The following is a 55,910-nucleotide window of genomic DNA, read 5'->3' on the forward strand; positions in this document are numbered from 1 at the left end:
CTCTTTGATTGCTGTGATTTTTTCAACATTAATCACATAAGGTTTTTCAAATTTAGAAGTAAAACCTACTTTTGGTAAGCGTCTTTGAAGTGGTTGTTGACCCCCTTCAAAACCTCTTTTTTCGTTATAACCTTTTCTAGCAGTTTGGCCTTTTCCACCTTTAGTAGAAGTTTTTCCCATACCACTACCTTGACCACGGCCTATTCTTTTGGTTTTATGTGTTGAACCTGGTGCTTTTGTTAAATTCATTGATTATCCTTTAAGCATTGTAAGTGCTTTGATAGTAGCACGCACAACATTTGCTGAATTATTTGAACCTAAAGACTTAGTTAAAATGTCTTTAATACCTGCAAGTTCCACGATAGGACGTGTTGAACCACCTGCAATAACCCCTGTACCTTCACTTGCTGGTTTAAGTAAGATTCTACTTGCGTTGTATTTTACTTCTACATCATGAGGGATAGTTGAACCTTTTGTTTTAACTTCAACAATGTTTTTAAAAGCATCATCAACTGCTTTTCTGATAGCATCTGGAACTTCTTTAGCTTTTCCATAGCCCACACCAACTAAACCTTTTCTATTTCCAACGATAACTAAAGCAGTAAATCTAAATCTTCTACCACCTTTAACAACCTTAGTAACCCTGCCGATATCGACGATTACTTCTTCAAATTCTTCTCTATTATATTTTTCCATCGATCTTCCTTTTGGGTTATAGTTTGATTCCGTTTTCTCTTAGTGCTTCAGCTAATGCTGCAATAACACCATGGTATAAATAACCATTTCTATCAAACACTGCTTCTTCTATGTTTTTAGCTTTTAAAACTTTTGCAAATTCAGCTGCTATTTTTTTAGCACCTTCTTTATTTGCTTTAACACCAATTTTTCTTCCATCTACTGCTGCTAAAGTTACTGCTTTAGCATCATCGATAGCTTGGATATATAAAGTTCTGTTTGATTTAAAAACAGAAACTCTTGGAAGAGCTTGTGTTCCTGAAATTTTTGCTCTAATTCTTTTTTTTCTTTTAATTCTTAAAGATATTTTTCTTTTTAATACATTTGCTCTCATATTCTATCCTTACTTCTTAGATGTCTTACCAGCTTTGCGGATAATACGCTCATCTGAATATTTAACACCTTTTCCTTTGTAAGGCTCAGGTGGTCTAAATTCACGAATTTGAGCAGCAACTTGACCTACCACTTGTTTATCGCTACCTTTAATAATAACATTGTTTTTATCAACGGTAATTTCTATGCCTTCTGGAATAGCATAGTTGATAGGATGAGAAAAACCTAAAGCAAGTTCAAGAACTTTACCTTTTAACGCAGCTTTATAACCAACACCGTTGATTTCTAAAGTTTTGCTAAAGCCATCAGTTAAACCGATAATGATGTTTTGAGCTAAAGCTCTATAAGTTCCCCAATAAGCTCTACTTTGTCTATCTTCACCTTTAGGAGAGAAAAGAATTTGTGCTTCTTTAATCTCAACATTAACATTTGCTTTTGTATCAAGCTCTTTTGCTAAATTTCCTTTTTTGAATTTTAGCAAGTTACCTTCTAATTTTACTTCTACTCCACTTGGAATAGCAACTGGTTGTTTACCTATACGAGACATTCATTTTTCCTTTTTACTTGTCTACGATATGACTACTTTATAAGAATGGATACCGAATACCATAAAAAGTAGAAACTCTTACCAAATAGTACATAAAACTTCGCCGCCAACGCCTGCTTTATAAGCTTCGTCGTTAGCTAAAACACCTTTTGAAGTGCTTACTACGATAGTACCATAACCGTTTTTAAATCTTTTGATCTCATCTTTGCCTTTATAAACACGACGACCAGGTTTAGAAATACGCTTAACTTCATTAATTACGCTTTTGCCTTTTTCATCATATTTTAAAACTACATTGATGAATTTCTTTTTATCCTCTTCAATAACATTAAAGCTTTCAATATAGCCTTTAGCTTGGAAAATTCCAAGTAAAGCTTCGATAACTTTAGAATGCAAAAGTTGAGTAGTCTCTAATCTTCTCATCCCTGCATTTCTAATTCTTGTTAGTGAATCTGAAATTAAATCATTTATCATGGTTCTTTCCTCTTACCAACTTGCTTTTTTAAGACCAGGAATTAAACCTTCATTTGCCATTTTTCTTAAGCAAACTCTGCAAATTCCAAAATCTCTATAAACTGAATGTGGTCTTCCACAAATTTGGCATCTAGTATACCCTCTAACGCTAAATTTAGGTTTGCGGGCAGCTTTTGCAATCATTGATTTTTTAGCCATATTACTTTCCTTTTGCAAATGGCACGCCAAATAATTCTAATAATTTTTGTGCCTCTTTATCTGATTTTGCTGTTGTAACGATAGAAATGTTCATACCATGAGTTCTTAAGATTTTATCATATTCAACTTCTGGGAACATTAACTGCTCATCTAAACCAAAATTATAGTTTCCTCTTCCATCAAAACCATCTCTTGGAAGACCTCTAAAGTCTTTAACACGAGGAAGAGCTATAGTAATAAGCTTATCTAAGAAAGCATACATATTGTCTTTTCTTAATGTTACCATTACACCTACTGGGAAGCCTTCTCTTACTTTAAAACCAGCAACTGATTTTTTAGCTTTTGTGATAACTGCTTTTTGCCCAGCGATCAATGAAATAGTATCTGCAACATTTTGTAATACTTTTTGATCTTTTGCTAATTCCCCAGCACCTACACTGATTACAACTTTTTCAATAAAAGGAACAAGCATAGGATTTTTAATATCAAATTCTTTAACTAAAGCAGGTTTGATATTTTGAGTGTATTTTTCTTTCAATCTCATCATCTTATTCTCCTGCCTTTGCTACATTTGAAATATCCATTGGCATTTCTTTATTGATAAAACCGCCATTTGGATTTTTATCACTTGGCTTAACAGCTTTTTTAGCGATTTTACAACCCTCAACAATTACTTTATTTGTCTTAGGAAATACTGCTAAAACTTTACCTGTTTTGCCTTTGTCATCGCCTGCGATAACTTTTACCATATCATTCTTTTTAATTTTTAATTTCATTACAACACCTCCGGTGCTAGTGAAACAATTTTCATAAAGCCACCATATCTTACTTCACGACCTACTGGTCCAAAAATACGCGTTCCGATAGGCTCTCTTTTAGCATCAAGAATAACTGCCGCATTTTCATCAAAACGAATTAAAGAACCATTGTCTCTATGAATTTCTTTTTTAGTTCTAACGATAACTGCTTTTACTACTTGACCTTTTTTAACTTTACCATTTGGTAGAGCTTTTTTTACAGATGCAACAATTACATCACCAACAGTAGCGTATCTTCTTTTGCTACCACCTAAAACCTTAATACACATTAATTCTTTTGCACCGCTATTATCAGCAACTGCAAGCCTAGTAAAACTTTGAATCATTACTCAACTCCTGCTGATACTATAGTTTTTAAGCGAAATGATTTTCTCTTAGAAAGTGGTCTACATTCAATAGCAACTACAGTATTTCCCACTTTAAGTTCATTTCTTTCATCATGAATTAAATATTTTTTAAAGCGTTTTACGATTTTTCTGTATTTTGGGTGAACCACTTTTCTTTCAACCAAAATTGTTGCTGTTTTATCTCCAGCAATTTGAACAACAACGCCTTGAATTTCTCTTTTAAATGCCATTTTCTATCCTTATTTTAAAGCGCTAATTGCAGTATTGATTCTAGCGATGTCTTTTTTAACTTCGCTAATCTCTTTAGGATTAGTTAGCTGCATTGTTTTTAGCTTTTGTCTTAAAGTAAATAAAAGCACCTTTTTTTCTTTTAGCATTGTTGCAAGTTCACCTGCTGTTTTATCTTTAATCTCAGTATATTTCATTTTGGCTCTCTCTTGTAACAAACTTAGTTTTAAATGGCAATTTATGCATCGCTAAAGTTAAAGCTTGTCTTGCCATTTCTTCATTAACCCCTGCCATTTCATAAATAATACGACCTGGTTTAATGTTCATTACCCATTCCTCAACTGCACCTTTACCTTTACCCATACGAGTTTCTAAAGGTTTTTTAGTTAGAGGTTTATCTGGGAAAACTCTAATCCAAGTTTTACCTTGTCTTTTTACAAAACGAGTTAAAGCAATACGAGCTGCTTCGATTTGGCGTGAATTGATACGGCCAGCTTCAGTTGCTTTTAGGGCAAAATCACCAAAAGTAAATTCAGTCCCTCTGTTGGCATAACCTCTGTTACGCCCTTTCATCATTTTACGATATTTTGTTCTTTTTGGCATTAACATGATTATTTACCTCTTCTTGCTCTTCTAGTTTTTTTAGCTGGAGCGTTTTCTTCGGTTTTTTCAGGTTGAACACCCTTTTGTAAAACTTCACCTTTGAAGATCCACACTTTAATACCTATATTTCCATAAGTAGTATGTGCTTCTGCAAAACCATAATCGATTTTTGCTCTTAAAGTGTGAAGTGGAACACGACCTTCTAGGTACCATTCAGTTCTTGCCATTTCAGCACCACCTAAACGGCCTGAAACTGAAACTTTAATCCCTTTAGCACCTGCTTTTTGCGCTCCTTGAATTACTTTTTTCATTGCTCTTCTAAAAGCAATTCTTTTTTCAAGTTGAGTAGCAACACTTTCAGCTGCAAGCTGAGCTGAAGCACCTGCTTTTCTTTCTTCTTTGATATTGATATTAACTTCTTTTTTGATTAAATCTTGAAGTTCTTTTCTTAAAATATCAACATCACTACCTTTTTTACCAATAATAATCCCTGGTCTTGCAGCTACAACAGTTACTCTTAATTTTTTCGCTGTTCTTTCTACAAGAATTTGGCTAATTCCTGCATAATAAAGTTTTCTTTTTAAAAAAGTTCTGATTTTATAATCTTCACCAATATTTTCTGCTAAATTAGCTTTTGTAGGAAACCATCTTGATTCCCAATTTCTATTAATTCCTAGTCTTAAACCAATCGGATTTACTTTTTGTCCCATATTAGCTTTCCTTTTTCACTGATGCTTTTTTAGCTTTTGTAGTTTTTTCAGCACTTGCTTCTACTTTACTAACTTCTACCAAAATGTGTGAAGTTGGCTTTCTAATACGACTAGCACTTCCTCTAGCTCTTGGTCTAAATCTTTTTAAAACCGCACCAGCATCAACACGACAACTTGAAACAACAACTTCATTTGCTTCAAATCCGCCATTTGCTACAGCACTTGAAATAGCATTTGCTATAAATTTAGCACCTTTATTTGGCATAAATTTCAAACTAGCTAATGCAAGCTCTGCATTCATACCTTGAACTTCTCTAGCAATCAATCTCGCTTTAGTTGGAGATAATCTTATGAATTTAATTAACGCTCTACTCATAAATCTCCCTTACTTACCTATTTTTTTCTGAACAGAGCCTTTGTGACCCTTAAATGTTCTAGTAGGTGCAAATTCACCTAATTTGTAACCGATATGATTTTCAGTAATATATACTGGGATAAAGCTTTTTCCATTATGAACATTAAAAGTTAAACCTATCATATCAGGTATAATAGTGCTGCGTCTTGACCAAGTTTTAATTGGCTTACCATCGTTAGCTTTTTTAGCAGCGATGACTTTTTTCATTACATGGTCATCAACAAAAGGACCTTTTTTTAGTGACCTAGCCATCTTACTTTCCTTTTCTTCTTGAAATTATTAGCTTATCGCTAGCTTTTTTACGGCGAGTTTTAGCACCTTTAGTTGGTTTACCCCATGGAGTAACTGGATGACGGCCTGAATTTTTCTTACCTTCACCCCCACCGTGCGGGTGATCAACTGGGTTCATCGCAGAACCTCTTGTTTGAGGACGAATACCTCTATGGCGGTTTCTTCCTGCTTTACCGATAGTCACATTTGACCATTCTTCATTACCAACTTCACCGATACTTGCCATACATTCAGCTAAAACTTGTCTCATTTCACCGCTTGCAAGTCTTAAGATAACATATTTTTCTTCTTTACCCATTAATTGAGCATAAGCACCCGCTGAACGGATCATTTGTCCGCCTTTGCCCGGTTTTAACTCGATATTGTGTACGATAGTACCCACTGGGATGTTTCTCAATTTCATTGCATTACCTGGTTTAATGTCAAGTCCGCTTTCAGCAGCGCAAATAACATCACCAACGCTTAAACCTTTTGGTTGTAAGATATATCTTTTTTCACCATCTCTATAAGAGATTAATGCAATACGACAATTTCTGTATGGATCATACTCGATTGCTTCAACTTTACCTTCAATACCAAATTTTCTTCTTTTAAAATCTATAATTCTGTAAAGTTTTTTAGCACCTGCTTCTTTATGACGGCTTGTGATTCTACCATTATTGTTACGACCTGCATGAGCTGGAAGTTTTACAAGTAATGAACGCACACTAGCTTTTGCTGTGATATCATCAGAGCTTACACCTGTAATGTATCTTCTACTTGGAGTATATGGTTTATAAGTTTTAATTGCCATTTTATGCCTCCGAACTTTCTAAGCTCACACCTTCTGGTAGCTTAACATAGAATTTTTTAAAGCTATTTCTTTGACCTTCACGACCTCTAAAACGCTTTACTTTTCCATCCATTTTTAAAGAATTAATTCTTACTGGAGTTACACCAAAATATTCTCTTAAAACTTCTTTTAGACCATTTTTAGTCATTTTTGGAGAAGTTTGAATAACTACAACACCTTGCTCTTGAAGGTTTAAGCTTTTTTCAGTGTAAAGTATTGTTTTTATATCAGTAATATCTGCCATTTTAACCCTCTTTTACGATAGATTCAAGCGCTGCTTTTTCAATGATAACAGCATTAAATACAGATACTAAATAAGCATTTACTTCGCTAATATCAACTACATAGCAATTTGCTAAGTTTCTAAAAGCAAGAAGTGTTTTTTCATCTAGTAAATCTTTTACAATTAAAGCATCTTTTAAACCAAGCTTTTTAATAACTGCATTTGCATCTTTTGTTTTACCGCTTTCAATGCTTAAACTATCTACTGAGAATAATGCATTGTTTTGTGCTTTATCGGCCAATGCTCTTTCAAGCGCTAAGCGTTTTTGTTTTTTATTAACTTTTTGGAAATAATTACGATTGTTTGTAGGGCCAAATGCTACAGCACCACCAACCCAAACATTCGTTCTTGTTGAACCTGCTCTTGCACCACCACGACCTTTTTGTCTCCATGGTTTTTTACCACCACCGCTTACATCGCTTCTACCTTTAGTATGAGCTGTGTTTGCTCTAAGGCTAGCAAGATAAGATTTTACATATAAATAAAGGTTGTGAGGATTAACTTCTGCATATTTTGCTGGAAGATCGAGTTCACTAGCTTTTTCAAATTTATCATTTAAAACAGTTACTTTACTCATTTTGCAATCCTTATTTTACCCATAGCACCATTAAATCCTGGTACCGCACCTTTTACTACTAAGATGCCATTTTCTTCATCAAATGAAACTACTTCATTTTTAACAGTAACTTTTACATTACCATAATGACCTGCCATTTTCATACCTGGTTGAACACGACCTGGCCATTCGCGGTTACCGATTGATCCGTGGCGTCTGTGGAATCTTGAACCGTGACTTGCAGGACCTCCGGCAAATCCGTGTCTTTTAACAACCCCACTATAACCTCTACCTTTAGAATTAAAGCTTACTTTTAAGATAGAAGCTTCTTTTAAAGGATTAAGATCAATATCACCTGCTTCTGTGTTTGCTACTTCTAAAGAAGCAAATCTATTATATTCAGCTGAAAGATTGTATTTTTTTTGCTGACCCGCAATGCATTTATTATTTGCTTTGCCTTTTACATAAGCAACCAAAGCTTTTCCATTTTCTACTTCACATACTTTAGTTTGAACAAGTTTAAGTAAGGTTACAGGAATGCTTGGTGTGCTGATTGTTCTACTCATACCAATTTTTTCTACAATGTATTCCATATTCTATCCTTATTTACCCATAGCTCTTACTTCAACATTGACCTCTGGAGCCAAGTCAAGCTTAGTGAGTGAATCTACTGTATCTGGAGTAGCTGCTACAATATCAAGCATACGAGCATGAATTCTCATCTCAAATTGTTCGCGTGAATCTTTATTGATGTGTGGAGATTTCAAAACTGTGTATCTTTTGATTTTTGTAGGCATTGGCACTGGACCTCTGATGTCAGCACCTGTTCTTTTAACAGCTTCTACAATTGCTGCAACTGTGCGATCTAGAACTCTGTGGTCATAAGCTTTTAGCTTAAGCCTGATTCTTTCCATATTTTTTCCTTTGTAAAGAACTCGTTAGACCCATAAGAATCTAACCACCATATAAAATGATGTTGAAATTATATAAAAAGAGCCTTTGCTATGTCAAGAAATTTATGCATTTTTTTTAATTATTTTCCTTTTAAAAAGGATAAAAATTAAATTTTATAAAATTTACAAGATTTTTTATACATTAAGAAAATCTAAGAAAAAATATAGTATGATTTCAAAATCTAAAGGGGCATTAGCTCAGCTGGGAGAGCACAACGCTGGCAGCGTTGGGGTCAGCGGTTCGAACCCGCTATGCTCCACCATTAATTACAAAGAAATTTATGAAATCACTACAATTTTTTTACGATAATTACCCAAAATTTCAAAAATTTGATGAAAGAAAAATTCAAATTCAAACCCATAAAAACATCATTATAAAAGGTGGTTTTGCAAGTGGTAAGAAAAATTTAATTTTAAATTTTTTATCTTTGTACAAAAGTGAAAATATACTTTTTATCGATTGTGATGATTTGAAATTTCAAGCAAGTGCTTTGGTAAATTTAAATTCGTTTTTAACCTATAATCCACAGATTAAATTTTTAGCACTTTGCAACTTTGCTCATAATTTTGACTTTGCCAGTTTAAAACACCTTAATTTGCAAATCATAATAAGCGTTTGTGATAGCAATTTTCATTTAGATTATTTTGAAGAACTTCATTTAGATTATTTAGACTTTGAAGAATTTTTAAGCTTAAACAAAAAATACGCTGACACTAAAACCATGGTAAGTTATTTTTTACATACAGGACGCAATGTGATTTTAAATCACAACTTTAACACAAACTCATCATACTTAAGAAGTTTTTACACTCCATTAGAGCTTACCATACTCAAACAAATTGCCTTGGAACTTGGGAATGAATTTAGCGTTAATGAGCTATTAAAAACACTAAAAAATACTATAAAAATTTCCAAAGATACCTTATATAAAAGCATAGAAAAACTAGAATCAAACTACACTTTGTATTTTGTAAAAAATCTTGAAAAGAATTTAAAAAAAATATATTTTTGGGACTTTTCACTAAAAAATTCTCTAAGCATACAAAAAGACTTTAGTGCTTTGTTTGAAAATTTGATTTTAAGCGAGTTGTTTAAATTTGAACAAGAAATTTTTTATACCAAATATTTTGATTTTTACTTACCAAGTCTTAAAAATGCATTTTTATGCTCGCCCTTTAAAGATAAAGATTTACTTAGTTTAAAAGTCAAAAAAATACTTAGTAAAAATCAACTCGCACTTTCGACTATTTATATCATCACGCTTTCACAAAGAGATGAGTTTTTCATAGAAGGGGTGCATGTGATGATTTTACCTTTTGATGAGTGGGCTTTAGGAAATTAATCTAACTCATCAAGCTTATGTTGATTTATGATAGAAATAATAAGCTTAGTATAATTACTTTTAATCTCTGAATATTTTTCCAAATGACTTGCCGCTTCTTTACCATCAAGTTTTTCATTTTGATTTATAGCATCCCACCGCCAAGCTCTAAATTCCTTATAAGCATCATGACGATTTAAATTTAGCAAGTATGAATCCACACTTTCTTGTAAGCTATCAAATATACGAATTTTATGAGTTTTACCTTCACTTCTTTCTTTTGGAATCAAACCTTTCTCACCCCAAGTCCATTCTCCAAATAAATTATTTGCTTCTTTAGCAAAACGACTTGTACCAGTTGCGCTTTCAATAATTGCTTGGGCTATGGCTAAAGATTTTGGAACTTTTTGGATACGCAGTTGGTATTCCTTGTGATCGTATAAATTTTTAACGCGATATTTTTCTTTTAAAAACCATAGTTTTTGCACAGCATTAGAATTTAGTTTTCTAAAATTACTCTTTAAAGCTTCCTCAAAAAAAATATCTATAAATTCTTTTTCATTTTCAATTTCTTTGAAAGAAACATCCAACAAAGCATTGATTTTTTTGATAAAAACTTCACGCTTTTCTTTTATACTTAAAGCATAATAATGTTTATCAAAACCTGCTATAAATTCAGCTTTTAAAAATAAAAAACTACTAAGTAAAATTATAATCAGCTTCAAAACAGCACTTTACCTTTCCTCTGAAAAATATTTGATCATCCTCTAATCTAAAATATAAATTTTCTTTGCTTTTTGGCTTTACTAAAATATCATCTTTAACTTTTTGATTTAAATAAGCAAGATAAAAACAAGCTCCCATACCTGTACCACAAGCTAAAGTCTCATCTTCTACCCCGCGTTCATAGGTTCTAACTCTTATAAATTCTTCATTTTCTATTTTAGCAAAATTAACATTTGCATTATATTTTTTACGCACTTCTTTGCATAAATTTACATCAAATTCATTTAAATCATCAACAAAAGTCACCATATGTGGCACACCTGTATTACATCCTTGCCAAATTCTATCTTTATGTTTAAAAGCTTCTTTAATATCCTTCACTCCGCTTAATTTAATCTCTACCATGTCATCATCAACAAATGATTTTATAAGTCCTGCTCCGGTTAAAAAATTTAAATATTGTGATTTTTTTAGATAATGATGAGCAAAATGAGCTGCTGCACGCGATCCATTACCACACATATTTGCTTTACTACCATCGCAATTATAAAATTCCCATTCAAAATCATATCTATCATGAGGCACAACTACTATAAGTCCATCAGCACCTATGCCCTCATAACGATTACAAAGAATTCTAGCTAACTCACTACGATCTTTTTTTTCACCATCTGCAAATACTACAAAATCATTTCCGCTTGCACAATATTTATAAAATTTCATTTTTAACCTTTAAAGTATGTTTTAAAAAATTTAGCACATTTTCTTCAAATTTTTCATAACTTGAAATATTTTTTATCACAAAATCTGCTTTTTTTAGTTTTTCTTCTATATCAAGTTGCAAATTAATTCTTTTTAAGGCTTCATTTTCATCTAAATTATCTCTTTGCATTAATCTTTTTAATAAAATTTCTTTTGGAGCATAAATCAATATACTTTTTCCTAGATCTTGATAATGATTATTTTCAAAAAATAAAGGCAATTCTATAAAAAAAGCCTTGTTTTTTTTATCTAAAATTAGTGCTTTTTGTAAAATTTCTTCTTTGATTTTAGGATGTAAAAAACCTTCTAACTTTTTTTTGGCGTTTAAATCATTAAATACAATAGCACCAAGCTTTTTTCTATCTATTTTTCCTGCTATAAGTAAATCATCATTATCAAAAAGTTTAGCTATGGAATTAGCATTTTCATTTAAAAGCTCATGAGCTATCACATCTGCACTTAAAGTATCAAAACCCAAATTTTGAACTATTTTTATAAAGCTTGACTTTCCACCTGCTATACTTGAAGTCACAAAATAAGCATTTTGCATAATTTAACCTTAAAATATTTTTAGTTAAAATACCTTTTAAATTCTTAAAGGAAGATAAATGAATATAAGCTATGAAGATGCGGGCGTAAGTATAGACAATGGTAATACTTTTGTAGAAGCAATTAAGCCTTTAGTAAAAGAAACTTTTAATGAAAATGTTTTAGGTGGCATAGGTTCCTTTTCAGGCGCTTTTGCCATGCCAAGTGGTTTTAAAAATCCTGTTATGCTAGCAGCAACAGATGGGGTAGGCACAAAGTTGCGTCTTGCTATTGATAGTCAAAAATTTGACACAATAGGCGAAGATTTAGTAGCAATGTGCGTGAATGATTTAATTTGCAATTTTGCTACGCCTTTGTTTTTTCTAGACTATTATGCAAGTGCAAAGTTAGATGTAGAAGTAGCTAAAAAGGTTGTAGCAGGGATTACTAATGGTTGTAAAAAAGCAAATTGTGCCTTAATAGGCGGAGAAACTGCTGAAATGCCTGGAATGTATCATAACAATGACTTTGACTTAGCAGGTTTTTCAGTGGGCATGGCTGAAAAAGATGAAATAGATAGAAGAAATTTTGTAAAAAATGGAGATATTTTACTAGCTTTGCCTAGTAGTGGGCTTCATTCTAATGGATATTCTTTAGCTAGAAAAGTATTATTTGAAGCACAAAAGCTTAAATTTGATGATAAAATATATGGTAAAAATTTAATCGATATTTTACTTGAACCTACAAGAATTTATGTAAAAGACTTTTTAAAATTAAAACCTTTCATCAATGCACTAGCTCATATAACAGGTGGTGGTTTGGTAGAGAATTTACCTAGAGTTTTCCCAAGAGGAATAGGTGCTATTATTAGAAAACATCATCTAAAAACTCCTGAAATTTTTTATCAAATAGGCCAAAGCGTAGAAGAAGCTGAAATGTATAGAAGCTTTAACATGGGTGTGGGCTTAGTTATGGTGGTAGATCCATCTAATGTAGGAAAAGTTTTAGAGAACTCAGATGCTTATGTAATAGGCGAAGTTGTGCTAAATGAAGGGGTTGTTTTAGAGTAATTAACTCCCTAGAGTTTGCTAATAAATCACATTGAGCTTAAAAATAAGCTTAATGTGATAGAGTGTATTTAATAAGGAGTTTATTGTTTTTAAATTATTTATAATACTAAAAACTTTTATAGTTTTTATATTCAACATTGGCGCATTCTTAACTTTATTGTACCAATTGTGCTTTTTTAAATTTTTATTTTGTCATTTTATAATCTGTTTTAAGCAAACTCTGGGCAATTAATTAAACACTAAGCCTTAAAAGGCTTAGTTAATCATTATTAAAATATAAAGTCAAACTGTAAAAATCCCGTATGCGAATGAGAATTATTTGCAAAAGTTCCATTATAATTAAATGACATTTCTAAATCTTCTGCCAAAGAAAAAATCAAAGACGCACTTGCATATTGATAAGTTCTTGGCAAATCTAAGGTTTCGCTTGCTTTTAAGTTTGCAAAATTTACTCTTGATTCTACTTCAGGATTAAAATTAATTCTTGCACCTACTTCAAATGAAGTGCTAATTTGCGGATGCCGTTTATTAAGCCATTTAAGAGATGCCGTACTTGAAAATAGATTTAATTCACTCTTATAATATCTTTCATGATTTAATGCTCCATCTCCATGCATGCTGAAAGCTTTTGTGAAACCACCTTCATAGTTTAAAGACACCTCAGGAGTAATTATATTATCTGCCCCATCTAAATAAAAATTCATACCAGTTCCAATACTTGCTCCATAACCATAGGTATCTGTATTACCATTAGCCTCTCTTTTTCCTTTATCAACAAATTTTTGCACATCATTTTTGGTATATGCTGCTTTGGTATGGAATTTAAAAAAGGCTTCTTTTATCTCATCTTCTAATAAAATATTAGAATACTTCAAACCAGCATACACTGTTTGCATTTTTAAAGAGAAATAATCTTTAGTATCCATATTAGCCTCTTCGGTTCCTACATAAGCTCCTAGCATACCTATATCTTTTAAAGTATGAAAGCCAGCCACTATACCTTTGGTATGTCCTTTAGAATAATCATTTGTTCCTAAAAGCTTAATGCTATTAGATGAAAAATAAGGCAATACAAAGCCGTGATAATGCTCATCTGTATCAAAACCTACTAAGTCTTTATTTGTTTTATGATTATTGTGTATTCTTGCATGTTTGTAAGCCATTCTTGATGCATCATCTAAAACAGTATCAAGGAAGAATGATCTCATCATATAAGTGTTAATTATTGTTTGAGCCATAACAGAACCCACACCAGCACTTACATCTGCTAAGGTTTCATATTGTCCTGTTATAGGATCATAAACTAAATTTAATAAATCATTGTTTGAACCAACATTACCTACTCCTATGTTACCACCACTACCAGTATTATTAACTATATTGTCAGGATTGATAGGTTTGCTTGCATCAAAATTTGGATCTGAAGTATCTACTGTGATATTATCTATATTTGTAGAACCACTTCCATTTCCACCTACATTAATAGCTCCATCAAAGCTACCATCTTCATTTGGTTTTACTATCCAATCTCCTACATTTACATTACCATTACCATTATTAGTAATGTGATTACCATCTTTATCAGGTTTAACTGTACCTTGGTTATCTATATTAACATCATTATTACCATTATTAACTATACCACCGCCGATATTACCATTGGAACCATTTGAAATAGAAGTATTACCACCGCCATTACCTACAGTGATAGAGCCACCTAAATCTCCATCGTTTTTGATTTCTAAATCACCATTGTTATTCTCAATAGAACCGCTTATAGAACCACTATTATTAATTGAGCCTAAATTACCATTGTTTATAATATTTCCACCTATACTACCATGACCACTATTGATAATCTTATCTACAGAAGAATCTTTACCTATAGATACATCCCCTGTTATTTTTCCATAATCATCATTAATGATATTACCTACTTTTGAGCCATTATCAACGCTAACATTACTGCTAATAAGCCCATTACCAGAATTAGAAATATTAGTAACTTCGCTACTATGATCAACTTTAATACCACCAGTAATCTCTCCTTGCCCAGTATTGATGATGCTTCCAACTATACTTCCATTATCAACGCTAACATCTCCTGAGATTTTACCAGTAGAAACTCCATTATTATAAAAAGAACTTGCCAAAGCACCATTGATAATATTCTCAACTTTAGAGTGATTATCTACTTTTACACTACCGCTAATCTCTCCACTTCCAGCATTGATGATACTATCTATCTGTCCTTTATTATTAACCTCTATAAAACCCTCTATTTTACCATTATCTTGATTTATTATACCACCTACTATAGAAGAGCCTTCTCCATCCACTTTTATAGTTCCGGTAATCTTAGCATTATCTTTATTTAAAATACCAGTAACCACACCGCCACTACTGATTAAAATAGATCCGCCTATATTAGCATTATCAGCATTTATAATACCAAATCCATTCTCACCACCTGAGATCATACCTTTCTCTTTAACCTCTATAGTTCCTTTTAAAGCAGATCCTCTGCTTAAATAAATTCCAGCAATTCCACCATGTATTGCAGAATTTTCTCCAGCTATAGTTGTGTTTTGATTTAAATATGCGTGATCAAAATACATCCCATAATCACCTCCATATACCACGCCACCATTTTTTATAGATATATCACTTGTAGTAGAACCTGTACTTAACAAAATACCACTTTCTCCTCCATAAATGCTACCATTATCAACATATAAATTTCCTAATGTTTGCCATTGACTTATATTTATACCATATCTTTTAGCTTTTATTATTCCATCATCTTTTATGTCTAGAGTTTCAAATTTACCATAAGATACAGCAATTCCATCATGATTTGATTCTATAGTGCCCGTATTAGTAATATTTTTAATCGTGCCACCACCTTCTAGCTTAATAGCTGCACTCCAATCATTAGTTCCTGTAGAAATTATATTACCAGAATTGTTTATAGTTCCAATATTTCCTCCATAAACAAAAATAGCAGCAGCGTTGCCATCATTAATAGTTCCGCTGTTTTCTAAATTATCTAATGTAGAGTTCCTAATATAAACACCATAACCATTTCCACTTATAGTTCCGCTGTTTTTTAAATTTTGCAATGTAGCACTATCAACTCTAATACCATGACTTCCACTTCCAATTATGGTACCTGTATTATTAAGCGTTTCTAATTTACCTCCATGATCAACTTTTATACCATTAGAACCACCTTTTATAGTTCCGCTGTTTTCTAAATTTTTTAAAGTAGTATTTTGGGTTGTTACACTAACACCAGCACTAGAGCCTTCAATTAAACCTGTATTAGTTATTTTATCTACAGTAGAATTTCCCCATATTTCTATACCATGATTATTACCATTAGCTGTACTTTTTATTGTACCAGCATTATTAATGGTTACATTAGTAGCACTACCCATAATTTCTACGCCATGTTTATTTGAGTTTGTAACACTACCATTACTTGTAATAGTTAATGAGTTATTATCACTTCCACTATTAATAGTTACACCATTACTAATAGAGCTACTTATAGTACAATCACTACTGCTACTACAATTACCACCACTAATATTTTTTGAATTTTTTACTTGTTTGGCTTTAGTGTTTTTAACACTACTATTAGAATTTTGATCATTTATAGTTACTATACTAGCATTGGCACAGGTTGCTAAAAAAGATATAGTCGCTAAAGATAAGAAAGTTTTTTTAACAAAAGAAAGATTATTGTTTAAATAAGATGATTTTAAAGTGGGATTATTTTCACATACCCCCCCCCCATAAAATAAGACATTAAAACTCCTTGATTTATTAAAATTTTTTGTAATGATAAAAAATAATTATTAATATTTTTTAAATATGATAGTGCTTTTGTTAATTATTTGTGTAAATTAGGATATTTTTATTGTTGTTATTCTTAAGATAATTTAGCTTTGATTAAAAAAAGCCTCTTAAAAATAAGAGACTTTTTTCTTATTTTATAGGATGAAGTTCATTTGCATAAAAGCTTACTGAATTCATACCTTCTTTGATAGCCCATTCATAAGCTTTTACTACAAATTCCCAATTAATGTGTGCGTAGAATTTTTCTAAATACGCAGGGCGTGCATTACGGTGATCTACATAGTAAGCATGCTCCCACACATCAACTACTAAAAGTGGAACTTTACCTTCAGTGATAGGTGTAGCAGCATTGCTTGTAGCTACTAATTCTAATTTTTGATTTTGAGTGTTATAAACTAGCCAAAACCAACCAGAACCAAATACTCCTGTAGCTCCTTTGATGAATTCTTCTTTTAAATTTTCCATAGAACCAAAGTCTTTTTCAACCGCTGCTTTAAACTCATCACTTAAAGAACAGCCACAGCCACAGCATGTTTTTGGCTTAATGCAGTCAAAATAAAAGTCATGATTATACACTTGAGCAGCGTTGTTAAAAACTCCGCCATTTGAGTTTTGTATGATATAAACTAAATCTTTTCCTGCAAATTCAGTATCTTTAATAAGATTGTTTAGGTTATTTACATAAGTTTGATGGTGTTTGCCATGATGAAATGCAAAAGTTTCTGCGCTCAAAAAGTCTCCAAAAGCGTCTGCTTCGTAAGGTAGTTTTCTTAATTCAAACATATTGTTCTCCTTTTTTTTAAATTTTATAGCATTCTAACATAGTTAAGTTAAAAAAGACTAAATGAGTCTTTATTTTTCAAAAAGTATTACTTTGCCTTGTTCTAAGCTTTTTGCTACATCGATAATGCGTTGGTTTTTACTACCTTTAAATTTTAAAGATAAGTCTTTTTGCTCTAAAATAAACTTCCCATCTATCAAAACATCAGCTAAGATAAGCAATTCTTTCATAGCTTGTTCTTGCAATAGCTCTTCATAAGTAAAACCTGTATATATAGTAAGATCAAGCCCTAAAGCCTTAATGTGTTTTGCTAGAATACTTAAATTTTTTGCTTGCATAAAAGGCTCCCCGCCACTAAAAGTAACACCTTGGAGCAAAGGATTTTTACAAATATCATCATACAAACTTGCTAAATCTTGCAAATATCCTTTGTTAAAATCATGTGTTTGTGGATTATGACAACCTTTGCAATGATGAGGGCAGCCTTGAGTAAAAATCACATAACGCAAACCATAGCCATCGACTATGGATTCTTTTATGACACCGGCTAATCTAAGAAAAATCGTGTTTAATTCTTGCATGAACTTCAGCTTTTTTAGCGTCATTAAAACGATCAAGCGTTCCTACTAAATAGCCTGTGATTCTTCTTATGCGTTCAAATTTAATATCATCTTCTTTTCTATGGCACTTTGGACAAAACTCATCTATCACACCACTATAACCACATACCGGATCTCTATCTAGTGGGAAATTAATCGAGCCATAGCCTATATTGCTTTCTTTCATACATTTTATAATGCGTTCAAAACTTTCTAAATTCTTACTCACATCGCCGTTTAATTCTACATAAGTAATATGCCCGCCATTATTTAACTCATGATATGGGGCTTCGATTTGAATTTTTTCATATATACTAATAGGAAAATCCACAGGAATATGAAAAGAATTAGTATAAAAATCTTTATCGGTTACGCCTTTTAAAATGCCGTATTTTTTTTGATCTAGCTTTAAAAATCTTCCACTTAAGCCTTCAGCCGGGGTAGCTATGAGTGAAAAATTCAGTTTGTCTTTGAGTGCTTTTTCATCGACAAATTCACGCATAAAACGCACGATTTGCAAACCTAAGTCCCTTGCTTCTTGACTTTGTCCATGATGAGAACCTACTAAAGCTATTAAACTCTCACAAAGTCCTATATAACCTATAGCCAAAGTCCCGTGTGCTATGATTTTTTCTACGCTATCATTTTCTTTTAAAGAATCTGAATCTATCCAAATTCCCTCGCCCATTAAAAATGGGAAATTTTTAACCTTTTTTAGACTTTGAATTTTATATCTATGAAGTAATTGCTCATACACAAGCTCTAATTTTTCTTTTAAAAGTGAGTAAAAAAGCTCTAAATTTCCTTTGGCTTCTATGGCTAAACGCACAAGGTTTATACTTGTAAAACTTAAATTTCCCCTGCCACTTGTGATTTCTTTGCTCTCATCATAAACATTTGCCATAACCCTAGTTCTACAACCCATATAAGCTACTTCGCTATTATAATCACCCTTTTTATAGTATTTTGCATTAAAGCTTGCATCTAAAAAGCTAAAATTTGGAAAAAGTCTTTTAGAAGCACATTCTATAGCGAGTTTAAAAAGCTTGTAGTTTGGATCTTTTTCATTATAATTAATACCTTCTTTTATTTTAAAAATTTGCACAGGAAAAATTGGTGTTTCACCATTTCCTAAGCCTTTCATCGTGGCTTTGAGTAAATTTTCTATTACCATTTGCCCTTCAAAAGAAGTATCGGTGCCATAATTTAGCGTGCTAAAAGGCACTTGAGCTCCTGCTCTTGAGTTCATAGTATTAAGATTATGCACCAAAGCTTCCATAGCTTGAAAAGTCGCATCTTGGGTTTGCTTTAATGCTCTTTTGTAAGCATAAGCATTTGCTTGTTTTAAAAAATTCTCATCACTATTTAAATCAAGCTTTAAAAGCTCTTTAAAGCATTCTTTTTCGCTTGAAACTTGAAAATTAGCATTTTTAAAGCATTGCTCGTCTAGGTTTTGTTCTAATTTTATTTCAAAAAAAGCATTTATAGCCTTTTTATACTCTTTTTGAAAAGTCTTTGCCACACCCTTTGCCATAGCAAAATCAAAATTTGGTATAGATTGACCCCCATGCATTTCATTTTGATTAGCCTGTAAAGCAATGCAAGCTAAAGAAGCATAAGATCTGATATCATTTGGCTCACGCAAACTTCCATGTCCAGTGCTAAAACCATTTTCAAAAAGCTTTAACAAGTCTATTTGACAACAAGTTTGTGTTAGCATATAAAAGTCTTTATCGTGTATATGTATATCGCCATTTTTATGTGCATTTGCGATATGTTTTGGTAAAATACACTCATCTACATAGTATTTTGCTCCTTCTGAACCATATTTTAACATCATACCCATAGCACTATCTGAGTTGATATTGGCATTTTCTCTTTTTAAATCAGCTTCTTTGGAATCTTTGAAGGTTAAATCATCATACAAATTTAGCAAATCATAGCTACCATTGCGGATTTGTGTTCTTTTTTGGCGGTATAATATATAAGATTTTGCAGTATTGATTAAAGCATTTTTTATTAAAACCTCTTCAACTTTATCTTGAATTTGTTCTACTTGTGCATGATTTTCATCAAGCAAAGCTACAACCTCATCACAAAGCCTACCTAATTCATCATTTTCTAATTTTTTATCAGTAGAGTTTATATTGGCTCTAAAAATAGCATTTTTAATTTTAAAAATATCAAATGCAACTTGACTTTTATCTCTTTTTGTAATAAATTTTATTTTCATGTAAATTTTCCTAAAAAATAATCTCTAGAAGCTAAAAAATAACGCTTTATGAAGATAAGTTTAGTACAAAAACTTGATGAAAAACTTAAAAAGATAAAAGAAAAATTCACACAAAAATTGTGTGAATTTTGTTTATTCTAACTCTATACCTTTTACTGCATAAAGTTTATCAATACCACGATTTCCAAACATTTTTTCAGTATTACAATCCTTTTGGATATTCCACTCATCTAGCTCATGATGGAAATTTTTGCAATTGTGAAAAAGATATGCCATAGTAATTACATTTTGCACATCCCAATTCACAACACTATGCTCATACGCATGACAGTTTTCAAAACAATGTGCCATTCTAGTAGTATTTGAAGTTTTCCAATGCAATAAAGAATGATTGAAATTAACACAATTAAAAAACATATAAGACATATCTTTTAAATTTTGAGTATCCCATTTTGATAAATCTTGATTAAAATTTTTGCAGTTAAAAAACATACTTGCCATATTTTCAACTTTAGAAACATTCCAGCGTGACAAATTTGCATTAAAACTTTCGCAACAATAAAACATATAAGACATATCTTTAGCATTTGATACATCCCAATGTTCAATACCTAAAAAATCCAATCTTTTAGAATAATAAAATACATAAGAAAAATCATCAATCAAAGATACATCAATATCTCTTAGAGAAATTCTTTCATTATGCACCAAATTCATTAACTCATTTTTGCTTTTAGGTCTATACATTTTGTCCTCCTTTTTGTATATTTTAAAAAACAAGTGTGAAGTCAATGTAAAAATTTACAAATTATTAATAATAACTTTCAATATATTAATAATAAGTATTTTAAAATAAACTTAATTTAAATAAGATAAAACAAATAAAAAATATTTAAATCGAACAATGTAACTTTTTGTAAAATATGACAATGATTATCAAAAAAAGTGGATATAAATATAGTAAGTGGTGACCCATACGAGACTCGAACTCGTGTTACCGCCGTGAAAGGGCGATGTCCTAACCGCTAGACGAATGGGCCATTTTGCAGTTTTAAGATGAAATTATAACAATTTTTACTTAATAATTATTTAAGGCATTAAAAAATACCTTAAATATCGATTTCTATCCCTACAGGAGCATGATCTGAGCCAAAAATATCATCTCTTATAAAAGCATTTTTAAGTTTATCTTTTAAGCCATTAGAAATGAAAAAATAATCAATCCTCCAGCCCACATTTCTTTCTCTTGCTTTCATTCTATAACTCCACCACGAATACTTTTCTTTAACATCGCCATTTATATGTCTAAAAGTATCTATAAAACCTAATTTTAATAAATCATCTATCCAAGCACGCTCAATCGGTAGAAAACCTGAAGTTTTTTCATTAGCTTTTGGGTGGGTTAAGTCTATCTCACGATGTGCGGTATTAACATCTCCACAGATGATAATTTCTTTACCTTCTTTTAAAAGTTTATCTAAATACATTAAAAAGTCATTATAAAATTTCATTTTAAAATTCAAACGCTCTTCATCTTTTTGACCATTTGGAAAGTAAATATTAAACAAAACTACATTTTTAAAGCTATGCTCTAAAACTCTACCCTCATCATCATCAAAAAACTCACATTTTTTTACCTCACAATCAAAATTACACAAGCTCATTACACCTGAATACCCTGCTCTTTTGGCACTATTTGAATACATATGTTTAAAAGGATATTCATAAATTCTTTTTGGAAATTTATCCTCGTGTGCTTTGATTTCTTGAAAGCCTATAAAATCAATTTCTTCTTTTTCAATCCAATCAAGTGCATTTTTATCACAAATTGCCCTTAGGCCATTTACATTCCATGATAATAATTTCATAATTTAATCCTTAAACTTACAAAAAGCAAAATCATACCATAAAGATATTAAGTTAACCATTTTTATTTATAATTAAATCTTTAATTTTGAAAGGATTTCATGAAATTTTTTAATATATCGTGGCTTAAATTTATTATTTTGAGTGCTTTTTATATAACTAGTATCAATCTGAAATTGTTTTCTTATATTCACGAAAATTTACATCCTCATAATAATGATATTTCCATTATTTTATATATAATTATATATTTTGCACTATTAGTTGGAATTTTCGCTTTATTATTTTTGCCTTATCTTAGCAAGATTTTAATGATTTTTTTAATAGGTGTGAGTTCAATTAGTAGTTATTTTATGATCAATTATGGTGTTATTATAGATCATGATATGATTAGAAATGCTATGCAAACTGATCAAAAAGAAGTACGCGATCTGATTAATTTTAATATTTTTGTTTATATATTTTTTACTTTTGTGATTCCAGCATTTTTAGTTATAAAAGCTAAAATAGAATATCACAATATCAAAAAACATTTAATCATTAAATTTAGCACTTTAGTTGTTGCTTTATTTGTTGCTTTTGGATTGCTTGGAATTTTTTCAAAAAGTATTGTACCATTTTTAAGAACTTATAATGAAGTAAGAGTTTATAACACTCCTTTTTATCAAATTTATTCAGCAATTAAATATATAAAATTAGAAGTTATTCCAGAAAAAGAACTTCAAAAGATAGCTTTAGATGCGAAAATGGAAAAAGACTTAAACAAAACTATGATTTTAGTCATAGGGGAAACCGCTAGAGCAAATAACTATTCTTTGGGTAGTTATACCAAAAATGATACTAATTTTTATACCAAAAACGAACCTAATTTAATATATTTTGACAATGTAAGCTCTTGCGGGACAGCAACTGCTAGAAGTTTACCTTGTATATTTTCAAGACACAAAAGAGCTACTTTTGACAATAGTCTTTATGAAGAAAATGCTTTAGATATTTTACAAAGAGTTGGAGTTCAAAGTGTTTGGCTTGGAAATAATTCTGGAGGTTGCAAAGGAAACTGCGATCGTATAGCACATAAATTGATTTCAAAAGATTATGATGAGAGTTTACTTGAGCTTGTAAAAGAACAATTACAAAATCCATCTTCAAGTAAAATCATAGTCGTTCATTTGCAAGGTTCTCATGGACCAGCTTATTTTAAGCGCTATCCAAATGAGTTTAAAAAATTTACGCCAACTTGCGATACAAATGAATTACAACAATGCTCGCAAGAAGAATTAACTAATACCTATGACAATACTTTACTTTATACAGATTTTATCATCAAAAGTCTTATTGACTTACTAAAGCAAAATCCTGCACAAAATGCTTCATTGTTGTATGTATCAGACCATGGAGAAAGTTTAGGAGAAAATGGAATTTACCTTCATGGAATGCCCTATTTCATAGCACCAAAAGAACAAACTCATGTTCCTATGATTCTTTGGAGCAAAGATAATAATTTAATCCAAGAATTACAAAAAAAGAAAGATTATAAATTATCTCAAGATAATATTTTTTCAAGTTTATTAGGATATTTTAATGTCCAAACTAAAGAATATGAAGAAAACTATGACTTATATAGTAAAAATTTAAAGGAAAATCCTTAATGAAGCCAAAGTATTCTTTATTTAAAAATGCAAGTTATGCCTTTAGTGGCATTAAATTCTTGCTTAAAGATGAAATGGCTTTTAGAATAGAATTTGCCATTATCTTACCTTTGATTTTTGTAAGCTTTTTTTTACCTGCGAGTTTTTTAGAACATTTTGTGCTTATTTTAGTATTAGTTTTGATTTTAATTATAGAGGCATTAAATTCTGCCATAGAAGCTTGCGTGGATCTTTGTACGAGCGAATTTCACATCTTAGCTAAAAAAGCAAAAGATTGTGCGAGCGCTGGGGTGTTTTTTAGCGTTGTTTTGGCTATAATTACTTGGAGTTTTATTCTTTTTAATATGGCTAGAGAATGGATGATAAAGTAAAAACACTATGCATAAAAATCTTTGGTAAAAAACGCTTTGAAATTTTAGAATTTTTAGCCCTTCATGCTAATGAAGATGGCTTTGTCTTTGCAAATATCGAAGAACTTTCTAAAAAGTTAAACATCAGTAAACCAACCATCATTTCTACTTTTAAATTTTTAGAAGAGAAGGCTTTGCTTGAAAAGCTCAAAAACGGCTTATATAAACTCAAATAGGAGATAAAATGACACTTAAAAACCCTTTGGATATGCATTTACATTTACGCGATGAAAGCATGCTTGAACTTGTAGCTCCATTTAGCGCAAAAGACTTTAAAGCAGGAGTTATCATGCCAAATTTAATCACTCCGCTTACTGAAATAAATACACTAAAAGCTTACAAAGAACGCATTTTAAAAGCATGCAAAAATGAAGATTTTACGCCTTTGATGACTTTATTTTTTAAAGACTATGATGAGAAATTTTTAGAAAAAGCTAAAGATGAAATTTTTGCTATCAAACTTTATCCTGCAGGCATAACTACAAATTCAGATAATGGAATTTCAAGCTTTGATATAGAAAAGTTAAAACCTACACTAAATGCTATGAGTGAGCTTGGCCTGCCTTTACTTGTACATGGAGAAACAAATGATTTTGTAATGGACAGAGAAGCAAATTTTGCTAAAATCTATGAAAAATTAACTAAAAATTTTCCAAAATTAAAAATTGTAATGGAACATATTACCACTAAGGTTTTGTGTGATTTATTAAAAGATTATGAAAATTTATACGCAACTATCACTTTACATCATTTAATGATAACCCTTGATGATGTGGTGGGTGGTAAGATGGATCCGCATTTATTTTGCAAGCCTATTGCAAAACGCTATGAAGACAAAGACGCTTTATGTGAGCTTGCTTTTAGCGGCTATGAAAAGACTATGCTTGGAAGCGATAGCGCACCTCATCCATTGCACACTAAAGAATGTTGTGGTTGTGCAGCTGGAGTATTTAGCGCACCGGTGATTTTACCTGTATTAGCTGAACTTTTTGAAAAACACTCAAATGAAGCAAATTTACAAAAATTTATTTCAGATAATGCTTGTAAAATCCATAATCTTAAATTTGAAAAAGATAAAATCATCACTTTAGAAAAACAAGAATGGCAAGTAGCGCAAAAATACGGCGATGTAGTGCCATTTATGGCGGGAAAAACTTTAAATTTCAAGGTTATTTAGCCTTGAAATTTAATCAATAATCAAAAGTTTTATCTTAGCTTCTATAATCTCTTCTACCTCATCTTTTACAAAGCTTTCTAACTCTTGTTTGTTTGCATTAATGCCATTCATACTCAAATGCCACAAAGCATTTTCTATCGCACTATCTTTATCTCTTTTTACTACTCTAATTTCATTAAAAATTTCACTCTCATAAGAAATATTTTGCGCATTTAAAAAACTTTGCAAATCACTTTCACAAAAACCTTTAAAATGCGTGTTAAAATGCTCAAATATAGGATCTAAAAAGCTACTTTTGCGCCTACTCGCCCAGCCTAAATATACTTTTTTAGAAGCTAAGCTTAAAAAAGCTTTATAGTCTTTTTCATTTTGCAAAGCAGGAGACATACTCAAAAAGGCTAAACCAAAATTTGTGTTATTGTTTTTATAAAAGTTTTCAAAGTCTAAATTTAAAGTTTTTATATTTGATATAGCGTGAGTTTTTGCATCTTCTTGTAAAATTTCAAGCATAGCACTAGAGCTATCTACACCCAAAACACTTTTTGCTTTTTGTGCTAAATGCAAAGTCCAAACACCACTTCCACAACCTATATCCACCACGCTTTTATCTTGTAAAGACCCAAGTTTTGCAAAAGTAACTTTTTGAATTTCGTTTAAGTTAGAACTATATCTTGCATAGCTTTTTGCTTTTTTATTCCATAAATTCATTATTCATTCTCACATTTTTGGCAAATTCCTTTAATCACAACACTTTTTATAATCCCTTTAATTTCAGGCATTTTTACATCACTAATCTCATGACATACATCGCATATAAAATGTGCTTTAGCATGATCTGCTAATTCATAAAAACTTTTGCGATCAAGTTGACTTTTATTAACAATACCCTTTTTTTCAAAAAGCTCCATATTTCTATAAAAGCTAGTTTTATTTGCTTTGAGATTAAATTGATCATAACTTAATGGGGTTTTAGCAAGAGATAAAATTTGCAAGATTTCCACTCGTAAAGTTGTCATAGAAATATCATGTTTTTTTAATAAATCAATAGCTTCCATAATTCTACCTTAGAAAATAAATGTATTTTACCACAAAAAAAGTTTTATAAATGCAACTTAATTTTTAAGTTGCAACTAAGTTGCATTATATATAATTACATAAATTTTAGATAATCAGGAGGAAATAATGTTAAAAATATTGTTATTGTTATTATCATGCGCACTTGCTTTTTCAAAACCCATTGTGAGTGTTAGCATACCACCTCAAGCATTTTTTGTAGAAAAGATTGCTAAAGATAGTGTTGAAATTAATATCTTGATTTCACCTAATTCTAATGAACATAATGTAGAATTTAAACCTATGATGATTAAAAATCTTGAAAAAAGCAAAATTTATTTTCTTGCCGATTTAGAACTTGAAAAAATCCTAGAAAACAAATTTAAAAATACACTCAAAAATGTCAAAATTGTTAATATTAATGATGGCATATCATTACTAGAAAATGATGAGACTGATGAACATGAGCACGATGAACATGAGCATGGTAAAAACGATCCTCATACTTGGCTAGATCCTGTTTTAGTAAAAATACAAGCACAAAATATCTATAAAGCTTTAAGTCAAACTTTTCCACAAAATAAAGACTTTTATGCAAAAAATTTAGAAAATTTTCTTAAAGAATTGGATGACTTAAATTCAGTAATCAAAACAAATTTACAAGATATCAAACACCGAGAATTTATAGTCTATCATCCTAGTTGGAATTATCTTGCAAAAAGATACAACCTCATCCAAATTCCTGTGGAAATTGATGGAAAAGAGCCAAAAATTCAAGATTTGCAAAAACTAATAAAAATAGCCAAAGAAAAAAACATAAAGGTTATTTTTGTCCAACCTGGTTTTAGTGAAAATTCGGCTAAAGTATTATCTAAAGAATTAGACGCAAAAATTGTTTTTATCGATCATTTGGCTAAAGATTGGGATAAAGAACTTTTAAAAACCATACAAGCATTAAAAATGGCTTTAGAATGAAAATCATTTTAATACTAGCTTTTATATGCTTTCAAAAAGTATTAAGCTGTGCTTTGTGTGCAGCTTATACTCCAACGGCAAATGTAAAATTAGACTTTAACGCAAGTGATGATAACATCAATAAAATTTATGTAACTTGGGAATTTTCGCAAGATTTTATAAAAATACTGCTTCAAAACTATGATATAAATTATAATAATACTTTAGACAAAGACGAACTTACTGATATTAAATATACTCTTTTAGATTATATAGAGCCAAGACAATTTTTAATGCAATTTCAATTTTACAATTTAGATGAAAAAATTTACATAGAAAAATTTTTAAATGCCAAATTAATCTTAGATAAAACGAAACTATTTTTCACTTTTGAAGTAAATCTTAACATCCCTATAAAAGAAAATAACACATTTAGCATAAGATTTGAAGATAAGGAAGGATTTTTTAGTTTTAAATTTATACCGCAAGATTTTATCACTTTGAATTCAAACTATTATCTAAGTGCAAATCCCAATTTAAATCTCATATTTTTACAAGCACAAAAAGGCAAAACACCAAATACAACCTTTGCAGAAATTCAAATCAAGCAAAGTCCAAATTTTATAGATGATCTTTTAAATAAATTGCAAATTTTTAACGAAAATATTTTATTGTATATCAAGCAACTTCTTCAACAAGAATTTAATATACAAACATTTTTAATATTATTAATCATATCTTTTGGATATGGCATTTTTCATGCTAGTGCACCAGGTCATTCTAAAATGCTTACAAGTTCGTATTTTTTAACACACAAAAGCTCATTTTCTAAAATATTTTATTTTGTATTAAAAATAGGCATAGTGCATATAATGAGTGCATTTTTACTTGTAAGCATTGGTATAATTATCCTTGAGAAATTACTCAAAGATATCAATATGGCTGGATTTATTCTTACAAAATTTACAAGTTTACTTATAGTTTTTATAGCTCTTTTTATGCTAAGTAAAAAAATACTTCATAAAAACTCTTGCTCATGCTCTTGCCACTCACATAAAACAAGTGAATGGGTAGTCATACTAGGAGCTTCTTTGGTGCCTTGTCCTGGTGTTATATTACTTTTTATTTTTGCGTATAAATTCAACTTTTTTTATGCTTTAAGCTCTGCTGTGTTTGTGACATTGGGAATGTGCTTTGTATTATTTTTATTTGCTATAGGGGCAAATAAAATTCACCAAAATGTCAAAACTATAAAAATAAGAACCTTACTAGAGTATCTAGCTTTGATATTTATGATATCATTTGGATTATTTTTATTCATCAATACCAAAGAAGGTGTATTTTAGTGGAATTATTTCGAATATCTAATTTAAATTTTTCTTATAATGAAGAACTTGTGTTAAAAAATATCAATCTAAGCTATGATAATAATGATTTTTTATCTATCATAGGACCAAATGGTGGTGGAAAATCAACCCTTATAAAACTCATATTTGGACTTTTAAAAAGTAAAAATATAATTGAATTTAAAAATATAAATTTAAGTCAAATAGGCTATGTCCCACAAAACACTCTAACTAATACCAATTTTCCAACTAGAGTCTTAGAAGTCGTGCTTATGGGAAGGATAAATCATAAAACTTTTGGTTTTTACACCAAAAAAGACAAAGAGTTAGCTCTAGATGCTCTAAAAAAAGTATCTATGCAAGATTTTTGGGATAAAACTATCCATTCTTTAAGCGGCGGTCAAAGACAAAGAGTGCTCATAGCAAGAGCTTTAGTAGGAGAGTGTAAATTGCTTATATTAGATGAACCTACAGCAAGTGTAGATACTAAAAATGCTATACAAATTTTTGAGCTTTTAAAACAACTTCATCAAAATGGCATAGGTATTATATGCATTAGTCACGACATTAACATAACTTTAGCATATAGCGATAAAATCGCATATTTAAACAAAGAAATTTTTATACACAAAAACATTAAAGATCCAAATAAAATCAACTATATAAAACACTTATACCAAAACCATTCTCATTTTTGCGATGTTGAAATGAGTTTAAATTCTTGCCTATGTAAGGAATGTAATGCTTGAAATTTTAAATTTTAACTTTTTTCAAAATGCTTTATTTTCTTGCGTGCTAGTAAGCATTGCATGTGGTTGTATAGGAAGTTTGGTAATGGTAAATAGGCTTATGTCTATGGCTGGTGGCATTACACATGGGGCATTTGGTGGCATTGGAGTAGCATTTTACTTTTCTTTACCCGTTTTACTTAGCACAAGTTTATTTACTTTGATTTTAGCTTTTATAGTGGCTTATTTAAGCAAACACTATCCAAACAGAAGCGATAGCATCATAGCTGTCATATGGGCGTTTGGTATGGCTATAGGAATCATACTTATAGACTTAAGCCCAAAATACAATAACGACTTAATGGCATATTTATTTGGCAATATATTAACCGTTTCTAATGAAGACATTTGGCTTATGCTTGGCGCAGATATCATTTTTATCATTATATTACTATGCTTTTATAGACAATTTGAAATCATAAGTTTTGATAGCGAATTTGCTCAAACTAGAGGAATTAACACTAATTTATTTTATTATCTTTTGATTTTTATGATAAGCTTGTGTGTGGTTATTAGCATTAGACTTGTGGGGTTAATTTTAGCCATGGCTTTATTAAGCATACCAAGCTTTATAGCAGAAGGTATTAGTAAAAAGCTTGGTTGGATGATGATTTATTCAAGTATTTTGAGTTTATGTTTTTGCTTAAGTGGTTTGATGGTGAGTTATTATTTTAATATCTCAAGTGGTGCTAGTATCATTATGATCTCATGTGTTGCTTTTGCTATATTTTTAGGAATTAATGCTTTAAAAAACTTCCCTCGTTCTTAAAAAACTAGCAAATTTTGGTTTGCCATTTTTGGTTAAGCCATTGTATTTAAAAGTAATTATAGCACCAATTGGCGGAGGATTTAAGCGATCGCTTTCTTTAAAACCTGAACCTATTTTAAAACTCACTTTTTTACCCTCAATCACTGCTTCACAAAGTAAAGATCCCATTTTACCTTCAAATTTTCCCTTACCTTCAAAATGCTTTTTTACAACACATTCTGTATCATCAAAAGGTTTTAGTTTAAAAGCATTATTTGATCTTTTCTTTTCATAAGGTGCATTGTTTAATCTTATGATTATACCCTCGCCCTTATGCAAAATGATATCTTGGTAAAATTGCTTTAAATGATTTTTATCTTTAATGGAAACTTGTGGAATAATTTTTATATAATCATTTGGATTTTTAGCTAAATACTTTTTCAAAACTTCTAATCTTGCTTCTAAAGTACAAGGATCAAGTTTAAATTCCTCACAAGCATTTGGCACATCAAAGACATTATAACTTACTTTTTGCCAAAGTTTTTCATCAGGGTTTTCTTGGCGTATTAAAGATGAAATTTCTTCAAAAGAAGCTCTTTTTATCCAAAGTTCTCCATCTAACTCAAATTTAGGAAAGTTTTTTGTGAAAAATAAAGGAAGTTTTATAGTATTTCCTGCTCTTGTTTGCATAGACTTACCATTCCAAAGACCTCTTATACCATCGAGTTTTTCACTCATGAGATAATGGCTTAAATTTACATCTTTAAATGCTTTTTCATCATAAACTTTAAAAAGCAAAATATCTTTTGCAAAAAGAGAATTTAAAAAGAGAGTAAAGAGAAAAGCAAGGCTAAAAAGCCTTGCAATAAGATTAAAGTGCTTTTTTAGCAGCATCTGCTATTTTAGCAAAAGCAGCTGCGTCATTCATCGCTAAATCAGCTAAGATTTTTCTATCAAGCTCAATGCCTGCTTTTTTAAGACCATTTATAAATCTTGAATAACTAATATCATTTAGTCTGCAAGCTGCATTGATACGTACTATCCAAAGACGACGGAAATCGCGTTTTTTGCGGCGTCTATCACGATACGCATAAACCAAACTTCTTTCTAATTGTTCTTTAGCTTTTCTAAAGTGTTTGCGGCGACCACTATAAAAACCACGCGCAAGTTTTAAAACTTTTTTATGTCTGCGGCGTCTTACAACACCTGTTTTTACTCTTGCCATATTTATCCTTTCACAAATTGGCGTTCGTTAAACGAATCTTGCCCTTTAATATAAGGGGAGTTTGAATGACTTTCGTCAAAAACTAAATTTAAGCGAGCTTAAATTCCTAACATTTTTTCAACCGCTTTAACATTGGTTGAGTGAACATACTTAGAAGTGCGAAGATCACGCATTCTTTTAGCAGGTTTTTTAGTCAAAATGTGGCTTCTATAAGCAGCACCTCTTTTGATTTTATTTTTACCTACTTTGAAGCGTTTAACAGCACTTTTAACGCTTTTCATTTTTGGCATGTGTATCCTTTGGATAAATTTTTTCATAAAAGAAAGCTATCATTTTACTATAACTATGCTTTAGAAAAATTAAATTTTTATGACACAACCTGTCACAAGGATTTAATATGATTTTATTAATTTTATAAAATCCAATAAAGGAGTCAAATGGCAATAGTAATTGGTATTATAGTTATGATAGCTACTGCTATATGGGCTATAGTTTGTGGTACTTTTTGGGCTTTATTTTTGTTTGTAGTGTGGTGCGTTATATTACCAAGTTTATTTTTAATAGAAAAATACGGAATTATAAATGTAGCAGTTTCTTATGTGCTAATTTTAGCAGGCGTAGTAGTACTTGCAAGGATAATTAAAAGTAAACAATACTAAAAACCTTGACAATACGGGGGGGGGGTATTGATATAATAAAAATTTAAATTGAAAGGAAAAAGATGGCATATAGATATGACAAAGATTTGGAATTTTTGAGAAACTTAAGTAGTGAAGAATTAAATGATTTTGTTAGTATTCTCACACATGATAAAGATAATACTACAAGATTTACGGAATTAATAACAGTAAATGAGTTGTATAAAAAATTCTATCCTGATCACAAACAGTATTTAGATTTAATTTTAGATGAGTTTCAGTGTTTTGGGGGAAACACCTTTGCAAATATCTTAAGAATGGGAAAAGGTGTACTTTATAAAGAAATTTTATGCGATGTAGCCGATAAACTTAAAGTTAATTATAATAAAAATTCCGATACAGAGATAATAGAAATAAATCTTTTTATGAAAATTTTAGAAAATTCTTTAGACCAAATGAGCAAAGAGCAAATCAAGGAAATTTCTCAAGAATTAAATTTAAATTTATCAACTTTTACAAAACAATCTACAATGGCAGCAATGCAATTTTTAATAAAACAAGGTGGTTTCAAAAGCTATCAATTAATAGTTATTGTTGCAAATGCCATATCAAAATTAATTTTAGGCAGAGGATTGTCAGCTGTAGTTAATGTGAGTTTAACAAAAGCGATGAGTATTTTTGTTGGTCCTATTGGATGGGCAATAACAGGGATGTGGACTGCAATAGATATAGCAGGACCTGCTTATAGAGTAACTATACCAGCTGTTATTCAAATAGCATATCTACGACAAAGTTATAATATGAAACAAAACAACCAAAAACTATTATAAAAGAGACCACTATGATAGATAATAAAGAACTTATAAACGATTATGAACTTTTAGAAAATGATTTGAAAGAGATATCACAAAGAGAACAACTTAAAATTAATATAAATCAAAACTTAGAAGAAGCCTTGCAAGAACTAAAAAACATAGAAACACAACTACCAAAAGAGCAAAGTAAAAAACTTTTTGAGCAATGCACCCAAAACGCACTTGATGCTATAACAAGTCATTTTGGATTGGCTGCTATTGTTCTAGATTCTCAAGACGGTGGTAATGTAAGCACCACACATAATGCCAGGAAAGATATATATGCCAACGAAAACGATAAGCAACAATATGAAAAACGTGAAAAATACTGTTCAAAAAAATATCATAATGGGGAATACAATAAAATAAATAATAAACTAAAAAAAGAAATAGAAGAGGGAAGATTATATGATTATGCAACTGGAAAGATGATTAAGCCAAAAGACAATACTCAGCTAGATCATGTTGTTTCAGCCAAAGAAATTCATGAAGATCGTGCAAGAATTTTAGCTAATGCTGATGGTGTATCTTTAGCTAATACACCTCAAAATCTAAAAAAAACAGATGCTAAGATAAATAATTTTAAAAGAGATAATAGCGCAACAAAAACTTTAGAGAAATTAGAAGGACAGATACAAATATTAACCGAAAAAGAAATAAAAAATGGAAAACTATCCTTAAAAGATCAAAAAAATATAGAAAGATTATTGGATATGCAATGTAAAATTGATGATGAAAAATTTATAGAAGAATATAATCATCAAAAAAAACATATTGATAGTGAAATTGATAAAATTTACTATACAAGCCTAAAACCTTACAAAGAAGCTTTGATAACCGGAGCTAAAGACTCTACAAAAATGATTGTATATTCAGCACTTGGAATGATTTTAAGAGACTTTTTCAAAAGCTTAATGATAGAAATTAGAAAAACATTTAAAGAATTTGGAAACGAGAGTTTTAGTGATATATTCAAAAGATTTAAAGATAGAATCCATTACATTTGGGATGATATCAAAAAGAAATGGAAAAATATTTTTGCAAGTTCTTTAGAGGCAGGAATTCAAGCATTTTTATCTAATTTAGTTGTATTTGCTATAAATACTATATTTACAACTTTAAAAAGAATAGTTCAAGTTATTCGTGCTGGCTTTACTTCTTTATATAATGCGATAAAAATTATTATAAATCCTCCAAAAGATATGCCTAAAGAAGATATATATTTTGAGGCTGCTAAAATTTTTACAGCAGGTATTATCGCCTCACTCACAATGCTAGGAAGTGAGGCGATAAATAAATGGCTTATAACTATACCTGGGCTTAATGTTTTATTATCTTTACCTATACCATTTACGAGTGAAACTATAGGTGATGCAATTTCATTAAGTATAAGTGCTGCTTTTGGAGCTATTGTTAGCACTATTGTTGTTTTTTATATGGATAAATGGAAAAACAACTCCAAAATAGGAAATTTACGATTACAGCTTGTTACTCAAAGTGGTGTTATTTTAAATTGTAAAATAGCTCAAACATGGCTTATGCTAGATGATGCATATATTTTTTTAACACATGCAATAAATTCTATAAAAGAAAAGAATTTAATACTACAAAACAATCTCACTCAAGAGCTAAATACTTATAAAAAGATGGACGAGGAAAGAAAAACTAAAATATCTAATCTGAAGAAAAAGATTCTTGATCTAAAGGAATTGCATGATTAGTTATAGTAAAAGTAAACATAAAATTAGTATAATAAATTCACATGAATGTTTAACAAAAACAAATACACCTAATAAAAATGCAAATTCGCAAGAAGTAGCTAACATACTTAATAATAAAATTCACAAAGCTTCTAAAAAAATCATAGAGGCAAAAAAAGTTGCAAAATTAGCTAAAAATACTAAAAATACTTTTTTGGAAAATATGGCAAAAAATATACCTTTTGCTGGAATTTTTATTGATAGTGAAGAGATTAAAAAAATAAATATTCTAATAGAATTAAACATGATGAATATAGAGGCTATTGAAGCACAAAATGATTTAATTCAAGAAGTTATAAAACTCACATGTTATAGCATAGAATTTATAAATGACACAATCAACGATCTACAATTAATAATTTCCAAAACAAATGAAAATTATAGGACTAGCATTACAGAATTATCTTATGATACAAATGAAATTTTAGAAATATATAATGAACTTACAGATATTGTAATAAATCAAATGCAAGATCATACAAAACATTTTCAAGAAATTCAAATAAAAATAGAAAAAAATGAAGATGAAGTAAATCTAATTAAACAACAACAAAAAAACTTCACCGAAACTATTGAGTTACAAGAAAATAAAATAAACTCACTTAATAAAGATTTACTATTATCTTCAAAAAAAATCGACAATTTATCAATGCAACAAAATGAATTTATGCAAAAATATGAAAACCAAATAGCAAATTTATCGAAAGATATTATGCAGGAATTGGAAAATATAAAAACTGTAATAAAAAAACACGAAAATCTATTAGATAATAATATATTAAAAATAGTTTCTATTACATCTTTGGGGATTGCAATAATAGCAATTTTATTGCAATATATACAATAAACCATGCTAAACAAACTACCCCAACTTTTTTCATTGCTTTTTAGTTATAAATTAAACATCTTTAACATCATCTCAAAGCCAAAGCAAGCTTATACTTACACCAAGTTTGCTTTAGAGCTAAAAGAGCTTTATGAAAAAGAAAACGACAAAACCGAAGCTGCTTTTATCATCCTAGATAGAGTACTTAAATTTAAAAAAGAAAATCCTGATGATTTTAATGATTTTTTAAAGCTTATTCAAGAGCTTTTAACTACCTATGAAAACGATCCAAAAACAATCAAACAAAACATCAAAGATTTGCTAAAATAAACAAAAATAAAAAAAGGTTGTATATGGAAAAAGACAAGCTTTCTACGCGTTTAGTTTCTATACTGCAGTGTTTAAACAATGGAGAGCGTTTTAGCTTAAAAGAGCTTGCGCAAGAATTTAATGTCAGCATTCGCACCATACAAAGAGACTTACATAAACGCCTTGCTTTTATCCCTATAAAAAAAGAAAATGGAAAGTATTTTTTAGAAGGCTATGTTTTAGGAAAATTAAGCTTTAAAGATATACAAAATTTTGCTATTTTAAGCGGTATAGGTAGGCTTTATCCTAGTTTAGATAAAGAGTTTTTAAACGACTTGCTTAATGAAAAAATCAATAAAGCCTTTTTAGTCAAAACCCAAAGCTATGAAACACTTGATAGAGAAGTTTTTGAAGAACTAAGTGCAGCTATCATAGCAAAATATCCCATTAGTTTTTACTACAAAGAAAAACACAGAAAAGCTAATCCATACAAACTCATCAATATTGACCACATATGGTATCTTTTAGCAGATGAAAACGATACTTTAAAAACCTTTACTTTTTCTAAAATCACACAACTAAGAGTGGAAAAGAAAGAAATTTTTACCCCAAAAGAAGAGTTTTTAAAACAAATTCAAAAAGATCAAAGCAACTGGATTAGTAAAGAAAACAAAGAAGCTATTTTAAAACTTGATAAAAAAGCTAAAGAATATTTCTTAAGAAAAAATGCCCTTACTAAATACGAATTTATAGATGAGGATGAAAATTTTATTTACATCAAAGCATTTTATACCTATGATGATGAACTTTTAAATTTAATAAGATATTGGATACCATATATTAAAATAAACAAGCCTATCGCTTTAAAAGAAAAACTTTTTGAGCAGTTAAATACATACATGCAAGATTAGCGTTTTTTTAATATATAGAGTTGTTCTTGTATATGCATAGAGCGTTTAGAAAGGTTTCTACTAGCTCTAAAGGCATTATACTTTTGCTCAAGCACAAAACATTCTCCAAGACTTTGAAGTCTTTTTGTGAAATTTTCTTTTTTTACAAAACCCTCACAATTATAAGAAAGCAATACAATCTTGGCTTTTAAATCATTTATCAAATCAAACAAAGCATCTTCGGCTTTTTTTTCTTTGTTAAAAGCACTGCGGTTCCAGTCTTTTGGTATGCCAGAAACCTTTGAAATTTCCTTTGGCTTTTTATAATTAGCAATTAAATTTAACATAAAATAATTTGATCCATAAGGATGTTGATTATAAGGTGGGTCTAAATACGCCACATCAAAGCTATCAAGCTCTTTAGCTAAAATATTTGCATCTTTTTGAAAAACCTCATACCCACAAGTAAAATTTGAAAAAATAGGCATTTTTAAAGCTATATCGCCTTTTATACGACTAAGCGCATTTGCTCCATTTCCTCCAAATTTTCCCACTCCATTTTTATCTTTATAAAAGCCTTTAAAAACCCCGCTTGTATTTGCATGCACACTTGCTTCGTAGATAAGCGGTGCGATAAAGTATTTTTGTATATTACTTGGCAGGCTTGAAATTTTTTCTCGCATAGAGTCTAAATACATCGCATTTTTAAGCGTGTAGAAAACTCTTTCATTCTTTTGGATATACTCATCATCATTTGGCGCATAAAGCTTACTTATAAAGCCTTTTTTGAGTTTTAAATCAGAAATTAAAAAATCATAATATTTTTGTAATTCTTGTAAAAATTGTGCATTTTGATTGCTTAAATAACACTCATTGATGATTTTAGAATAATCTTCCAAATCATTTGCCATGATAAAACTCGCATAAGGCTTCACAAAACGCGAAACTACCCCAGAGCCACTAAATACATCACAAAAACTAAATTTGTCTTTTTTAAGCTCATTTTGTGCGAATTTAAAGCCTTGATTTAAAAACTCAAGCAAGGATCTTTTATTACCAAGATAAGTTATGATTTGTTCTTTTAAAAATTGTGGATTTTCTTCTAGCATAAGTTTAAAATACAAGCCTTAAAAAGGCTTGTGATTATTTTTTCTTTTTAGGAGTTACTAGCATATTTACATAGCGTCCTTCGAGTAAAGGCTCTTTGTCTCTATCTGCTATATCTTCAACCATTTGCCAAATTTTTTCAAGCAAAGCTACCCCTGCTTCGGGAGAGCCCATCTCACGACCTTTTAAAAACACTCTAAATTTCACATGCTTGCCTTGCTCTAAAAACTCGCTTGCATGTTTGACTTTATAATTAATGTCATTTTGAGCGATTTTCACAGAAAGTTTGATTTCTTTTATATCAATAACTTTTTGTTTTTTCTTTGCTTCTTTTTGTTTCTTTTCTTGTTGATAACGGAATTTTCCATAATCCATTATCTTACATACAGGTGGTTTGGCTTCAGGGGCTATCATCACCAAATCAAGCCCTAGTCTATTTGCTATATCTAGTGCTTCATCACTACTAATAATGCCATAAACCTTGCCATCATCACCTATACATCTGATCTCATCTGCTTGAATTTCTTCATTTAGCAATACTTCTTTTTCTTTACTCAAAAGCGTACCTCACTTAATTTCTCCTTTATTAGGGTTATAAATTCATCTAAAGTCATTGTTTTTTGTTCTTTTGCTCTTCTATCTCTTAAAGCCACACTTTTGTTTGCTACTTCTTCATCACCTAAAACAAGTATCATAGGCACATGTGCTTTTTCGGCTGTGCGGATTTTTTTATTTAAGCTTTCATTTTTATTATACACTTCACTATCAATGCCAAGTTCTAAAAGTTTTCTTGCTATTTCTTTTGCATACTCATGATGATTTTGCGAAATAGGCACTATAGCTATTTGAGTTGGTGCTATGAAAAATGGCAACTCACCCGCATAATGCTCTACTAAAATTCCTATAAATCTTTCAAAAGAACCCAAAATAGCACGATGAAGCATTACAGGTTGTTTTTTCTCATTATCTGCGTCTGTGTATTCGAGTTTAAAACGGCTTGGTAAGTTAAAATCTACTTGTATAGTTCCACACTGCCATTTTCTTTTTAGCGCATCAGTGATTTTAATATCGATTTTTGGACCATAGAAAGCTCCACCGCCCTCATCAATGCCATATTTTAAACCTTGTTCATCTAAAGCTTCTTTTAAAGCCTTTGTAGCTATGTCCCAAATTTCATCATCACCTATTGCTTTTGCTGGGCGCGTTGAAATTTCCATTTCATAATCAAATTCAAAAGCTTTCATCAAAGTATCAACAAAGCTTAAAATTTCTAAAACTTGTTCTTTTATCTGACTTGGCATACAAAAAATATGCGCATCATCTTGGGTAAATTCTCTTACCCTAAAAAGTCCGTGTAAAACTCCACTTTTTTCATGGCGGTGCACCACGCCGTATTCAAAAAACTTCAAAGGTAAATCACGATAGCTTCTAACATCGCTTTGATAAATTTTAATATGTCCTACACAATTCATCGGCTTAATGCCGTATTCTTGCTCATCAATTTGCGTAAAATACATATTTTCTTTATAGTTTGCATAATGCCCACTAATTTTCCACGCATCAGCTTTTAAAAGCTCAGGTCCACGCACAGGCTCATAGCCTCTTAATCTATGTGCTTTATATAATAAATGTTCTAATTTACTTCTTAATTTTGCACCATTGCTAAGCCATATAGGAAGCCCACCGCCTATTTCATCATCAAAAGCAAAAAGTTTCATTTCATTACCAAGTTTTCTGTGATCTCTTTTTTTAGCTTCTTCAATGATTTTTAAGTATTCATTTAAACTTTCTTTATCTGCAAAAGCAGTACCATAAATTCTTGTGAGCATTTCTCTTTTTTCATCACCACCCAAATACGCTCCCGCTACACGAGTAAGCTTGAAAAATCTTAAATACCTAGTATTTGGTACATGAGGCCCACGGCATAAATCTTCAAATTCGCCTTGCTTATAAATACTTACTTTTCCATCAGGAATTCTTAGTAAAACTTCTTGTTTTAAATCATCATTAGCAAATTTTTCTTTAACCTCAGTCTTTGAGAGTTCATATTTTGTGATGTCTAGCTTTGCTTCAGCTAGTTCTTTCATTTTCTTTTCGATTTTGCTTAAGTCTTCTTCTGAAATCTTACTATCAACTCTAAAATCATAATAAAACCCATCTTCTATCACAGGTCCTACGAAAAATTTAGCCTCTGGATACAAACTTTTAATCGCTTGAGCCATTAAATGCGCACAAGAGTGGCGGATAACTTCTAAACTTTCTTTAGAGTTATCAAAATAAATCGGAGTTAAATTTGTATCATTGTTAAAACTTTGAGTATCTACTAAAGTTTCATTATTTGCATATGCAATTATATCTTTTGTCATTTCTACCCTTAACACTCACTAACCTTGTGAGCTTAAATTAAAATATAAGACTAATTTTAGCTATGAAAAACTTAAACTTTTTTTAAATAAAGGATATTTTTATATTTCAAACACCTGTTCTTGATATATCTAAAGTACCACTCATAAAAAGGTATAAAAATACAAAACCTAAAATTATCCTATAAATTCCAAAAGGTATGAAGTTTATTTTGCTAATTAATTTTAAAAATATTTTAATTACTATAAAAGCCACTACAAAAGCTGTTATAAAACCTATGGCTAAAGGAATGAAATTATTCATATTGCTTAGAACTTGTGGTTCTTTATAAATGCTATAAGCTGTTGCTATAATCATAGTAGGAATTGCAAGCAAAAATGAAAATTCAGAAGCAACTTTGCGATCAAGTCCGAGCAATAACCCGCCTATGATACTTGCTCCACTTCTTGAAGTACCTGGTATAATAGCAAGAGCTTGGGTTAAACCTATCAAAAAAGCTTGTTTATAACTTACCTCATCTAAAGAGTGGATTGTATAGTCTTTTTTTCTATGTTTAAGTTCTATGATGATAAAAACAATCCCACCAATGATTAACATAGTAGCCACGGTATAGCCATTAAATATTTCTTTTAAAAACTTATATGCTATAAAACCCACCCCGCCTGCAGGCAAAAAGCCCACAGCAAGTTTTAACCAAATATCAAGTTTTTGAGTTAGTTTTTCTTTAAAAATAAAAATCACCGCTAGTATAGAACCAAGCTGAATGATGATAAAAAAACTTCTCCAAAAATCATCTATATTTAAACCCAAAATTTCAGCACCCAAGATCATATGCCCAGTAGATGAAACAGGTAAAAATTCTGTCAGACCCTCAATGATTCCTAAAATCAAAGCATAATAATAATCTAAATTCATTTTTTAAGCACTCTTCTTGCAAAAATTAGCATAATCGCTATAAATACTACAAAACCTATAATCCCATCATCTTTAAATGAAGTTGCAATAGCAAGCGGATCTTCAGCTCCACCTCTACTAATAGAAAGCACAGTTAAACCAGCTATTAATACTCCAAATATACTCTCACCTACTATCAAACCAGAGGCAAATAAGGTTCCTTTTTGCTCATGCTCTTGAATAAGTTCTTTTTTATGAGCATTTTTAGCATATCTTTGATCCAAACGCTTTTTAATTAAATATGCCAATAATCCACCTATAAACAAAGGCATATTAACAGCAGGTGGTAAATATATACCTATACCCACAGCTAAAGGTGGTAAAGACATATTTTTCTTTCTTAATAAACGATCGACAATGATTATACCAACACCCACAAAAGCTCCCGCTATAATATAACCCCAATCAATATTAGCGTTAAAAATACCTTGAGCTATAGTGCTCATTAAATTTGCTTGTGGTGCAGCAAGTGCATTTGCCTCATCCATTCCTTCTCTTGGCATTGCACCCACAAAACCATAAGCTTGGTATAACAAATTTAACACAGGAGCTATAGCCAAAGCTCCAAACACACAGCCTATAATCAAAGAAACTTGTTGTTTCCAAGGAGTTGCACCTACTAAATAACCAGTTTTTAAATCTTGTAAATTATCATTAGAAATAGCAGCAGTTGCCAAAATAACACTGGTAGTAAATATAGCAAAAGCAATAGCAAATTTAGACATTAAAGGATCGCTAAATAAATCTACTTGATAACCCAAAAGTAAAATAATCAAAGAAGAAATCATAATCCCAATTAGTCCTATACCTGAAATAGGAGAAGATGATGAACCCACTAAACCTGCCATATATCCACAAGCAGAAGCTACAAAAAAGCCTATAAAAATAGCTACTAAAGTTCCTACCAAAGCAAAAAGAATTTGATAGCCACTTGCTAAATTTGAATCAGCCACAAAAGCATAAAATGAAATAAACAAACCTATACACATAAGCACAAATAAACCTAGCATAGCTTTTAAAGATAAATCCATATCTTTAGGATCTTGTGAGAGGTTTAATGAAGTTTTTTTAAGCATATTTTTCATACCATCATATACAGGCTTTGCAAGTTCTATTAAAGTCCATAATGCTGCTATGGCAATAGCTCCTGTACCTATTAAGCGTACTTTTTGAGCCCAAATTTGATTAGCTATATCAAGTGCACTTAAGCTTACATCAAAACTTTCTTTAGCAGAAAAATATGGTACAAAAACCATCCAAGCAAGCACCATACCCACAAGCAATGCAACACCTCCGGCTATACCTACTAAGTATCCAGCACCTAAAAGTGCCACCGAATAGCCCATAGAAAATCCAAAAGTCATTTTTTGCCAAATAAATGCAAAACTACTTCCACTTGAAAGTAGTTTAAAGCCACTTGAAAAAAGGCTTACAATAGAAGCTAATACTACACCAACTGTGATTTCTTTTAAGCCTACCTTTCCTTTTTTATCAGCTTGATCTTTATTAGCCACTTTTAAAATTTCAGCAGCAGCCCTTCCTTCAGGATAAGCCAATTTACTCTCTACTACCATAGCTCTACGCAAAGGTATAGTAAAAAGCACGCCTAATCCACCTCCGCAAAGACAGAGCATAAAGGTAAGCCAAAGTGGAAATTCAAACCAATACCCACATATAAAAAGGCCCGGTATAACAAAAATCACAGCCGAGAGCGTACCTGCAGCTGAAACTTGAGTTTGAACCATATTATTTTCTAAAATATTAGAATCTTTAAAGATTTTTAAAACAGCCATTGCAATTACAACAGCAGGAATAGAAGTAGAAAAAGTAAGACCAACTTTAAGCCCCAAATATACATTTGAGGCAGTAAAAATAATCGTTAAAATACTTCCTAGTATTATACCCCTAAGCGTAAGCTCCGGTAGTGAGTTTTTTGCATACATTTTGTTTCTCCATTTTTATTGACAACCTTCACATTCTATAGTTCTATCAACCACATCATCATTTACTTTTTGACTATCAGGACTTTCGCTTCTTAGATAGTAAGTTGATTTAACACCTAATTCCCAAGCAAGTTGATAAATTTCATTTAAATATCCACCGCTTGCTTTATCTAAAGAAACAAAGATATTTAATGATTGACCTTGATCAATCCATTTACCACGAATCGCTGCTGCTTTTACTAAGATTTTTTGATCAAGCTCATAAGCAGGAGTATAATACTGCCAAGTATTAGCGCTTAAATTTGGCACCACAGTTGGTATCATACCACTTAAGTTTTGCTCAAACCATTTTCTTTTATATACAGGCTCAATTGTTTGAGTAGTACCCACTAAAATCGAGATAGAAGAAGTTGGCGCTATAGCCATTAAATAACCATTTCTTATGCCATCTCTTTTTAGTTTTTCTCTTAATTTTTCCCAATCACACTCGCTTTGATCAAACAAACCTTCACTTGCGGTAAGTTTTTTAGCATTTTCATTTGCTACATCAATTGGCACTATACCTTTACTCCAGTTTGATCCTTCAAAGTCAGGATAGCTTCCTTTTTCTAAGGCTAAATTTGAGCTAGCTAAAATAGCCTCATAGCTAATCATCTCCATAATACGATCAATTTTTTCAAAATGCTCATTAGAACCCCAATAAATTTGAGCTTCAGCCAACATTTGCGCTTCACCCATTACACCAAGTCCTATAGCGCGTGATTTTAAGTTGGTATTTTTAACCTTTACATGGGGATAAAAATTCAAATCAATCACATTATCAAGCATTCTTATCGCTGTTGGTACTATTCTTTGGATATCTTCTTTAGTGTTGATTTTACTTAAGTTTATACTTGCTAGATTGCAAACTGCTGTTTTTCCTTCGTTTTTATATTTTTCTACTATGTAAACTTTTTTACCATTGATACTATCTAAAGTAGAAACTTTCTTAGCAAGTTTTTTATACCCTCCATCTATTGTAAGCTCTTCATCCTCGTCTAAATGAAGCTCTGTTTTATCATCAAATACGATTTTAATTTGATAATAGTTTGGATCTGTATTTTGAAAAATTTCTGTACATAAATTTGAACTTCTTATAATTCCTGCGTGGGAATTTGGATTTGTTTTGTTTGCACTATCTTTAAAACATAAAAATGGCATACCTGTTTCAAAATAAGATAAAAGTATTTTTTTCCAAAGCTCTTTTGCATCTATAATTTCTTTAGCTATGCTTTCATCTTTTTCAAATTCTTCGTATTTTTTTTCAAATTCTTCACCGTATAAATCGCATAAACTTGCTGTATCAGCAGGATCAAAAAGCGTCCATTTACCATTTGCCCTTACTCTTTTCATGAACAAATCATTAATCCACAAAGCAGGGAAAAGTTCATGCGCTCTTCTTCTTTCTTCGCCAGAATTTTTACGCAAATCTAAAAAGTCATTAATATCCATATGCCAAGGTTCGATATATACAGCAATCGCCCCTTTTCTAGTACCAAGTTGATCAACAGCAACGGCTATGTCATTAGTGATTTTTAAAAATGGTATGATCCCGCCTGCTGCGTTTTTATGCCCATCTATACTTCCACCCATAGCACGCACCTTAGACCAATCCCAGCCTATGCCACCGCCAAATTTAGATAAGAGTGCCATTTCTTGATAGGAATCAAAAATCCCTTCTATATTATCAGGTGTGCTTCCTATATAACATGAGCTTAATTGGTGTCTTGTAGTTCTTGCATTTGAAAGGGTTGGAGTTGCAAGCATTACTTCAAAAGTTGAGATCAAATCATAAAATTTTTTAGCCCAAGTTTGAGAATCTAATTCATTTTGTGCTAAAAACATCGCAATAGCCATAAACATTTGTTGTGGTAATTCTATAGGCATACCTTTAGAATCTTTAATCAAATACCTATCATACAAAGTTTTTATACCAAGATAAGTAAATTGCAAATCACGCTCTGGCTTGATATAAGCATTAAGATCATCTAAATCATATTTTTCTTTTAGGCCGATTAAAATCCTACCTTCTTTTTCGCCTTTTTCAAGGTATTCTCTTAAATGTTTATACCCATTATAACCACTTACTTTTTTATATAAATCATACAAAAATAATCTTGCGGCAACAAAGGTCCAATTAGGTCTATCAATATCTATTTTATCTACTGCTGTTTTTATAAGAGTTTGTTGGATTTCTTCTGTTGTTATACCATCACGAAATTGAATTTTTGCATCTACTTCAAGCTCACTTTGACTTACATTTTCTAAATTTGCCACCGCGTCGGTAGTATATTTTTTAATCTTAGAAACATCTAACTCTTCAGTTCTTCCATTTCTTTTTAATACTTTCACTCACAACCCCTAGTTTATTATTTAAAAGTTCTTTCAAAAATTTTATCTACATTTTTAGTATAGTAGTTATAATCAAAGCAATTTCTAATATCTGCTTCACTTAAAGAATTTTTCAAATCCTCATCAGCTAATAAAGCTAATAAAAACAAACTCTCGCCTTTTTCATTTAAAGCAGGCTTACCATTTTGTAAATCAGCCCAAACTTTCATAGCATTTCTTTGAACAATCTTGTAAGCTTCTTCTCTGCTTATACCTTTAAATGGAAGTTCAAGCAATACTCTTTGAGAAAATACAAGCCCTCCAGTTAAATTTAAATTTTTCATCATATTTTCTGGATATACCAAAAGCTTTTCTACCACACCGCATAATCTTGAAAGCATAAAATCAGTCGTGATAAAAGCATCAGGTAATACAAATCTTTCTACACTAGAATGTGATATATCTCTTTCATGCCATAATGCTACATTTTCTAAAGCAGGTGTTACATAAGCTCTTATCATCCTGCAAAGACCAGTAATATTTTCACTCAAAACAGGATTTCTTTTATGAGGCATAGCTGAACTTCCTTTTTGTCCTTGAGAAAAATATTCTTCAGCTTCATATACTTCTGTTCTTTGAAAATGGCGGATAGCAACAGCAATTTGCTCACAACTTGAAGCTAAAATAGCTAAAGCCGAGATAACTTGTGCGTAACGATCTCTTTGTATAACTTGGTTTGAAACTGGTGCTGGTTTAAGATCTAAATTTTTACAAACTTCTTCTTCAAATTCAAGTGGAGCATGAGCAAAATTTCCCATAGCACCACTGATTTTTCCATAGCTAATCACTTCTTTTGCATGAATAATTAAATCTTTTGCATGAACTAGCGAATCATACCAAATAGCCAAAACTAAACCAAAAGTTATAGGCTCTCCATGAATTCCATGACTCCTTCCTACCATTAAGGTATTTTTATGCTCATATGCTCTTGTTTTAATCGCTGCTAAAACTTGATCTAAATCTTGCAAGATTAGTTCTAAACTATCTTTAATCTGCAAAGCAACTGCGGTATCAATACAATCTGAACTTGTCATTGCATAATGTACAAAACGACTTTCCTCGCCTAAGCTTTCACTTACACTAGTTAAAAAAGCGATAACATCATGTTTGGTAGTTTTTTCTATTTCATCTATTCTTGCTATATCAAATTTTGCATTTTTTATAATTTTTTCACAATCATCGTCTTTAATAAGACCAAGTTTATTCCATGCTTTCACAGCAGCTAATTCTACTTTTAGCCATGCATCATATTTTGCTTGCATGTCCCATTTTTTAGCCATGATTTCTCTACTATATCTTTCAACCATTTTCAAGACCTTTTTTTATATAATTTTTTATGAAAAAATAGCTTGAATTTTATTATAAATTACCTAAGAAAGTTATTAAATGGCATATATAAAAAAGAAACTAGCAAATAATGGAAAAAAGGCATTTAGACTACTTATGGAAGAGTTAAAAATTTCTATGCGTGAAGCACAAAAACTCATTGATAAAAAAAGATTATTTTGTGATGGAAATTTGGTAGAAGAAAAAAATAAATTTTTAAATGGTTTAGTAGAATTAATCGTATATGAAAACAACCCCAAAGGATTAGAAATAGTTTTTGAAAATGAAGATTTTGCCATCGTAGAAAAACCAAGTGGAGTGCTAACTCATCCTAATGGGCGCAATTGTGCTTATAGTCTTTGTGATGAAATTTGGCATTTATGGGGTGAAAAAGCTTGCGTGGCTCATAGACTAGATAAAGAAACAAGCGGACTTTTACTCATAGCAAAACATAAAAATGCACAAATTGAGTTAAAAACTATGTTTGAAAAAAGATTAGTGCAAAAAAGTTATCTTGCTCTAGCAAAAGGAAAAACTGAAAAAGAATTTATAGTAGATAAAAGCATGGATTTAGCTAAAGACTATGATACAGTAAAAACTAGGATGCATATTTGTGAAAATGGCAAAGAAGCTTTAACACAATTTTATACTTTAGAATATTTTGAAAATTTAGATGCTAGTTTAGTTTTAGCTAAACCTCTAACAGGCAGACAACATCAAATAAGATTACATTTGTTTCATGTGAAACATAAAATTTTAGGTGAACCTTTATATGGTTTAGAAAAAACACAAATAGAGCAAATATTAGATGGAAAAATGAGTGATATAAAAAGAGCTCAAATTACAGGCGCTAAAAGACTGCTTTTACACTCTTTTAGCTTAGAATTTACATATAAAAATCAAAAATTTTTGATACAATCTCAAAAAGATATAAAAGGTGAATTTTTGAAAAATCTACCTTAATCTTTTTCTAATTTTAAAACCTTATCAGTTTGGATTGCAACTGCAATTTGCTTAGCTGGTTTACCATAATCTCTACAATAATCACAAGATTTATAAAAATCTTGAGAATAAAATTCAAAAAATCTTTCTTTAGAATCCTCTAAATTTAAAAAATCACCATTAAATTCTTCAAGTCCTTTTAAGCGTGACAAGGAGCTTGATATAGGACAAACAAAAATAGCTCCTTTAGGTGCTAATTGTTTATTTTCTAAGCCCTCAGATGTCATCAAACTTACACATGGCATTTGACAATTACGATAATTTTTGATTATATCTTCTTTACTTCTACCGCGTTTATAAATTTTTTCAGGATCACTCCAAGTAGAATTTTCACCACTAGAGTTCATAGAAAATGGAATTTTATTTTCTTTTAATTTTCTTAGAATGCTTTCTTGTTTTAGTGGAATTTTTAAATTTGGCGATCTTTTGTAGTCTGAAATTGTAATTTTTCTAACCTTATTAGATTTTTTTAACTTTTTCATCAATTCATCTTTAAAATCAATAGTTGCATTAGTAACTAAAGAAAAAGTTAGTATTTTCTTTTGAGCATCTAAATAATCAATCAATTGTGGTAAATCTTTAAACAACAGGGGTTCTCCGCCTATAATTCTAACTCTTGCAATAGAATCTACTTTAGATAAAAGTAGATCTAATGATTCCATAATACCCTCTAAAGTACAGGTATATTGATTTGATGGTGAAAAATACTACATCAAATTATTACATGATTCACAACGCAAAGTACATCTTGTAGTTAAAACTAATTCTAAATAAGGAATATCCACCTTACCTTCTAAAACCCTCTTTTCGAAGTATTTTTTCAAATAAAATTTTTTCATCAAAGCAGCATAAGGAACTTTAAAAATTCTAGCAATTCCTCTTTTACCATTTAAATGAGAAAAATACCAAGAAATATTTGGCTTTATATATCTATTTTGAAATAATTGATTTTCTAACAATTGTTTTTTATCTATCATTATTTTTCCCTTCATTTTTTAATACATAAATAATCCCACCAAGTCCTATGATCACTACTATGCTTATAAAAATAAGTTGGACTATATCTAAAAAAGTCATTGTTTACTCTGCCTTTCTTTAAGCTGTCCGCATGCAGCTGAAATATCAAGTCCCTTGCTTTCTCTTATCGTACAAGTAACACCTTTTGCACTTAAATAATCTTGAAATTTAACCGCATTTTCAACACTTGGTCTTTTATATAAACTTCCTTCGTGTGGATTAAAAAGTATTAAATTCACTTTGGCTTTTATACCATTTAAGAGCTTGACTAGTTCTTTTGCATGTTCTATTTTATCATTTATACCATCAATTAAAAGGTATTCAAACATTACTCTTTTACGCTGATCTATAGGAAAATTTCTCACCGCTTCCATAATGCTTGCTATATTATAAGCTTTATTAATAGGCATTAATTCACTTCTAAGCTCATCATTTACAGCATGGAGCGAAATAGCCAAAAGCACACCTAAATTCATTTCTCCAAGCTCTTTAATTTGCTTTGCTAAACCACTTGTGCTTATAGTTTGTCTTCTAGGGCTTATCGCTAAAGCATCATTATCAGCTAAAATTTTAACTGCCTTAGAAACATTTTTAAGATTATCCAAAGGCTCTCCCATACCCATATAGACTATATTAACCCTTCTTTCATAAGGTATGTTGTTATGTTTTTTAATCCATAAAATTTGTCCTACTATTTCTCCTGCAGTCAAATTTCTTTTCAAACCGCCTTTAGCAGTCAGACAAAAACTGCACCCACTTTTACACCCCACTTGAGAGGAAACACAAATAGTATATCTTGCATGTTTGATGATTTTTCCATTTTCATCTACAAGCTCTTCTTTCATAGGTAGCAAAACAGCTTCTATTTTTTTACCATCTAAAAGCTCAAAAAGATATTTTATACTACCATCTTTGCTTTTTTCATCTTTCACACATTTTAAAGGTGAAAAATGAAAATTTTCTTGTAAATACACTCTAAAGTCTTTTGGTAAAGATGACATTTGTAAAAAATCGTCTGCATATTTTTTATATAACCATTCAAAAATTTGCTTTGCTCTAAATTTTGGCTGGACTAAATTTTCTAATTCTTCTTTAGTAAAATCTAATATATTTTTTAATTCACTCAATTTTTTTCCTATATAAGTTTCTTATCTAATAAAAAATCTTTTAATAATTCTTTTGCTTCTTGATGATTTTTAAAAAAATCTTCATGTGCAAATTCATTACAAAAATTTGTAGCACATAAATAACAAATTCCTTCTATTCCTTGCATTTTTGCACAAGAAAGCACAGCGTATGCTTCCATATTTTCTATATGTACGCCTTTTTTAAAAAATTCTTGGGCAATATTTTCATCTTTGCAAATATAATTTGAAGAATTAATCATAGTTTCATGTGAAACATTTAATCTAATCTCATTTGCTATAGGTGTATAAAAACTATCAAATAAATCTGCGTATTCTAAATTTGCAGCATTAGAACTTTCATAAATGTCTAAAATTTTTCCTTCTTGGTAAATTCCACATGTACCTATAAAAATCACTCTATCTGTTTTTACTTGACTTAAAATTTTACCTAGATAAAAAGCAGAATTAACTAAACCTATGCCTATACTTTGTGCAAATTTAAAATCCTCATTTCCTCCTGCACACACTATAAGATTTTTCAAAAATTAACCTTTATAAAAAATAATTCAAATTTTATCTAATTAGCGCTTAAAATAATGCTATAATTAATATTTTTTAGATAAAATAAATTTATGATAAAAGCAAAAAAACATTTTGGGCAAAATTTTTTATGTGATAAAAGCGTGGTAGATAAAATCATCCAAGCCATACCCAAAGATACTAAAAATATAGTTGAGATTGGGCCTGGCTTAGGTGATTTAACGCAAGAACTTTTGAAAATTCCACAAGCTCATATTAGAGCTTATGAGATTGATAAAGATTTGATTCCTATTTTAAATAAAAAATTTCAAAATGAGATTGAAGGTGGAAATTTTGAGCTTATTCATCAAAATGCAAGTGATGCTTTTGATCAAGGAAGTTTAAGCGATAAAGAGTACTTTTTAGTAGCAAATTTACCATATTATATTGCTACAAATTTGATTTTAAAAGCCCTAGAAGATCAAAATTGCCTTGGGCTTATAGTAATGGTGCAAAAAGAAGTGGCACAGAAATTTTGTGCGAATGAAAAAGAAAGTAATTTTTCGGCCTTAGGGGTGCTTTGTGCATTAATATGCCAAAGACAAATGCTTTTTGATATACAACCACAAAGCTTTAATCCTCCACCAAAAGTTACTTCAGCTGTAATGAAGTTAATAAAAACTACTCATTATCAGCAAAAATGTGAAAATATAGAAGCTTTTAAAGAATTTCTTAGAGCTTGTTTTCAAAATCCTAGAAAACAACTCTTATCTAATTTTAAAAATAAAAAAGAAAAAATTCTAAAAGCATTTGAAGCACTAAACATCTCTTCTACCTCAAGAGCTCATGAAATTAGCGTTGATTCATACCTTAAAATTTATGACTATTTAAAGGATGACTATGAGCGAAGAAAACAAAACTCAAGAACAAAATAAAACTAAAAGATTTAATAAATTTAGAAACAAAAGAAAAAAAGATTCACAAAATCAAGAGCAAAATAGTGAAATTAAAAATGAAACAAAAGTAGAAAATGCTCAAACTGAAGCTAGCGAAGAAAAAAAGAAAAAGAAAAAAAATAGAAATTTACCATCTAAATTAAGCGGTAATGAAGAATGGCAAATAGAACTTGCTAAAAGCATAGAAGCTAATAAAATCATGCACGAGCTAAGACTTCACCCTTTAAAACACAACAACTCAAGCGAACATAAAATTCGTATTACACCTTTGGGTGGGCTTGGGGAAATCGGTGGAAATATCACTGTTTTTGAAACCAACAACGATGCAATTATCGTTGATATAGGTATGAGTTTTCCAGATGGAACCATGCATGGAGTAGATATTATCATACCTGATTTTGACTATGTAAGAAAGATTAAAAACAAAATTCGCGCTATCATCATCACTCATGCTCATGAAGATCATATCGGTGCTGTACCGTATTTTTTCAAAGAATTTCAATTTCCTATCTACGCAACACCTTTAGCACTAGGTATGATTTCAAATAAATTTGAAGAACATGGTTTAAAGGCTGAGCGTAAATGGTTTAGACCTATAACAAAAAGACAAATTTATGAAATAGGTGAATTTAATTTAGAATGGATTCACATAACCCACTCTATCATCGATGCTTGTGCTTTGGCTATTAAAACTAAAGCAGGAACCATCATACACACTGGCGATTTTAAAATAGATCAAACACCAATTGATGGTTATCCAACGGATTTAAGTCGTTTAGCTCAATATGGCGAAGAAGGTGTGCTTTGTCTTTTAAGTGATAGTACAAACTCATATAAAGAAGGCTATACAAAAAGCGAAAGCTCTGTAGGACCTACTTTTGATCAAATTTTTGCCAAAACTAAAGGCAGGGTAATCATGAGCACCTTTAGCTCTAATATCCACCGCGTATATCAAGCTATTAGTTATGGTTTAAAATACGGCAGAAAAGTGTGTGTTATAGGGCGTTCTATGGAAAGAAATCTCTATACTACTATGGAACTTGGCTATATCAAACTTGATAGGAAAATTTTCATTGACGCTGATGAAGTAAGCAAATACAAAGACAACGAAGTACTAATTGTCACTACAGGAAGTCAAGGCGAGACCATGAGTGCTTTATATAGAATGGCAACTGATGAGCATAAATTTATCAAAATCAAACCTAGCGATCAAGTTATCATTTCAGCTAAAGCAATACCAGGTAATGAAGCAAATGTTTCTGCTGTACTTGATTTTCTTTTAAAAGCAGGAGCTAAAGTAGCTTATCAAGAATTTAGTGAAATTCATGTAAGCGGACATGCTAGTATAGAAGAACAAAAACTCATGCTAACTTTAGTAAAACCTAAATTTTTCTTACCAGTGCATGGAGAGTATAATCATATCAATAAACATAAAGAAACTGCTCTAAAATGTGGTATACCTGAAAGAAACATCTACTTAATGAGTGATGGGGATCAAGTAGAGCTTTGTCAAAAATACATCAAACGTGTAAAAACAGTTAAAACAGGAAAAGTCTTTGTGGATAATCAAATCAACAAACAAATCGCAGATGATGTGGTAATTGATAGACAAAAACTAGCAGATAGCGGTATAGTTGTCATCATCGCCCAGCTTGATAAAGCAAGTAAAACACTAATTAATAAACCAAGAGTATTTAGTTATGGCTTGGTAGCTGATAAACAAGATGGAGCATTCTCAAAAGAAATGAGTGATGTTTTAAGTCAATTTTTCCCAAATGTAAAAGATGAAATTTTAGATAATCCAAAAGTTTTAGAAGCTCAAATTAGACAAGTACTAAGAAAGCATATTTTTAGAAAAATCAAAAAATATCCAACCATAGTACCAACTATTTTTGTGATGTAAAGTAAAATTATGAGAATTAATAAATTCATCTCACACAATAGCAAATATTCTCGCCGTGAGGCTGATGAGCTAATCAAGCAAGGCTTAGTAAAAATCAATAAAAAAACAGCCTTGCTAAATGATAGTGTAAATGCTGAGGATAAAGTTTTTATCAATGGTAAAAAACTCCATAAAAAAACACAATTTTCAGTCATCATTTATCACAAACAAAAAGGCGAAATAGTTAGTAAAAAAGATGATAGAGGCAGAAAAACCATCTATCATACTTTACCAAAACAATTTAGCACTTGGCTTAGCGTAGGAAGACTTGACTTTGCAAGCGAGGGATTACTTTTACTAACTGATTCACCTGTAATAGCAGATGCACTTATGCATAGTGATTTAGAAAGAGAATATTACTTAAAAGTAAAAGGTAATATAGATAAAAATGTCATCGAAGCTATGCAAAATGGCTTAGAAATTCAAAATGAAAAAAAAGGGGCTCACGCCAAAACTAAAATAACCTCAATGAGTTTTGCTCCATTTTTAGGCTTTGAAATTTTTGGTTCAAGCGGAGGCTATACGAAACTAAAAGTAATCATTAATGAAGGTAAAAATAGGGAGCTAAGACGCTTTTTTGGACATTTTGATTTAGAAGTGATGGATCTTAAAAGAGTGGCATTTGGAGCATTAGATCTTGGTATGTTAAAAGCTGGTAAATATCGTTATTTGGAAAATGGCGAGTATGAAAAACTGCGCGATTTTTTAAAAATAAATGATATTAGGTATTAAAATTAATACTTTAAAAATACTTAAATTAATTAAAATTTAATTTTAATTTTGTATAATTAGCAATTTAATTTATATAAAAAAGGAAAATTATGGCAAACCATAAATCTGCTGAAAAAAGAGCAAGACAAACTATCAAAAGAACTGAAAGAAATAGATTTTATAGAACAAGATTAAAAAACATTACAAAAGCGGTTCGTGAAGCAGCGGCAAATAACGATAAAGAAGCTGCACAAAATGCATTAAAAGTAGCTAATAAAAGCATTCACGCTATGGTAAGTCGCGGATTTTTGAAAAAACAAACTGCATCACGCCGTGTTAGCAGATTAGCATTATTGGTAAACAAATTAGCATAATTAATGTTAGCTGATAAACTCAAACCTTTTTTAGCACGCTTTGATGAGTTAAATACTCTTCTTAGTGATGTTAATATCTCTAATGATATTTCTAAAATGACAGCTCTATCTAAAGAGCAAAAAAATTTAGAACCCATAGTAGAAAAAGCAAAAGAATATCTCAAAACCTTAGATGATATAGAAGAAAATAAACTTCTTTTATCTGATCCTGAACTAGGTGAACTTGCAAAAGAAGAACTTAAAAATCTCGAAGTTTTAAAGCCACAACTTGAAGAAAAATTAAAAATTCTTTTATTACCTAAAGATCCAAACGATGATAAGAATATCTTTTTAGAAATTCGTGCAGGCACAGGTGGCGATGAAGCTTCTTTATTTGTTGGGGATTTAGTAAAAGCTTATATACGCTATGCTGAAAATCGTGATTATAAATACGAAATAGTCAGCTCAAGTGAAGGTAGCGTAGGTGGATTTAAAGAAATCATCATTCTTATCAAAGGAAATGGAGCTTATTCAAGGCTAAAATACGAAGGTGGCACACATAGGGTTCAAAGAGTACCTGAAACAGAATCTCAAGGTAGAGTTCATACTTCAGCTATTACAGTGGCTATTATGCCTGAAGTTGATGATGTTGAAATTCAAATCAATCCAAATGATTTAAAAATCGATGTAATGCGTAGTAGCGGTCATGGTGGTCAAAGCGTAAATACCACAGATAGTGCTGTAAGAATCACTCACATTCCAACAGGTATAGTTGTAGTAAATCAAGATGGTAAAAGCCAACATAAAAACAAAGAAAGTGCCATGAAAGTCTTAAAGGCAAGACTTTTTGAAATGCAAGAACAAGAACGCTTAGCTAAAGAAAGTCAAGCAAGAAAATCACAAGTTGGAAGTGGCGATAGAAGCGAACGCATACGCACTTATAATTTCCCTCAAAATAGAATTAGTGATCATAGAATAAATCTTACTTTATATAGACTTGATGCGATTTTAGAAGGTGGACTTTTTGATGAAATCATTGAGCCATTAATCGCTTATTATCAAGCAGAGGCTTTAAAACAAGAAAATTTATAATTCTTGTTTTAATTATTGCTTGCTAATAAAATTCTATATTGTTCTTTATCAACATTTATCAAAAGCGAAACTAATTTAAAAGCTCTAAATTTTTCCATTACAAAAAGATCTTTACTATCTTTTAAAACTATAGCAACTAAATTTTTCATTACTTTATCAAGCCAAATATTTTTATATTTATCATTTGCTGAATGATATCTTCCAATAGCATTCCAATTAAACCCATATCGTTGTATAATTTCATAAAGTAATCTTGCTGCTATGTCTATATTTGCACTAACTTTTACAATCTCCTTTTCGCTAACACCATAACGCTTTAAATGAATGCTATTAATTTGCATTAAACCATAATCTCTTGTTTGATTT

69 protein-coding genes and 2 tRNA genes (2 of these 71 running past the window's edge) are annotated in these 55,910 nt (G+C 30.6%); 23 read left to right on the forward strand and 48 right to left on the reverse strand.

Annotation, left to right across the window (positions count from 1 at the left end):
- The 20 genes from rplO to rpsJ all read right to left on the reverse strand — a co-directional run.
- Positions 1–249, reverse strand: partial view of a 50S ribosomal protein L15 gene (gene rplO / locus L8Y18_RS02415; RefSeq protein WP_039617163.1) — the 5' portion only. The gene continues 144 nt to the left of window position 1, outside the view; only the first 249 of its 393 coding nucleotides appear in the window; the start codon lies at positions 247–249; its stop codon lies off the left edge, out of view.
- A 3-nt stretch (positions 250–252) separates the two neighbouring features.
- Positions 253–696, reverse strand: a complete 444-nt coding sequence (gene rpsE / locus L8Y18_RS02420) for a 30S ribosomal protein S5 (RefSeq protein ID WP_039617161.1) — start codon at positions 694–696, stop codon at positions 253–255.
- Between the two features lie 16 nt (positions 697–712).
- Positions 713–1,069, reverse strand: coding sequence for a 50S ribosomal protein L18 (rplR, locus tag L8Y18_RS02425; RefSeq protein ID WP_263662695.1), 357 nt, complete (start codon positions 1,067–1,069; stop codon positions 713–715).
- A 9-nt stretch (positions 1,070–1,078) separates the two neighbouring features.
- Positions 1,079–1,615 (reverse strand): 50S ribosomal protein L6, encoded by a 537-nt coding sequence (gene rplF, locus L8Y18_RS02430; RefSeq protein ID WP_220567001.1) that lies wholly within the window; start codon positions 1,613–1,615, stop codon positions 1,079–1,081.
- A 78-nt stretch (positions 1,616–1,693) separates the two neighbouring features.
- On the reverse strand, positions 1,694–2,089 hold the full coding sequence (gene rpsH, locus L8Y18_RS02435) for a 30S ribosomal protein S8 (protein ID WP_039617152.1): 396 nt from the start codon (positions 2,087–2,089) through the stop codon (positions 1,694–1,696).
- 12 nt (positions 2,090–2,101) lie between these two features.
- Positions 2,102–2,287 carry a type Z 30S ribosomal protein S14 gene (locus L8Y18_RS02440; protein ID WP_012660824.1) on the reverse strand — a complete coding sequence of 62 codons (186 nt, stop codon included), beginning with the start codon at positions 2,285–2,287 and terminating at the stop codon, positions 2,102–2,104.
- 1 nt (position 2,288) lies between these two features.
- On the reverse strand, positions 2,289–2,834 hold the full coding sequence (rplE, locus tag L8Y18_RS02445) for a 50S ribosomal protein L5 (protein ID WP_133319134.1): 546 nt from the start codon (positions 2,832–2,834) through the stop codon (positions 2,289–2,291).
- Position 2,835: 1 nt separating this feature from the next.
- Positions 2,836–3,063 (reverse strand): 50S ribosomal protein L24, encoded by a 228-nt coding sequence (rplX, locus tag L8Y18_RS02450; protein WP_012660822.1) that lies wholly within the window; start codon positions 3,061–3,063, stop codon positions 2,836–2,838.
- Positions 3,063–3,431, reverse strand: coding sequence for a 50S ribosomal protein L14 (rplN, locus tag L8Y18_RS02455; RefSeq protein WP_012660821.1), 369 nt, complete (start codon positions 3,429–3,431; stop codon positions 3,063–3,065). The genes rplX and rplN overlap by 1 nt, the downstream gene beginning before the upstream one ends.
- Positions 3,431–3,682: a 30S ribosomal protein S17 gene (gene rpsQ / locus L8Y18_RS02460; protein ID WP_039617148.1), complete on the reverse strand. Its 252-nt coding sequence runs from the start codon at positions 3,680–3,682 to the stop codon at positions 3,431–3,433. Before rpsQ ends, rplN begins: the two co-directional genes overlap by 1 nt.
- 9 nt (positions 3,683–3,691) lie before the next feature.
- On the reverse strand, positions 3,692–3,877 hold the full coding sequence (gene rpmC / locus L8Y18_RS02465; protein WP_012660819.1) for a 50S ribosomal protein L29: 186 nt from the start codon (positions 3,875–3,877) through the stop codon (positions 3,692–3,694).
- Complete coding sequence (gene rplP, locus L8Y18_RS02470; protein WP_012660818.1) at positions 3,864–4,289, reverse strand: 50S ribosomal protein L16; 426 nt, start codon at positions 4,287–4,289, stop codon at positions 3,864–3,866. Before rplP ends, rpmC begins: the two co-directional genes overlap by 14 nt.
- A gap of 2 nt (positions 4,290–4,291) precedes the next feature.
- Positions 4,292–4,993 (reverse strand): 30S ribosomal protein S3, encoded by a 702-nt coding sequence (rpsC, locus tag L8Y18_RS02475; RefSeq protein WP_039617145.1) that lies wholly within the window; start codon positions 4,991–4,993, stop codon positions 4,292–4,294.
- Position 4,994: 1 nt separating this feature from the next.
- Positions 4,995–5,369 carry a 50S ribosomal protein L22 gene (gene rplV / locus L8Y18_RS02480; protein WP_039617143.1) on the reverse strand — a complete coding sequence of 125 codons (375 nt, stop codon included), beginning with the start codon at positions 5,367–5,369 and terminating at the stop codon, positions 4,995–4,997.
- Positions 5,370–5,378: 9 nt separating this feature from the next.
- Positions 5,379–5,660, reverse strand: a complete 282-nt coding sequence (gene rpsS, locus L8Y18_RS02485; RefSeq protein WP_039664929.1) for a 30S ribosomal protein S19 — start codon at positions 5,658–5,660, stop codon at positions 5,379–5,381.
- Between the two features lies 1 nt (position 5,661).
- Positions 5,662–6,492, reverse strand: coding sequence for a 50S ribosomal protein L2 (gene rplB, locus L8Y18_RS02490; RefSeq protein ID WP_039625087.1), 831 nt, complete (start codon positions 6,490–6,492; stop codon positions 5,662–5,664).
- 1 nt (position 6,493) lies between these two features.
- Positions 6,494–6,775: a 50S ribosomal protein L23 gene (locus tag L8Y18_RS02495; RefSeq protein WP_039617139.1), complete on the reverse strand. Its 282-nt coding sequence runs from the start codon at positions 6,773–6,775 to the stop codon at positions 6,494–6,496.
- A gap of 1 nt (position 6,776) precedes the next feature.
- A complete protein-coding gene (rplD, locus tag L8Y18_RS02500; RefSeq protein ID WP_039617137.1) occupies positions 6,777–7,391 on the reverse strand; it encodes a 50S ribosomal protein L4 in 615 nt (204 codons plus the stop codon).
- Positions 7,388–7,963 (reverse strand): 50S ribosomal protein L3, encoded by a 576-nt coding sequence (gene rplC / locus L8Y18_RS02505; RefSeq protein ID WP_012660811.1) that lies wholly within the window; start codon positions 7,961–7,963, stop codon positions 7,388–7,390. Before rplC ends, rplD begins: the two co-directional genes overlap by 4 nt.
- 9 nt (positions 7,964–7,972) lie before the next feature.
- A complete protein-coding gene (gene rpsJ, locus L8Y18_RS02510) occupies positions 7,973–8,284 on the reverse strand; it encodes a 30S ribosomal protein S10 (RefSeq protein ID WP_012660810.1) in 312 nt (103 codons plus the stop codon).
- Between the two features lie 226 nt (positions 8,285–8,510).
- Here rpsJ and L8Y18_RS02515 point away from each other — a divergent pair.
- Both L8Y18_RS02515 and L8Y18_RS02520 read left to right on the forward strand, forming a co-directional pair.
- Positions 8,511–8,586: transfer RNA gene (locus L8Y18_RS02515), tRNA-Ala, on the forward strand.
- Between the two features lie 18 nt (positions 8,587–8,604).
- Positions 8,605–9,666, forward strand: coding sequence for an ATP-binding protein (locus L8Y18_RS02520; protein ID WP_263661859.1), 1,062 nt, complete (start codon positions 8,605–8,607; stop codon positions 9,664–9,666).
- On the opposite strand, the gene L8Y18_RS02525 is transcribed toward L8Y18_RS02520, so the two are convergent.
- The 3 genes from L8Y18_RS02525 to coaE are packed head-to-tail and all read right to left on the reverse strand — an operon-like array spanning position 9,663 to position 11,683.
- On the reverse strand, positions 9,663–10,370 hold the full coding sequence (locus L8Y18_RS02525; RefSeq protein WP_263662697.1) for a glucosaminidase domain-containing protein: 708 nt from the start codon (positions 10,368–10,370) through the stop codon (positions 9,663–9,665). The two genes, L8Y18_RS02520 and L8Y18_RS02525, sit on opposite strands and share 4 nt — an antisense overlap.
- Positions 10,345–11,094 (reverse strand): diaminopimelate epimerase, encoded by a 750-nt coding sequence (dapF, locus tag L8Y18_RS02530; protein WP_133319131.1) that lies wholly within the window; start codon positions 11,092–11,094, stop codon positions 10,345–10,347. The genes L8Y18_RS02525 and dapF overlap by 26 nt, the downstream gene beginning before the upstream one ends.
- A complete protein-coding gene (coaE, locus tag L8Y18_RS02535) occupies positions 11,081–11,683 on the reverse strand; it encodes a dephospho-CoA kinase (RefSeq protein ID WP_220566998.1) in 603 nt (200 codons plus the stop codon). Before coaE ends, dapF begins: the two co-directional genes overlap by 14 nt.
- A 58-nt stretch (positions 11,684–11,741) precedes the next feature.
- Here coaE and purM point away from each other — a divergent pair, with 58 nt between their 5' ends.
- Positions 11,742–12,731, forward strand: a complete 990-nt coding sequence (gene purM / locus L8Y18_RS02540; protein ID WP_263676187.1) for a phosphoribosylformylglycinamidine cyclo-ligase — start codon at positions 11,742–11,744, stop codon at positions 12,729–12,731.
- Positions 12,732–13,000: 269 nt separating this feature from the next.
- On the opposite strand, the gene L8Y18_RS02545 is transcribed toward purM, so the two are convergent.
- The 7 genes from L8Y18_RS02545 to L8Y18_RS02575 form a co-directional block, all read right to left on the reverse strand.
- Positions 13,001–16,171: an autotransporter outer membrane beta-barrel domain-containing protein gene (locus L8Y18_RS02545; RefSeq protein WP_263676188.1), complete on the reverse strand. Its 3,171-nt coding sequence runs from the start codon at positions 16,169–16,171 to the stop codon at positions 13,001–13,003.
- 553 nt (positions 16,172–16,724) lie between these two features.
- Entirely contained in the window at positions 16,725–17,378 is a 654-nt protein-coding gene (gene sodB, locus L8Y18_RS02550; protein ID WP_263661422.1) for a superoxide dismutase [Fe], read from the reverse strand.
- A gap of 69 nt (positions 17,379–17,447) precedes the next feature.
- Positions 17,448–17,957 carry an anaerobic ribonucleoside-triphosphate reductase activating protein gene (gene nrdG / locus L8Y18_RS02555; RefSeq protein ID WP_165955263.1) on the reverse strand — a complete coding sequence of 170 codons (510 nt, stop codon included), beginning with the start codon at positions 17,955–17,957 and terminating at the stop codon, positions 17,448–17,450.
- Positions 17,929–20,208, reverse strand: coding sequence for an anaerobic ribonucleoside triphosphate reductase (locus tag L8Y18_RS02560; RefSeq protein WP_263676190.1), 2,280 nt, complete (start codon positions 20,206–20,208; stop codon positions 17,929–17,931). Before L8Y18_RS02560 ends, nrdG begins: the two co-directional genes overlap by 29 nt.
- 132 nt (positions 20,209–20,340) lie before the next feature.
- Positions 20,341–20,955 (reverse strand): BspA family leucine-rich repeat surface protein, encoded by a 615-nt coding sequence (locus L8Y18_RS02565; RefSeq protein WP_263669998.1) that lies wholly within the window; start codon positions 20,953–20,955, stop codon positions 20,341–20,343.
- A gap of 218 nt (positions 20,956–21,173) precedes the next feature.
- Positions 21,174–21,248: transfer RNA gene (locus L8Y18_RS02570), tRNA-Glu, on the reverse strand.
- Positions 21,249–21,317: 69 nt separating this feature from the next.
- Positions 21,318–22,076, reverse strand: coding sequence for an exodeoxyribonuclease III (locus L8Y18_RS02575; protein ID WP_133319125.1), 759 nt, complete (start codon positions 22,074–22,076; stop codon positions 21,318–21,320).
- Positions 22,077–22,175: 99 nt separating this feature from the next.
- Between L8Y18_RS02575 and L8Y18_RS02580 the strand changes: the two genes are divergently transcribed.
- Genes L8Y18_RS02580 through pyrC form a run of 4 tightly spaced genes read left to right on the forward strand, consistent with a single transcriptional unit; the run spans position 22,176 to position 25,310 of the window.
- On the forward strand, positions 22,176–23,723 hold the full coding sequence (locus L8Y18_RS02580; protein ID WP_220566993.1) for a phosphoethanolamine transferase: 1,548 nt from the start codon (positions 22,176–22,178) through the stop codon (positions 23,721–23,723).
- Positions 23,723–24,094 (forward strand): diacylglycerol kinase, encoded by a 372-nt coding sequence (locus tag L8Y18_RS02585; protein WP_220566992.1) that lies wholly within the window; start codon positions 23,723–23,725, stop codon positions 24,092–24,094. Before L8Y18_RS02580 ends, L8Y18_RS02585 begins: the two co-directional genes overlap by 1 nt.
- A complete protein-coding gene (locus L8Y18_RS02590) occupies positions 24,079–24,309 on the forward strand; it encodes a helix-turn-helix domain-containing protein (RefSeq protein WP_012660796.1) in 231 nt (76 codons plus the stop codon). The genes L8Y18_RS02585 and L8Y18_RS02590 overlap by 16 nt, the downstream gene beginning before the upstream one ends.
- An 8-nt stretch (positions 24,310–24,317) precedes the next feature.
- Complete coding sequence (pyrC, locus tag L8Y18_RS02595) at positions 24,318–25,310, forward strand: dihydroorotase (protein ID WP_220566991.1); 993 nt, start codon at positions 24,318–24,320, stop codon at positions 25,308–25,310.
- Between the two features lie 9 nt (positions 25,311–25,319).
- Here pyrC and L8Y18_RS02600 read toward each other — a convergent pair whose 3' ends face one another.
- Positions 25,320–26,018, reverse strand: a complete 699-nt coding sequence (locus tag L8Y18_RS02600) for a class I SAM-dependent methyltransferase (RefSeq protein ID WP_263676194.1) — start codon at positions 26,016–26,018, stop codon at positions 25,320–25,322.
- Positions 26,018–26,365 carry a Fur family transcriptional regulator gene (locus tag L8Y18_RS02605; protein ID WP_220566989.1) on the reverse strand — a complete coding sequence of 116 codons (348 nt, stop codon included), beginning with the start codon at positions 26,363–26,365 and terminating at the stop codon, positions 26,018–26,020. The genes L8Y18_RS02600 and L8Y18_RS02605 overlap by 1 nt, the downstream gene beginning before the upstream one ends.
- A 127-nt stretch (positions 26,366–26,492) precedes the next feature.
- Between L8Y18_RS02605 and L8Y18_RS02610 the strand changes: the two genes are divergently transcribed.
- The 4 genes from L8Y18_RS02610 to L8Y18_RS02625 are packed head-to-tail and all read left to right on the forward strand — an operon-like array spanning position 26,493 to position 30,220.
- Positions 26,493–27,338 carry a metal ABC transporter solute-binding protein, Zn/Mn family gene (locus L8Y18_RS02610; RefSeq protein ID WP_263664512.1) on the forward strand — a complete coding sequence of 282 codons (846 nt, stop codon included), beginning with the start codon at positions 26,493–26,495 and terminating at the stop codon, positions 27,336–27,338.
- Positions 27,335–28,663: a DUF1007 family protein gene (locus L8Y18_RS02615; protein ID WP_263664513.1), complete on the forward strand. Its 1,329-nt coding sequence runs from the start codon at positions 27,335–27,337 to the stop codon at positions 28,661–28,663. Before L8Y18_RS02610 ends, L8Y18_RS02615 begins: the two co-directional genes overlap by 4 nt.
- Entirely contained in the window at positions 28,663–29,412 is a 750-nt protein-coding gene (locus tag L8Y18_RS02620) for a metal ABC transporter ATP-binding protein (protein ID WP_263660398.1), read from the forward strand. The genes L8Y18_RS02615 and L8Y18_RS02620 overlap by 1 nt, the downstream gene beginning before the upstream one ends.
- The gene (locus tag L8Y18_RS02625) at positions 29,405–30,220 is read left to right on the forward strand and encodes a metal ABC transporter permease (RefSeq protein ID WP_263676195.1); all 816 of its coding nucleotides are present in this window, start codon (positions 29,405–29,407) and stop codon (positions 30,218–30,220) included. The genes L8Y18_RS02620 and L8Y18_RS02625 overlap by 8 nt, the downstream gene beginning before the upstream one ends.
- Here the strand turns inward: L8Y18_RS02625 and L8Y18_RS02630 are convergent.
- From L8Y18_RS02630 to rpmI, 3 genes are all read right to left on the reverse strand, one after another.
- Entirely contained in the window at positions 30,197–31,093 is an 897-nt protein-coding gene (locus L8Y18_RS02630; RefSeq protein WP_263670002.1) for a DNA ligase, read from the reverse strand. The genes L8Y18_RS02625 and L8Y18_RS02630 overlap by 24 nt on opposite strands.
- Entirely contained in the window at positions 31,071–31,424 is a 354-nt protein-coding gene (gene rplT, locus L8Y18_RS02635; protein WP_039617097.1) for a 50S ribosomal protein L20, read from the reverse strand. Before rplT ends, L8Y18_RS02630 begins: the two co-directional genes overlap by 23 nt.
- A gap of 98 nt (positions 31,425–31,522) precedes the next feature.
- Entirely contained in the window at positions 31,523–31,714 is a 192-nt protein-coding gene (rpmI, locus tag L8Y18_RS02640; protein WP_039617094.1) for a 50S ribosomal protein L35, read from the reverse strand.
- 147 nt (positions 31,715–31,861) lie between these two features.
- Between rpmI and L8Y18_RS02645 the strand changes: the two genes are divergently transcribed.
- From L8Y18_RS02645 to L8Y18_RS02670, 6 genes are all read left to right on the forward strand, one after another.
- Positions 31,862–32,083: a hypothetical protein gene (locus L8Y18_RS02645; protein ID WP_263659198.1), complete on the forward strand. Its 222-nt coding sequence runs from the start codon at positions 31,862–31,864 to the stop codon at positions 32,081–32,083.
- 62 nt (positions 32,084–32,145) lie between these two features.
- Positions 32,146–32,892: a DUF3944 domain-containing protein gene (locus L8Y18_RS02650; RefSeq protein ID WP_263659199.1), complete on the forward strand. Its 747-nt coding sequence runs from the start codon at positions 32,146–32,148 to the stop codon at positions 32,890–32,892.
- Between the two features lie 11 nt (positions 32,893–32,903).
- Positions 32,904–34,637 (forward strand): hypothetical protein, encoded by a 1,734-nt coding sequence (locus L8Y18_RS02655; RefSeq protein ID WP_263676196.1) that lies wholly within the window; start codon positions 32,904–32,906, stop codon positions 34,635–34,637.
- Positions 34,630–35,523: a hypothetical protein gene (locus tag L8Y18_RS02660; protein WP_263659201.1), complete on the forward strand. Its 894-nt coding sequence runs from the start codon at positions 34,630–34,632 to the stop codon at positions 35,521–35,523. Before L8Y18_RS02655 ends, L8Y18_RS02660 begins: the two co-directional genes overlap by 8 nt.
- Before the next feature lie 3 nt (positions 35,524–35,526).
- On the forward strand, positions 35,527–35,832 hold the full coding sequence (locus tag L8Y18_RS02665) for a hypothetical protein (protein ID WP_263659202.1): 306 nt from the start codon (positions 35,527–35,529) through the stop codon (positions 35,830–35,832).
- A gap of 23 nt (positions 35,833–35,855) precedes the next feature.
- Positions 35,856–36,722: a helix-turn-helix transcriptional regulator gene (locus L8Y18_RS02670; protein WP_263664516.1), complete on the forward strand. Its 867-nt coding sequence runs from the start codon at positions 35,856–35,858 to the stop codon at positions 36,720–36,722.
- Here the strand turns inward: L8Y18_RS02670 and L8Y18_RS02675 are convergent.
- The 7 genes from L8Y18_RS02675 to purB form a co-directional block, all read right to left on the reverse strand.
- Positions 36,719–37,810 carry a DNA adenine methylase gene (locus L8Y18_RS02675; protein ID WP_263664517.1) on the reverse strand — a complete coding sequence of 364 codons (1,092 nt, stop codon included), beginning with the start codon at positions 37,808–37,810 and terminating at the stop codon, positions 36,719–36,721. The two genes, L8Y18_RS02670 and L8Y18_RS02675, sit on opposite strands and share 4 nt — an antisense overlap.
- Before the next feature lie 34 nt (positions 37,811–37,844).
- Positions 37,845–38,366 carry a translation initiation factor IF-3 gene (gene infC / locus L8Y18_RS02680; protein WP_039617082.1) on the reverse strand — a complete coding sequence of 174 codons (522 nt, stop codon included), beginning with the start codon at positions 38,364–38,366 and terminating at the stop codon, positions 37,845–37,847.
- Positions 38,363–40,174, reverse strand: coding sequence for a threonine--tRNA ligase (gene thrS / locus L8Y18_RS02685; protein WP_263676198.1), 1,812 nt, complete (start codon positions 40,172–40,174; stop codon positions 38,363–38,365). Before thrS ends, infC begins: the two co-directional genes overlap by 4 nt.
- Before the next feature lie 106 nt (positions 40,175–40,280).
- Positions 40,281–41,087, reverse strand: a complete 807-nt coding sequence (locus L8Y18_RS02690; RefSeq protein ID WP_263659205.1) for an undecaprenyl-diphosphate phosphatase — start codon at positions 41,085–41,087, stop codon at positions 40,281–40,283.
- Entirely contained in the window at positions 41,084–43,069 is a 1,986-nt protein-coding gene (locus L8Y18_RS02695) for an OPT family oligopeptide transporter (protein ID WP_263676200.1), read from the reverse strand. The genes L8Y18_RS02690 and L8Y18_RS02695 overlap by 4 nt, the downstream gene beginning before the upstream one ends.
- A gap of 15 nt (positions 43,070–43,084) precedes the next feature.
- Positions 43,085–45,460 carry a ribonucleoside-diphosphate reductase subunit alpha gene (locus tag L8Y18_RS02700; protein ID WP_263659207.1) on the reverse strand — a complete coding sequence of 792 codons (2,376 nt, stop codon included), beginning with the start codon at positions 45,458–45,460 and terminating at the stop codon, positions 43,085–43,087.
- A 17-nt stretch (positions 45,461–45,477) separates the two neighbouring features.
- On the reverse strand, positions 45,478–46,806 hold the full coding sequence (gene purB / locus L8Y18_RS02705; RefSeq protein ID WP_263659208.1) for an adenylosuccinate lyase: 1,329 nt from the start codon (positions 46,804–46,806) through the stop codon (positions 45,478–45,480).
- Between the two features lie 79 nt (positions 46,807–46,885).
- On the opposite strand from purB, the gene L8Y18_RS02710 reads away from it, so the two are divergent.
- The gene (locus L8Y18_RS02710; RefSeq protein ID WP_263662718.1) at positions 46,886–47,788 is read left to right on the forward strand and encodes an RluA family pseudouridine synthase; all 903 of its coding nucleotides are present in this window, start codon (positions 46,886–46,888) and stop codon (positions 47,786–47,788) included.
- Here the strand turns inward: L8Y18_RS02710 and L8Y18_RS02715 are convergent.
- From L8Y18_RS02715 to L8Y18_RS02735, 5 genes are read right to left on the reverse strand one after another with little or no spacing between them, the layout of a single operon-like run.
- Positions 47,785–48,489 (reverse strand): hypothetical protein, encoded by a 705-nt coding sequence (locus tag L8Y18_RS02715; RefSeq protein WP_263662719.1) that lies wholly within the window; start codon positions 48,487–48,489, stop codon positions 47,785–47,787. The two genes, L8Y18_RS02710 and L8Y18_RS02715, sit on opposite strands and share 4 nt — an antisense overlap.
- Before the next feature lie 45 nt (positions 48,490–48,534).
- Positions 48,535–48,804, reverse strand: coding sequence for a hypothetical protein (locus tag L8Y18_RS02720; RefSeq protein WP_263659212.1), 270 nt, complete (start codon positions 48,802–48,804; stop codon positions 48,535–48,537).
- Positions 48,794–48,904, reverse strand: a complete 111-nt coding sequence (locus L8Y18_RS02725; RefSeq protein WP_263659213.1) for a hypothetical protein — start codon at positions 48,902–48,904, stop codon at positions 48,794–48,796. Before L8Y18_RS02725 ends, L8Y18_RS02720 begins: the two co-directional genes overlap by 11 nt.
- Positions 48,901–49,971, reverse strand: coding sequence for a 23S rRNA (adenine(2503)-C(2))-methyltransferase RlmN (gene rlmN, locus L8Y18_RS02730; protein WP_263661401.1), 1,071 nt, complete (start codon positions 49,969–49,971; stop codon positions 48,901–48,903). Before rlmN ends, L8Y18_RS02725 begins: the two co-directional genes overlap by 4 nt.
- Before the next feature lie 8 nt (positions 49,972–49,979).
- Positions 49,980–50,513, reverse strand: coding sequence for a purine-nucleoside phosphorylase (locus L8Y18_RS02735; protein ID WP_263662720.1), 534 nt, complete (start codon positions 50,511–50,513; stop codon positions 49,980–49,982).
- Positions 50,514–50,603: 90 nt separating this feature from the next.
- On the opposite strand from L8Y18_RS02735, the gene rsmA reads away from it, so the two are divergent.
- The 5 genes from rsmA (at position 50,604) to prfA (ending at position 55,544) form a co-directional block, all read left to right on the forward strand.
- Positions 50,604–51,425, forward strand: a complete 822-nt coding sequence (rsmA, locus tag L8Y18_RS02740; protein WP_263661399.1) for a 16S rRNA (adenine(1518)-N(6)/adenine(1519)-N(6))-dimethyltransferase RsmA — start codon at positions 50,604–50,606, stop codon at positions 51,423–51,425.
- A complete protein-coding gene (locus L8Y18_RS02745) occupies positions 51,391–53,349 on the forward strand; it encodes a ribonuclease J (protein WP_263728425.1) in 1,959 nt (652 codons plus the stop codon). The genes rsmA and L8Y18_RS02745 overlap by 35 nt, the downstream gene beginning before the upstream one ends.
- 9 nt (positions 53,350–53,358) lie before the next feature.
- Complete coding sequence (locus tag L8Y18_RS02750; protein WP_263659218.1) at positions 53,359–54,120, forward strand: pseudouridine synthase; 762 nt, start codon at positions 53,359–53,361, stop codon at positions 54,118–54,120.
- Between the two features lie 89 nt (positions 54,121–54,209).
- On the forward strand, positions 54,210–54,473 hold the full coding sequence (gene rpsT / locus L8Y18_RS02755) for a 30S ribosomal protein S20 (RefSeq protein WP_039617063.1): 264 nt from the start codon (positions 54,210–54,212) through the stop codon (positions 54,471–54,473).
- Between the two features lie 3 nt (positions 54,474–54,476).
- A complete protein-coding gene (prfA, locus tag L8Y18_RS02760; RefSeq protein ID WP_133319093.1) occupies positions 54,477–55,544 on the forward strand; it encodes a peptide chain release factor 1 in 1,068 nt (355 codons plus the stop codon).
- Positions 55,545–55,552: 8 nt separating this feature from the next.
- Here the strand turns inward: prfA and L8Y18_RS02765 are convergent, their stop codons facing one another.
- Positions 55,553–55,910, reverse strand: partial view of a lytic transglycosylase domain-containing protein gene (locus L8Y18_RS02765; protein ID WP_220566962.1) — the 3' portion only. The gene runs 221 nt beyond the window's last position; the window shows 358 of its 579 coding nt (coding positions 222–579); the start codon falls outside the window, past its right edge; it ends in the stop codon at positions 55,553–55,555.

The organism is Campylobacter sp. CNRCH_2007_0968H, from assembly GCF_025773245.1.
GTDB classification, from domain to species: Bacteria; Campylobacterota; Campylobacteria; order Campylobacterales; family Campylobacteraceae; genus Campylobacter_D; species Campylobacter_D lari_D.

Bases quoted from the DNA above. Each gene is read 5' to 3' on its own strand.
- rpsE (WP_039617161.1), bottom strand. From the start codon at position 696: ATGGAAAAATATAATAGAGAAGAATTTGAAGAAGTAATCGTCGATATC.
- rplR (WP_263662695.1), bottom strand. From the start codon at position 1,069: ATGAGAGCAAATGTATTAAAAAGAAAAATATCTTTAAGAATTAAAAGA.
- rplF (WP_220567001.1), bottom strand. From the start codon at position 1,615: ATGTCTCGTATAGGTAAACAACCAGTTGCTATTCCAAGTGGAGTAGAA.
- rpsH (WP_039617152.1), bottom strand. From the start codon at position 2,089: ATGATAAATGATTTAATTTCAGATTCACTAACAAGAATTAGAAATGCA.
- L8Y18_RS02440 (WP_012660824.1), bottom strand. From the start codon at position 2,287: ATGGCTAAAAAATCAATGATTGCAAAAGCTGCCCGCAAACCTAAATTT.
- rplE (WP_133319134.1), bottom strand. From the start codon at position 2,834: ATGATGAGATTGAAAGAAAAATACACTCAAAATATCAAACCTGCTTTA.
- rplX (WP_012660822.1), bottom strand. From the start codon at position 3,063: ATGAAATTAAAAATTAAAAAGAATGATATGGTAAAAGTTATCGCAGGC.
- rplN (WP_012660821.1), bottom strand. From the start codon at position 3,431: ATGATTCAAAGTTTTACTAGGCTTGCAGTTGCTGATAATAGCGGTGCA.
- rpsQ (WP_039617148.1), bottom strand. From the start codon at position 3,682: ATGGCATTTAAAAGAGAAATTCAAGGCGTTGTTGTTCAAATTGCTGGA.
- rpmC (WP_012660819.1), bottom strand. From the start codon at position 3,877: ATGAAATATACTGAGATTAAAGATAAAACAGCAGGTGAACTTGCAACA.
- rplP (WP_012660818.1), bottom strand. From the start codon at position 4,289: ATGTTAATGCCAAAAAGAACAAAATATCGTAAAATGATGAAAGGGCGT.
- rpsC (WP_039617145.1), bottom strand. From the start codon at position 4,993: ATGGGACAAAAAGTAAATCCGATTGGTTTAAGACTAGGAATTAATAGA.
- rplV (WP_039617143.1), bottom strand. From the start codon at position 5,369: ATGAGTAGAGCGTTAATTAAATTCATAAGATTATCTCCAACTAAAGCG.
- rpsS (WP_039664929.1), bottom strand. From the start codon at position 5,660: ATGGCTAGGTCACTAAAAAAAGGTCCTTTTGTTGATGACCATGTAATG.
- rplB (WP_039625087.1), bottom strand. From the start codon at position 6,492: ATGGCAATTAAAACTTATAAACCATATACTCCAAGTAGAAGATACATT.
- L8Y18_RS02495 (WP_039617139.1), bottom strand. From the start codon at position 6,775: ATGGCAGATATTACTGATATAAAAACAATACTTTACACTGAAAAAAGC.
- rplD (WP_039617137.1), bottom strand. From the start codon at position 7,391: ATGAGTAAAGTAACTGTTTTAAATGATAAATTTGAAAAAGCTAGTGAA.
- rplC (WP_012660811.1), bottom strand. From the start codon at position 7,963: ATGGAATACATTGTAGAAAAAATTGGTATGAGTAGAACAATCAGCACA.
- rpsJ (WP_012660810.1), bottom strand. From the start codon at position 8,284: ATGGAAAGAATCAGGCTTAAGCTAAAAGCTTATGACCACAGAGTTCTA.
- L8Y18_RS02520 (WP_263661859.1), top strand. From the start codon at position 8,605: ATGAAATCACTACAATTTTTTTACGATAATTACCCAAAATTTCAAAAA.
- dapF (WP_133319131.1), bottom strand. From the start codon at position 11,094: ATGAAATTTTATAAATATTGTGCAAGCGGAAATGATTTTGTAGTATTT.
- coaE (WP_220566998.1), bottom strand. From the start codon at position 11,683: ATGCAAAATGCTTATTTTGTGACTTCAAGTATAGCAGGTGGAAAGTCA.
- purM (WP_263676187.1), top strand. From the start codon at position 11,742: ATGAATATAAGCTATGAAGATGCGGGCGTAAGTATAGACAATGGTAAT.
- L8Y18_RS02545 (WP_263676188.1), bottom strand. From the start codon at position 16,171: ATGGGTAGTGCTACTAATGTAACCATTAATAATGCTGGTACAATAAAA.
- sodB (WP_263661422.1), bottom strand. From the start codon at position 17,378: ATGTTTGAATTAAGAAAACTACCTTACGAAGCAGACGCTTTTGGAGAC.
- nrdG (WP_165955263.1), bottom strand. From the start codon at position 17,957: ATGCAAGAATTAAACACGATTTTTCTTAGATTAGCCGGTGTCATAAAA.
- L8Y18_RS02560 (WP_263676190.1), bottom strand. From the start codon at position 20,208: ATGAAAATAAAATTTATTACAAAAAGAGATAAAAGTCAAGTTGCATTT.
- L8Y18_RS02565 (WP_263669998.1), bottom strand. From the start codon at position 20,955: ATGTATAGACCTAAAAGCAAAAATGAGTTAATGAATTTGGTGCATAAT.
- L8Y18_RS02575 (WP_133319125.1), bottom strand. From the start codon at position 22,076: ATGAAATTATTATCATGGAATGTAAATGGCCTAAGGGCAATTTGTGAT.
- L8Y18_RS02580 (WP_220566993.1), top strand. From the start codon at position 22,176: ATGAAATTTTTTAATATATCGTGGCTTAAATTTATTATTTTGAGTGCT.
- L8Y18_RS02585 (WP_220566992.1), top strand. From the start codon at position 23,723: ATGAAGCCAAAGTATTCTTTATTTAAAAATGCAAGTTATGCCTTTAGT.
- L8Y18_RS02590 (WP_012660796.1), top strand. From the start codon at position 24,079: ATGGATGATAAAGTAAAAACACTATGCATAAAAATCTTTGGTAAAAAA.
- pyrC (WP_220566991.1), top strand. From the start codon at position 24,318: ATGACACTTAAAAACCCTTTGGATATGCATTTACATTTACGCGATGAA.
- L8Y18_RS02600 (WP_263676194.1), bottom strand. From the start codon at position 26,018: ATGAATTTATGGAATAAAAAAGCAAAAAGCTATGCAAGATATAGTTCT.
- L8Y18_RS02605 (WP_220566989.1), bottom strand. From the start codon at position 26,365: ATGGAAGCTATTGATTTATTAAAAAAACATGATATTTCTATGACAACT.
- L8Y18_RS02610 (WP_263664512.1), top strand. From the start codon at position 26,493: ATGTTAAAAATATTGTTATTGTTATTATCATGCGCACTTGCTTTTTCA.
- L8Y18_RS02615 (WP_263664513.1), top strand. From the start codon at position 27,335: ATGAAAATCATTTTAATACTAGCTTTTATATGCTTTCAAAAAGTATTA.
- L8Y18_RS02625 (WP_263676195.1), top strand. From the start codon at position 29,405: ATGCTTGAAATTTTAAATTTTAACTTTTTTCAAAATGCTTTATTTTCT.
- L8Y18_RS02630 (WP_263670002.1), bottom strand. From the start codon at position 31,093: ATGCTGCTAAAAAAGCACTTTAATCTTATTGCAAGGCTTTTTAGCCTT.
- rplT (WP_039617097.1), bottom strand. From the start codon at position 31,424: ATGGCAAGAGTAAAAACAGGTGTTGTAAGACGCCGCAGACATAAAAAA.
- rpmI (WP_039617094.1), bottom strand. From the start codon at position 31,714: ATGCCAAAAATGAAAAGCGTTAAAAGTGCTGTTAAACGCTTCAAAGTA.
- L8Y18_RS02645 (WP_263659198.1), top strand. From the start codon at position 31,862: ATGGCAATAGTAATTGGTATTATAGTTATGATAGCTACTGCTATATGG.
- L8Y18_RS02650 (WP_263659199.1), top strand. From the start codon at position 32,146: ATGGCATATAGATATGACAAAGATTTGGAATTTTTGAGAAACTTAAGT.
- L8Y18_RS02655 (WP_263676196.1), top strand. From the start codon at position 32,904: ATGATAGATAATAAAGAACTTATAAACGATTATGAACTTTTAGAAAAT.
- L8Y18_RS02660 (WP_263659201.1), top strand. From the start codon at position 34,630: ATGATTAGTTATAGTAAAAGTAAACATAAAATTAGTATAATAAATTCA.
- L8Y18_RS02665 (WP_263659202.1), top strand. From the start codon at position 35,527: ATGCTAAACAAACTACCCCAACTTTTTTCATTGCTTTTTAGTTATAAA.
- L8Y18_RS02670 (WP_263664516.1), top strand. From the start codon at position 35,856: ATGGAAAAAGACAAGCTTTCTACGCGTTTAGTTTCTATACTGCAGTGT.
- L8Y18_RS02675 (WP_263664517.1), bottom strand. From the start codon at position 37,810: ATGCTAGAAGAAAATCCACAATTTTTAAAAGAACAAATCATAACTTAT.
- thrS (WP_263676198.1), bottom strand. From the start codon at position 40,174: ATGACAAAAGATATAATTGCATATGCAAATAATGAAACTTTAGTAGAT.
- L8Y18_RS02690 (WP_263659205.1), bottom strand. From the start codon at position 41,087: ATGAATTTAGATTATTATTATGCTTTGATTTTAGGAATCATTGAGGGT.
- L8Y18_RS02695 (WP_263676200.1), bottom strand. From the start codon at position 43,069: ATGTATGCAAAAAACTCACTACCGGAGCTTACGCTTAGGGGTATAATA.
- purB (WP_263659208.1), bottom strand. From the start codon at position 46,806: ATGGTTGAAAGATATAGTAGAGAAATCATGGCTAAAAAATGGGACATG.
- L8Y18_RS02710 (WP_263662718.1), top strand. From the start codon at position 46,886: ATGGCATATATAAAAAAGAAACTAGCAAATAATGGAAAAAAGGCATTT.
- L8Y18_RS02715 (WP_263662719.1), bottom strand. From the start codon at position 48,489: ATGGAATCATTAGATCTACTTTTATCTAAAGTAGATTCTATTGCAAGA.
- L8Y18_RS02720 (WP_263659212.1), bottom strand. From the start codon at position 48,804: ATGATAGATAAAAAACAATTGTTAGAAAATCAATTATTTCAAAATAGA.
- L8Y18_RS02725 (WP_263659213.1), bottom strand. From the start codon at position 48,904: ATGACTTTTTTAGATATAGTCCAACTTATTTTTATAAGCATAGTAGTG.
- rsmA (WP_263661399.1), top strand. From the start codon at position 50,604: ATGATAAAAGCAAAAAAACATTTTGGGCAAAATTTTTTATGTGATAAA.
- L8Y18_RS02745 (WP_263728425.1), top strand. From the start codon at position 51,391: ATGAGCGAAGAAAACAAAACTCAAGAACAAAATAAAACTAAAAGATTT.
- L8Y18_RS02750 (WP_263659218.1), top strand. From the start codon at position 53,359: ATGAGAATTAATAAATTCATCTCACACAATAGCAAATATTCTCGCCGT.
- rpsT (WP_039617063.1), top strand. From the start codon at position 54,210: ATGGCAAACCATAAATCTGCTGAAAAAAGAGCAAGACAAACTATCAAA.
- prfA (WP_133319093.1), top strand. From the start codon at position 54,477: ATGTTAGCTGATAAACTCAAACCTTTTTTAGCACGCTTTGATGAGTTA.